The sequence below is a fragment of the Pseudomonas sp. GNP013 genome, from assembly GCF_054343995.1.
The window spans coordinates 4,688,664-4,745,608 of record NZ_JBTGUT010000001.1 but is presented as its reverse complement, the minus strand read 5'-3'; the positions used below and the strand labels follow the sequence as shown (position 1 = coordinate 4,745,608).

Sequence of the window (56,945 nt, the reverse complement as noted above, 5' to 3'; positions counted from 1 at the left end):
AGCTGTGCGAAGTGACGCCTAAGTCGATCCGCCTGCGTAAAAAGATCCTGGACGAAGGCGAGCGTACCCGCGCTGCCAAGAAATCCAAGAACTGAGTTAACTCAGGCTGAATAAAAACGCCCCCGGTCGAAAGGCCGGGGGCGTTTTTTTATGCCTGCAGTTTTGGTGGTGGCTGTACTGGCCTCATCGGGGGCAAGCCTCTTCCCACCTTTGAATGTGTTCACAGATCAAAATGTGGGAGGGGGCTTGCCCCCGATAGGGCCCTCAACAGCCCCACAAAACCCGAATCAGAACTTATCGAGGGTCTTGAACTTGGTCTCGCGCACCACTTCCTTCGGCTTGTACGCGCAGTATCCCGGCCGCGGTCCGATTTTCGGGTGGTTGCGGCAGGTATCCGGGCGCTTGTCATAAATAGTGCAGAAGCGCGTCTTACGATCCAGGTACAGGCAATCGTTGTTGCTCATGCGCTGCAGGGTAAAGATCTCGGATTTGTTGTTGTAGCGCTCCACGATGCCTTCCTTCTGCAACCGCTTGGCGATGTTCTTCGGCGGGTCACCGCGCTCGAATTCGTCGACGATGCCAATGCGGATCAGGTCCTTGATCTTCACCTCGACCGGCAGCGTGCAGCAGCTGGACACGCAGCCGCCGCACATGTGGGCGGAATATTTCTGCCAGGTTTCCAGACGGTCGAGTTCCGCGGCGGCGATCAGTTGAGGCTTCATCAGGGTTCCAGGGTGGGGCGGTAGCAGGGCGCGCGATCATACCGGGATTGGTGGTTTTTTGAACAATATTTTGCGGATTTCAGCCAAAAGGCACGCCTGAGCCAAAAGCGGGCACGGCGCCTGCATCAAATTCACCAAACCGTTAATGAGTTAAAAAACTGACGAACCGCAGCCGCTACCGTCTGTCAGACGGTCTAGGCTCTAGCAACTCCTTCTATCTCGCCCGAGGTCGCAATTGATGTCTCAGGAACCACTTGCACGAGAAGCAGAGGTAGCCGCATTTCGCGATGCCGTCTTGACCAAACTCACTTACGCGGTGGGCAAGGACCCGGATCACGCCTTCGACCACGACTGGTTCGAAGCCATTGCCCTGGCCGCCCGCGACCAGATGGTCGACCACTGGATGGACCACACGCGGCGTATCTACCGCAAAGGCCAGAAGCGGGTGTATTACCTCTCGCTGGAATTTCTTATTGGCCGCTTGCTCTACGACAGCTTGAGCAATCTGGGCGTGCTGGAGATCGCGCGCGACGCACTGGCTGAGCTGGGCGTCGACCTTGAGCGCATTCGTCTGCTGGAGCCCGATGCGGCGCTCGGCAACGGTGGCCTGGGGCGTCTGGCCGCGTGCTTCATGGAAAGCATGTCCACCCTCGGCATCGCCGGGCATGGTTACGGCATCCGCTACGAGCACGGCTTGTTCCGCCAGGCGATTGTCGATGGCTGGCAACAGGAGCAGACCGAACGCTGGCTGGATTTCGGCAACCCATGGGAATTCGAACGCGCCGAAGTGATTTACCCGATTGGTTTTGGCGGCAGCGTCGAAACCCTGCCGGATGCGTCCGGCAAGATGATCCAGGTGTGGACGCCCGGCGAAACCGTGCGCGCGGTTGCCTACGACACGCCGGTGGTCGGCTGGCGCGGTGCCAGCGTCAATACCCTGCGCCTGTGGCGTGCGCGCGCCGTTGAGGACTTGCACCTGGAGCGCTTCAACGCCGGTGACCACTTGGGCGCCGTCGCCGAAGTGGCCCGCGCCGAAAGTATTTCCCGCGTGCTTTACCCGGCCGACAGCACCGAAGCCGGGCAGGAACTGCGCCTGCGCCAGGAGTACTTCTTCGTCTCCGCTTCGTTGCAGGATCTGCTGCGCCGCCACAAGAACATGCACGGCTCGGTCCTGAGCCTGGGCGAACACGCCGCGATCCAGCTCAACGACACTCACCCGTCCATCGCCGTGGCCGAACTGATGCGTCAACTGGTGGACCTGCACGACATTCCCTGGGAAGCTGCGTGGGACGTGACCGTCGAAACGCTGTCCTACACCAACCACACCCTGCTGCCTGAAGCCCTGGAAACCTGGCCGGTCGGCTTGATGGAGCGCATGTTGCCCCGGCACATGCAGATCATCTACCTGATCAATGCCCAGCACATCGACTCGCTGCGCGCCAAAGGCATCCACGATTTCGATGTGCTGCGCGCCGTTTCGCTGATCGAAGAAGACAACGGCCGCCGCGTGCGCATGGGCAACCTGGCGTTCCTCGGTTCCCACAGCGTCAACGGCGTATCCGGCCTGCACACCCAGTTGATGCGCAGCACCGTGTTCTCCGAACTGCACAAGCTCTACCCGGAACGCATCAACAACAAAACCAACGGCATTACCTTCCGCCGCTGGCTGTACCAGGCCAACCCCAAGCTCACGCAGATGCTGGTGGAAGCGCTGGGGCCGGACATTCTCGACACCATGGAAACCCGCCTGACGGAGCTTGAAACCTTCGCCGAGAAACAGGCCTTCCGCAAAGCCTTCGCCGACCAGCGCCTGCACAGCAAGCGTGCGCTGGCCGAGATCATCCATGAGCGCCTGGGCATTTCGGTCAACCCGGCGGCGATGTTCGACGTACAGGTCAAGCGTATCCACGAGTACAAGCGCCAACTGCTGAACCTGCTGCACACCGTGGCGCTGTACCAGGCGATCCGTGCCGAGCCGGGCACCGACTGGGTGCCGCGGGTGAAGATCTTCGCGGGCAAGGCGGCGGCGAGCTATCACCAGGCCAAGCTGATCATCAAGCTGACCAACGACATCGCGCGCACCGTGAACAACGACCCGACCGTACGTGGTCTGCTCAAGGTGGTGTTCCTGCCCAACTACAACGTGAGCCTGGCAGAAAGCATCATCCCGGCGGCGGACTTGTCGGAGCAGATTTCCACCGCCGGCTTCGAGGCCTCGGGCACCAGCAACATGAAGTTCGGCCTCAACGGTGCGCTCACCATCGGCACCATGGATGGCGCGAATGTGGAGATGCACGAGCAGGTCGGCGCCGAGCACATGTTCATCTTCGGCCTCAGCGCGCAGCAGGTGGAAGCCCGCAAGCACGCCGGTGAATTCAGCGCCGGGCCGGACATTGCTGCATCCCATCGTCTCAACGACGTGCTGCAGGCCATCCGCGGCGGGGTGTTCTCGCCGGATGATCCGGGCCGCTACGTGGGCCTGATCGACGGGCTGATCGACTACGACCGCTTCCTGGTGTGCGCCGACTTCGATTCCTACTGGGACGCCCAGGCACGGGTCGAAGCGCATTGGCACGACTCCAAGGCGTGGTGGCGTTCGGCGGTGCTCAACACCGCGCGCATGGGCTGGTTCAGCTCGGACCGCACCATCCGCGAGTACGCCACCGAAATCTGGAAAGCGCTCGACTAAACGCTGCAATGCACAGTGCGGGAGGGGGCTTGCTCCCTCCCGCATTGGATCTGTTGCCAGACCATGAACTCTATTGCGCTTAAATCCTCTGATGAGAGGATTTAAGCCCCGACTCGCGCTAAACTGCGCGGGTTTTCAGCCCCCCATTGTCCGGAGCCTTACATGTCCCGCGTTACCTTGAGTCGCTATTTGATCGAGCAGACCCGCAGCAATAACACGCCTGCCGATCTGCGCTTCCTTATCGAAGTGGTGGCGCGTGCCTGCAAGGAAATCAGCCACGCCGTGTCCAAAGGCGCATTGGGGGGTGTCCTGGGCAGCATGGGCACTGAAAACGTGCAGGGCGAAGTGCAGAAGAAGCTCGACGTGATCTCCAACGAGATCCTGCTCGAAGCCAACGAGTGGGGCGGTCACCTGGCCGGCATGGCGTCCGAGGAAATGGACAATGCCTACCAGATTCCGGGCAAATACCCGAAGGGCGCCTATCTGCTGGTATTCGACCCATTGGACGGCTCGTCCAACATCGACATCAACGCACCGGTCGGCACCATCTTCTCGGTACTGCGTTGCCCCAACGAATACCTGAGCCAGAACGAAGCGCTGAACGAAAAGGCCTTTCTGCAGCCAGGCACCGAGCAGGTGGCTGCAGGCTACGCGATCTACGGCCCGCAGACCATGCTGGTGCTGACCCTGGGCGACGGCGTAAAAGGCTTCACCCTGGACCGCGAAATGGGCAGCTTCGTACTCACCCACGAAGACATCACCATTCCTGCGTCCACCCAGGAATTTGCGATCAACATGTCCAACCAGCGTCACTGGGAAGAGCCGGTGACCCGCTATGTTGGCGAGCTGATGGCTGGCGAAGAAGGCCCGCTGAAGAAAAACTTCAACATGCGCTGGGTGGCTGCAATGGTGGCCGACGTGCACCGTATCCTCACCCGTGGTGGCTTGTTCATGTACCCACGCGACAGCCGCGAGCCGTCCAAACCGGGCAAGTTGCGCCTGATGTACGAAGCCAACCCGATGTCGTTCCTGGTTGAGCAGGCTGGCGGCGCGTCCACCGACGGTCACCAGCGCATCCTCGACATCCAGCCTGAAGGCCTGCACCAGCGTGTGGCGGTGTTCCTGGGTTCGAAGGAAGAAGTTGAGCGCGTGACGTCGTATCACAAGAAGTAAGCGCGTGCGATAAACAATCCGCCGTGTTGTGAGGCGGATCACCGTTGAAGAAGCCCCGAAACGTTTCAGCGTTTTCGGGGCTTTTTTTGTTTTTGCGCGTCGGGAACCAGACCCCCCTTTTCCCTTCTAAGGTTCTGGCAGATACCCACGCTGCTTCGCCCTTCCAGGAGTTTATCCATGTCGTTACGTCGTCTCGCCTTGCTGACTTTTTGCGTGCTGCTGGCCGCTTGCAGCAAGGTCAATCAAGAGAATTACGCAAAGTTGTCGGCCGGGATGCCCAAGGCTGAGGTGGAGTCGTTGCTGGGCACGCCGACTGACTGTTCCGGCGCACTGGGCATGTCCAGCTGCACCTGGGGCGATAAAAACAGTTTTATCAGCGTTCAATATGCCGGTGACAAGGTTGTGTTGTTTTCCGGGCAAGGCCTGAAGTAAACCGGGGCGCAAGCCTGCGGGAGAAGAAGAATGATGCGTTTTGTTTTGTTCCTTTGCGCCAGCCTGTTTTTGGCAGGCTGCGCCAGCCATTCTGGCGATGATCTGCAACCCAAGACCGCGAGCAACGTCAACCTCAAACGTTACCAGGGCACCTGGTACGAGTTGGCTCGATTGCCGATGTACTTCCAGCGCAACTGCGCGCAGTCGGAAGCCCGCTACAACCTGCTGCCGGATGGCGACATGTCGGTGTTCAATCGCTGCCTGACCACCGAGTGGAAGTGGGAAGAAGCCAAGGGCACCGCCACACCGCAAGTGCCGGGCAAGACCGACAAGCTCTGGGTGGAATTCAATAACTGGTTTACTGCGCTGCTGCCGGGCGTTGCCAAGGGCGACTACTGGGTGTTGTACGTCAGCGATGACTACAAGACCGCCATCGTGGGCAGCCCGAGCCGTCGCTACATGTGGATCCTGTCGCGTACACCAACGGTGAGCGCTGAAACTCGTGAAGACCTGCTCAGCAGGGCGCGGCAACAGGGCTATGACACCACGCGCCTGATCTTCCGCACCTCGGACAAGCAGATGGCCAAGACCTCGCAATAACCTCGACAACACCCTGAACCCAATGTGGGAGGGGGCTTGCTCCCGATAGCCGTGCATCAGTCACCCTATTCATGACTGACATGCCGCAATCGGGAGCAAGCCCCCTCCCACATTTTTTATCCGAGTAGAGTCCTCAACACCTGCGTGAAGGCCCTCGCGCTTTCCTCTTCGTCGGCATGATGCCCCTCGCGCACCACCCATTTGCCGTTCACCAGCACATCACGCACCTGCCGATCTCCTCCGGCGAACAGCCAGCGATTGAGAATCCCATCTCCGCTCGCCGTGGCCAGGTACGGATCATTACCGTCAAGCACGATCCAGTCCGCCCGCTTGCCCACTTCCAATCGACCCACCGGTTGCCCCAGCGCCTGGGCCCCACCGTCCAGCGCGGCATCAAACAGCGTGCGGCCAACCATCGGCTGATCGGAGCGATACAGACGATTGCGCCGCTGATCCCGCAACCGCTGGCCATATTCCAGCCAGCGCAATTCCTCCACCACGCTCAGCGACACATGGCTGTCGGAGCCGATGCCCATGCGCCCACCCTGGGCGAGAAAATCCACCGCCGGGAAAATCCCGTCACCCAGATTCGCCTCAGTGGTCAGACACAACCCTGCAATCGCACGGCTTCTGGCCATGCGCGCGACTTCGTCCGCATCGGCATGGGTGGCGTGCACCAGGCACCAGCGCTCATCGACCTCAACGTTGTCATACAGCCATTGCAGGGGGCGCTTGCCGCTCCAGGCCAGGCAATCGTCGACTTCTTTCTGCTGCTCGGCGATGTGGATATGCACGGGGCACGCCTTGTCGCCGGCTGCCAGCACGTCGTGGATCTGCTGCGGGGTGACCGCGCGCAGCGAGTGGAAACACAGCCCCAGCTGCTGCGCCGGTTGTGCCGCCAGCATCGGACGCAAGCGGGCCTGCAGGTCCAGGTAACTGTCGGTGCTGTTGATAAACCGCCGCTGGCCCTCGTTCGGCGCCTGGCCACCAAACCCCGAGTGGGTGTAGAGCACCGGCACCAGCGTCAGGCCGATACCGCTGTGGGCGGCCGCCTGGCTGATCTGCCGCGACAGCTCGGCGCGGTCGGCGTAAGGCTGGCCGCTGACATCGTGATGCACGTAATGAAACTCGGCCACCGAGGTGTAGCCGGCCTTGAGCATTTCGATGTACAGCTGGCGCGCGATCACCTGCAACTGGTCCGGGCTGATCTTGCCGACCATGCGGTACATCAGCTCGCGCCAGGTCCAGAAACTGTCATTCGGGTTGCCCGCCACTTCCGCCAGGCCGGCCATGGCGCGCTGGAAGGCATGGGAATGCAGGTTCGGCATGCCGGCCAACAGCGGGCCTCTGAGCCGCTCGGCGCCGTCTGCGTCGGCATTGGCCTCGACCCGAGTCAGCAGTCCGTCGACGCCCAACTCAAGGCGTACATCGTTGGCCCATCCATCAGGCAGCAGCGCGCGTTCGGCAAAGAATGCGGACATGATCAGAAGACTCCGGTCGTGTGTTTATTTGTATATACATATACAGACGTTTGCCTGCTCGGTAAACTCCGGCAATCTATGCTTCTTTTTTCCCTGCAAGGATTCCCTGTGCCGACTCCGCCTGCCAAGTCTTCGCTGGCTGCCCACATGGACGAAAGTCCGGCGCCCTTGTATGCCCGCGTCAAACAGATGATCAGCCAGCAGATTCTCAACGGTAACTGGCCGCCCCATTACCGCGTGCCGTCGGAAAGCGAACTGGTCAGCCAGTTGGGCTTCAGCCGCATGACCATCAACCGCGCCCTGCGCGAACTCACCGCCGAAGGGTTGCTGGTGCGCATGCAGGGCGTGGGCACATTCGTCGCTGAACCCAAGAGCCAGTCGGCACTGTTCGAAGTGCACAACATTGCCGATGAGATTGCCTCGCGCGGCCATCGTCATACCTGCCAGGTCATCCACCTGTGCGAAGAGGCTGCCGGTTCCGAGCGCGCCGTTGCGCTGGAAATGCGTGAAGGCGGGCGGGTGTTCCACTCGCTGATCGTGCACTACGAAAACGATATACCCGTGCAGATCGAAGACCGCTTCGTCAACGCCGCAGTCGCGCCCGACTACCTGCAGCAGGACTTCACCCAGCAAACCCCCTACGCGTACCTCAACCAGGTGGCACCGCTCACCGAAGGCGAGCACGTGGTCGAAGCGATTCTCGCTGACGCCGCCGAATGCAAACTGCTGCAGATCGAGCCGAGCGAACCCTGCCTGTTGATTCGCCGGCGCACCTGGTCGGGCCGTCAGCCGGTAACCGCCGCACGCTTGATCCACCCCGGTTCCCGGCACAGCCTCGAAGGGCGTTTCAGCAAATGAGTGAAGTCAGCGTGTGGCGCGCCACCGACTATGTGCGCATGCCCTGGAAAAATGGCGGCGGCAGCACCGAAGAAATCACCCGTGATGCAGGCGAAGGCCTGGAGGGGTTTGGCTGGCGTCTGTCGATTGCCGATATTGCCGAATCGGGCGGTTTCTCCACCTTCGCCGGCTACCAGCGCGTGATCACCGTGATCAAGGGCGCAGGCATGGTGCTGACCGTGGACGGCGAGGAGCAGCGCGGCCTCTTGCCGCTGCAACCTTTCGCCTTCAGTGGCGACAGTCAGGTGTCCTGCCGCCTGATCACCGGGCCGATTCGCGATTTCAACCTGATCTATTCGCCCCAGCGTTACCACGCGCGTTTGCAATGGGTGGACGGCGTGCAGCGCTTTTTCAGCACCGCGCAGACGGTGCTGGTGTTCAGCGTGGCGGATGAAGTGAAGGTGCTGGACCAGAAGTTGGGCCATCACGATTGCCTGCAAGTGGAGGGTAATACCGGCTTGCTGGATATTTCCGTGGCAGGCCGTAGCTGCATTATCGAACTGACCGCGCGCGGTTAAAAAATGTGGGAGGGGGCTTGCTCCCTCCCACATTTCTCGGCGGTGTTTACAAAACGGTGCACCAATTTGTTACCGAATGCCCCAGCGTGATGCAACTCCAGTGTTTCGCCCTCGTTGAAAACACCCACCCAGGAAATTTCACAAAGCCCCCAAAGCCTTAATTCTCAAGGCTCCCGTGTATTCGATAAAAAATTCCCCCTGACCGACTCATCAAGTTGGCCGCTCGATTGCATATGCTTGTACATACAAGTAAAGGTGTGTGCGTAAGACTCTTCTTCCCCACGCACCTGTTCGCGCATCGATCGCCCAGGAGTCAGCGTTGTGACCAAGCCTACCCAGTTCCGTGATGTCGAAATCCGTGCCGCCCGCGGTAACAAGCTCACCGCTAAAAGCTGGCTGACCGAAGCGCCGCTGCGCATGTTGATGAACAACCTCGACCCGCAAGTGGCCGAGAACCCGAAAGAACTGGTGGTGTACGGCGGCATCGGCCGTGCGGCGCGCAATTGGGAGTGCTACGACCAGATCGTCGAGAGCCTCACCCATCTGAACGACGACGAAACCCTGCTGGTGCAGTCGGGCAAGCCGGTCGGCGTGTTCAAAACTCACAGCAACGCGCCACGCGTGCTCATCGCCAACTCCAACCTGGTGCCGCACTGGGCCAGTTGGGAACACTTCAACGAACTGGATGCCAAGGGCCTGGCCATGTACGGCCAGATGACCGCTGGCAGCTGGATCTACATCGGCAGCCAGGGCATCGTCCAGGGCACTTACGAAACCTTCGTCGAAGCCGGTCGCCAACATTACGACAGCAACCTCAAGGGCCGCTGGGTGCTCACCGCCGGCCTCGGCGGCATGGGTGGCGCGCAGCCACTCGCGGCCACGCTGGCCGGTGCGTGCTCGCTGAACATCGAATGCCAGCAGGTCAGCATCGATTTCCGTCTGGCCAGCCGCTATGTCGACGAGCAGGCCACCGACCTCGACGACGCCCTGGCCCGTATCGCCAAATACACCCAGGAAGGCAAGGCCATTTCCATCGCCCTGCTGGGTAATGCCGCCGAAATTCTGCCGGAGCTGGTCAAGCGCGGCGTGCGCCCGGACATGGTCACCGACCAGACCAGCGCCCACGACCCGCTCAACGGCTACCTGCCGGCCGGCTGGACCTGGGACGAATACCGCGCCCGCGCCAAAACCGAGCCGGCCGTCGTGATCCAGGCCGCCAAGCAGTCGATGGCCGTGCATGTAAAAGCCATGCTCGAATTCCAGAAACAGGGCATCCCGACGTTCGACTACGGCAACAACATCCGCCAGATGGCCCAGGAAGTCGGCGTGGAAAACGCCTTTGATTTTCCGGGCTTCGTGCCGGCCTATATCCGCCCGCTGTTCTGCCGTGGCATCGGCCCGTTCCGCTGGGCTGCGCTGTCGGGCGACCCGCAGGACATCTACAAGACCGACGCCAAAGTCAAAGCGCTGATCCCGGACGACGCCCACCTGCACAACTGGCTGGACATGGCGCGTGAACGCATCAGCTTCCAGGGCCTGCCGGCGCGTATCTGCTGGGTCGGCCTGGGCCAGCGCGCGAAGCTGGGCCTGGCGTTCAACGAAATGGTCCGCAGCGGCGAGCTGTCGGCGCCGGTGGTGATTGGCCGGGACCACCTCGACTCCGGCTCGGTCGCCAGCCCCAACCGCGAAACCGAATCCATGCAGGATGGCTCCGACGCCGTGTCCGACTGGCCGCTGCTCAACGCCTTGCTCAACACCGCGAGCGGCGCGACCTGGGTCTCGCTGCACCACGGCGGTGGCGTGGGCATGGGCTTCTCCCAGCATTCGGGCATGGTCATCGTCTGCGACGGCACCGATGAAGCGGCCGAACGCATCGCGCGGGTATTGCACAACGACCCGGCCACCGGGGTGATGCGGCATGCGGACGCCGGCTACCAGATCGCGATCGACTGTGCCAAAGAGCAGGGCCTGAACCTGCCGATGATCAAATAAAGACCGGCTCGGTTGTTGTGGGAGCCGGGCTTGCCCGCGATGCAGGCGACTCGGTTTGTCAGTAAGACCGAGGTGATGCCATCGCAGGCAAGCCAGCTCCCACAGAAGAGCAATGCGCATGCAGAACAATCCATCAGAGGTTGAACAACAATGGCTGTAAATGACGCTCGTGCAAGCAGCACCCCGCTGATCGAAAAACGTTCGATCGACTACATCCCGGAAGCGGAAAGACACGGTCGTCTCTTGAGCCAGTTCACCCTGTGGCTCGGCGCCAACCTGCAGATCACCGCCATCGTCACCGGGGCCCTGGCCGTGGTGCTGGGCGGTGATGTGTTCTGGTCGTTGATCGGTCTGTTGATCGGCCAACTGATCGGCGGCGGCGTCATGGCCCTGCATGCGGCGCAAGGGCCCAAGCTCGGCCTGCCGCAGATGATCTCCAGCCGTGTGCAGTTCGGGGTGTACGGCGCGGCCATCCCGATTGTGCTGGTGTGCCTGATGTACCTGGGCTTCACCGCCACCGGCACCGTGCTGTCCGGCCAGGCGCTGGGCCAGCTGTTCGGCGTCAGTGACAGCACCGGTATCCTGATGTTCGCCAGTGTCATCGTGCTGGTCACGGTGCTAGGCTATCGGGTGATCCATTTCATCGGCCGCGTCGCCAGCGTCATTGGGGTGGTGGCGTTTGTCTATCTGTTCAGCCGCCTGATGAGCCAGGCCGACGTTGGCGCGCTCCTGCAAATCCGTCACTTCAGCTGGAGCAGTTTCCTGCTGGCGGTGTCGCTCGCGGCCTCCTGGCAGATCGCGTTCGGCCCGTATGTGGCGGACTATTCACGCTACCTGCCGAGCCGTACGTCATCACTGAAAACCTTCCTCGCCGCCGGTGCCGGTTCGGTGATCGGCGCGCAGGTGGCGATGATCCTCGGTGTGTTCGCCGCCGCGTTGTCCAACGGGCAATTCGCCGGTCACGAAGTGGCCTACATCGTTGGCCTGGGCGGCACGGGGGCTACCGCTGCGTTGCTGTATTTCAGCATCGCGTTCGGCAAGGTCACGATTTCCACCCTGAACTCCTACGGCAGCTTCATGTGCATCGCGACCATCATCAGCGGCTTTCGCGGTCGCCTCGAAGTCACGCGCTGGCAGCGTCTGGGGTTCGTGCTGGTCATCGTCGGCGCGGCAACCCTGATCGCGCTGCTCGGCCAGCACTCGTTCCTCGGTGCGTTCAAGTCGTTCATCCTGTTTCTGCTGGCGTTCTTCACGCCGTGGAGCGCGATCAACCTGGTCGACTATTACTGCATCACCCGCGAGCGCTATGACGTGCCGGCCCTGGCCGATCCGAACGGACGCTACGGGCGTTGGAACCTGCTGGGCATCAGCGTCTATGCGTTTGGCGTGCTGGTGCAGTTGCCGTTCATTTCCACCCAGTTCTACACCGGCCCGCTGGTGGCCGCCCTCGGTGACGTGGATATCTCCTGGATCATCGGCCTGGTGCTGCCCGCCGGCCTGTATTACCTGTGCGCAAAAAAATGGCACAGCGCGGTACCTGACCACCTGATCCTGCCGCCAGAGCAGGGCGCTGCGCCAATAAAAACCAGGCCGGTTGCACAGGCCTGATGGGACGTGGACAGGGCAGGACGCCTACTGACTGCCGTAATCCATTTCAAGATTGGGAGCGTCACCACAATGAAAATACATAAGACCCTGCTGGCCACTCTGTTTCTGGCAAGCGCCGGCGCCCAGGCGGCCGGTTGGTGCGAATCCGGCAAGCCGGTGAAGTTCGCAGGCCTCAACTGGGAAAGCGGCATGCTGCTGACCGATATCCTGCAAACCGTGTTGGAAAAAGGCTACGACTGCAAAACCGACAGCCTGCCGGGCAACTCCATCACCATGGAAAACGCCCTGGGCAGTAACGACATTCAGGTGTTCGCCGAAGAGTGGGTGGGCCGCAGCGAAGTCTGGAACAAGGCCGAGAAGGCCGGCAAGGTCGTGGGCGTCGGCGCGCCTATCGTCGGTGCGATCGAGGGCTGGTACGTGCCGCGTTACGTGATCGAAGGCGACGCCAAGCGCAAGCTTGTCGCCAAGGCGCCGGACCTGAAGAACATCGCAGATCTGGCCAAGTACGCCCAGGTGTTCAAGGACCCGGAAGAACCGTCCAAGGGCCGCTTCTACAACTGCCCGGCCGGCTGGACCTGTGAGCTGGACAACAGCGAAATGCTGAAAAGCTACGGCCTGGAGAACACCTACACCAACTTCCGCCCGGGCACCGGCCCGGCGCTGGATGCGGCGGTGCTGTCGAGTTACAAGCGTGGCGAGCCGATCCTGTTCTACTACTGGTCGCCGACGCCGCTGATGGGCCAGGTCGACCTGGTCAAGCTGCAGGAAAAACCCGGCGTGGATAAAAGCGTGAGCATCAAGGTCGGCCTGTCCAAGGCATTCCATGAACAGGCGCCGGAACTGGTGGCCGTGCTGGAAAAGGTCAACCTGCCCATCGACCTGCTCAACCAGAACCTGGGCCGTATGGCCAAGGAGCGCATCGAATCGCCGAAACTGGCGAAAATATTCCTCAAGGAACATCCTGAGGTCTGGCACGCCTGGGTCAGCGACGAGGCCGCCAAAAAAATCGACGCGGCCTTGTAGGTCAAGCGCGTCCGGCTACCCTGAAGGGCTGGCCGGGCGCCTGGCCACACCCCATTGGATCGAGAGCACGCTATGTTTCCTGAGAGTTTTACGTTTTCCATCGCCGACTGGGTCAACGAGTGGGTGGACGCATTGGTCACCAACTACGGCGATGTGTTCCGGCACATCTCCGACACCCTGCTGTGGGCCATCGTCAACCTGGAAGGCCTGCTGCGCGCCGCGCCCTGGTGGCTGATGCTGGCGATTGTCGGCGCCATTGCCTGGCACGCCACGCGCAAGGTGGTGACCACCGCCGTGATCGTCGGTTTGCTGTTTCTGGTGGGCGCCGTGGGCCTGTGGGACAAGCTGATGCAAACCCTGGCGCTGATGATGGTCGCTACGGTGATCTCGGTGCTGATCGGCATTCCGCTGGGCATCCTGTCGGCGCGCAGCAATCGCCTGCGGTCGGTGCTGATGCCGCTGCTCGACATCATGCAGACCATGCCCAGCTTCGTGTACCTGATCCCGGTGCTGATGCTGTTCGGCCTGGGCAAGGTGCCGGCGATCTTCGCCACGGTGATCTACGCCGCGCCACCGCTGATTCGCCTCACTGACCTGGGTATTCGCCAGGTTGACGGCGAAGTCATGGAAGCCATCAACGCCTTCGGCGCCAACCGCTGGCAGCAACTGTTCGGCGTGCAATTGCCGCTGGCCCTGCCGAGCATCATGGCCGGCATCAACCAGACCACCATGATGGCGCTGTCGATGGTGGTGATCGCCTCGATGATCGGTGCCCGTGGCCTGGGTGAAGACGTACTGGTCGGCATCCAGACCCTCAACGTTGGCCGTGGCCTTGAAGCCGGCCTTGCGATTGTGATTCTCGCGGTGGTCATCGACCGCATTACCCAGGCCTATGGTCGTCCACGGCATGAGGCGAGCAAATGACGAGCGTCAGCAAAATCGAAGTGCGCAACGTATTCAAGATTTTCGGCAACCGCTCCAGGGAGGCCCTGGCGCTGATCGGCCAGGGCAAGACCAAGGACCAGGTGCTGGCCGAGACCGGCTGCGTGGTCGGGGTCAATGACCTGTCCCTGAGCATCGCCACCGGCGAGATCTTCGTGATCATGGGCCTGTCGGGTTCCGGCAAGTCGACCCTGGTGCGCCATTTCAACCGTCTGATCGACCCCACCAGCGGCGCGATCCTAGTGGACGGCGAAGACATTCTGCAGCTGGACATGGAAGCGCTGCGCCAATTGCGTCGCCACAAGATCAGCATGGTGTTCCAGAGCTTCGGCCTGCTGCCGCACAAGAGCGTGCTCGACAACGTCGCCTATGGCCTCAAGGTGCGCGGCGAAAGCAGGCAGGTGTGCGCCGAACGTGCAGCGCACTGGGTCGACACCGTAGGCCTCAAGGGCTACGAAAACAAATACCCGCACCAGCTTTCCGGCGGCATGCGCCAGCGCGTCGGCCTGGCCCGCGCGTTGGCGGCCGACACCGACATCATCCTGATGGACGAAGCCTTCAGCGCCCTCGACCCGCTGATCCGCGCCGAGATGCAGGACCAGTTGCTCGAGCTGCAAAAGACCCTGCACAAGACCATCGTGTTCATCACCCACGATCTGGATGAGGCCGTGCGCATCGGCAACCGCATTGCGATCCTCAAGGACGGCAAGCTGATCCAGGTCGGCACGCCGCGCGAGATTCTGCACTCGCCGGCCGATGAGTATGTGGACCGGTTTGTTCAGCGGCGGGCGGCGGTGGTCTGATCAGGGTTTTGTGGTGAGGCGACTGGCCTCATCGGGAGCAAGCCCCCTCTCACATTTGAAATGCGCTTCCCTGTGGGAGGGGGCTTGCTCCCGATAGGGCCGGCAACGCTGCACAAACATTGAAGAAGGTACAAAGATGCCCCAGCCAGCAACAATCCTCATCGCCGACGCTCCCCTGCGCTGGCAGGACGTGGTCGCCGTCGCCCGCCACGGCGCCGTGCTCGAACTGTCGGGCCAGGCCTGGGCGCGCATCGACAATGCCCAGGCCATCGTGCAGCGCATCGTCACCAGCGGCGAGCGCGCCTATGGCGTCAACACCGGGCTGGGGGCGCTGTGCAATGTCTCGCTTGAGGGCGAACAGCTCAGCCAGCTGTCGCGCAACACCCTGCTGAGCCACGCCTGCGGCGTCGGCCCGGCGCTGAGTGACGAGCAGACCCGCGCGATCATCTGCGCCGCCATCATCAACTACAGCCACGGCCATTCCGGCCTGCATCGGCAGGTGGTGCAAGCGCTGCTGGCGTTGCTCAACCACGGCATCACCCCGCAAGTGCCGTCCCAGGGATCGGTGGGTTACCTGACCCATATGGCCCATGTCGGCGTGGCGTTGCTGGGAATTGGCGACGTCAGCTATCGCGGCCGGATCGTCCCGGCGCAGGACGCACTGAAAGCAGAAGATTTGCAGCCCGTGATGCTCGGCGCCAAGGATGGTTTGTGCCTGGTCAACGGCACGCCGTGCATGACCGGCCTGAGCTGCCTGGCCCTGGCCGACGCGCATCACCTGCTGCAATGGGCCGACGTGATCGGCGCCATGAGCTTCGAGGCCCAGCGCGGCCAGCTCGATGCGTTTGACGAAGAGATCCTCGCCCTCAAGCGCCACCCCGGTATGCAGCGCGTCGGCAGCAACCTGCGCGCGCTGCTCGCCGGCAGTGAAGTGATCGCCGGCAGCAGGGGCATCCGCACCCAGGACGCCCTGAGCCTGCGCTCGATCCCGCAGATCCACGGCGCCTCGCGCGATCAGGTGGAGCACGCGACCCGCCAGATCGAAACCGAGCTCAACGGCGCCACCGACAACCCGCTGCTGCTTGGCACGCCGGACCATTACCGCGTGGTGTCCCAGGCCAACCCCCACGGTCAGTCCGTGGCCATGGCCGCCGACCTGCTCGCCATCGCCATGGCCGAAATCGGCGCGGTGGCCGAGCGGCGCCTGGACCGCCTGATCAACCCGCACGTCAGCGGCCTGCCGGCCTTTCTGGTGAGTAACCCCGGGGTGAACTCCGGGATGATGATCGTGCAATACGTCGCCGCGTCGCTGTGCGGCCAGAACCGCCAGCTGGCGCAACCGGCGGTGCTCGACAACTTCGTCACCTCGGGCCTGCAGGAAGACCACCTGAGCATGGGCACCAACGCCGCGCTCAAGCTGCACCAGCTGCTGGCCAACGTGACGCGGATTCTGGCCATCGAATACCTGCTGGCAGCCCAGGCGTTCGAGTTTCTCAAGGACCAGCGCTTCGGCGCAGGTACCGATCGCGCCTGGCGTCTGTTGCGCGAGGTGGTCGCCGCGTATGAGCAGGACCGCTGGCTGGCGCCGGACATTGAAGCCGCCGCCAGGGTGCTCACCGACACTGCATTACCGAATTTGCATTGAAATCAAAAAATAATTCACAAGGAGCATGAACGTGACTGCACTCAACCTGATTCCAGGCCAACTGAGCCTTGCCCAACTGCGCACCGTCTACCAGCAGTCGGTCACCCTCAGCCTGGATGACAGTGCATCGAACCAGATCGAAGCCAGCGTCGCCTGCGTGGAACAGATTCTCGCCGAGAACCGCACCGCCTACGGCATCAACACCGGGTTCGGCCTGCTGGCCTCGACCCGCATCGCCAGCGAAGACCTGGAAAACCTGCAGCGCTCGCTGGTGCTGTCCCACGCCGCCGGCGTCGGCGAACCCATCAGCGACGCGCTGGTGCGGCTGGTCATGGTGCTCAAGGTCAACAGCCTGAGCCGCGGGTTTTCCGGGATCCGTCGCCAGGTGATCGACGCGCTGATCGCGCTGATCAACGCCGAGGTCTACCCGCACATTCCGCTCAAGGGTTCGGTGGGTGCCTCCGGCGACCTCGCGCCCCTGGCGCACATGTCCCTGGTGCTGCTGGGCGAGGGCAAGGCGCGCTACAAAGGCGAATGGCTGACGGCCGTGGACGCGCTGAAAATCGCCGGCCTCACGCCGCTGACCCTCGCCGCCAAGGAAGGCCTGGCGCTGCTCAACGGCACCCAGGTGTCCACCGCCTACGCCTTGCGCGGGCTGTTCGAAGGCGAAGACCTGTTTGCCGGCGCGCTTGTCTGCGGCAGCCTCACGGTTGAAGCGGTACTGGGCTCGCGCTCACCGTTCGACGCGCGAATCCACGCCGCGCGCGGCCAGCGTGGGCAGATCGATGCGGCGGCGGCTTACCGAACGCTGCTCGGTGACAGCAGCCAGGTGTCGCAGTCGCACCAGAACTGCGACAAGGTGCAGGACCCTTATTCCCTGCGCTGCCAGCCGCAAGTGATGGGCGCCTGCCTGACCCAGTTGCGCCAGGCGGCCGAGGTGCTGGCGGTCGAAGCCAACGCGGTGTCGGACAACCCGCTGGTGTTCGCCGTCGAAGGTGATGTGATCTCCGGCGGCAACTTCCACGCCGAGCCGGTGGCGATGGCCGCCGACAACATGGCGCTGGCGCTGGCTGAGATCGGCGCGCTGAGCGAACGGCGCATCTCGCTGATGATGGACAAGCACATGTCGCAATTGCCGCCGTTTCTGGTGGGCAATGGCGGGGTCAACTCAGGCTTTATGATCGCTCAGGTCACAGCCGCCGCGCTGGCCAGCGAGAACAAAGCCCTCGCTCATCCCCACAGTGTCGACAGCCTGCCCACCTCCGCCAACCAGGAAGATCACGTATCGATGGCCCCGGCCGCCGGCAAGCGTCTGTGGGAAATGGCCGAGAACACCCGAGGCATCCTCGCCGTGGAATGGCTGGCAGCCTGCCAGGGCCTGGACCTGCGCGACGGCCTCAACACCTCGCCGGTACTTGAACAGGCCCGAGGCTTGCTGCGCGATAAAGTGGCGTTCTACGACAAGGACCGCTTCTTCGCCCCGGACATCATCGCCGCCAGCGAACTGCTTGCCGGTCGCTGCCTGAACGAGCTGGTGCCGGCGCAGTTGCTGCCGAGCCTGTAACGAGGAGGTTGGATGAAAACCCTTTGGCAACACTGTCACGTCGCAACCATGGCTGACGGCACCTACTCGATCATCGAGGATGCCGCGCTGGTCACCGCCGATTCGCTGATCGAATGGATCGGCCCGCGCAGCCAGTTGCCGGCGGCGGACTACGCTCAGGTGCATGACCTGCGAGGCGCCTGGGTCACCCCCGGGCTGATCGACTGCCATACCCACACCGTGTTCGGCGGCAACCGCAGCGGCGAATTCGAGCAGCGCCTTCAGGGCGTGAGCTATGCCGAGATCGCCGCTCAGGGCGGCGGCATTGCCAGCACCGTGCGCGCCACGCGTGCCGCCAGCGAAGACGAGCTGTTCGCCAGCGCCCACAAGCGTCTGCGCAGCCTGTTGAGAGACGGCGTGACCACGGTGGAGATCAAGTCCGGCTACGGCCTGGACCTGGCCAACGAACGCAAGATGCTGCGCGTGGCCCGTCGCCTCGGTGACGCGCTGCCGGTGAGCGTGCGCGCCACGTGCCTGGCCGCACACGCACTGCCGCCGGAGTACAAGGACCGTGCCGACGATTACATCGAGCACATCTGCAACGAGATGCTGCCGGCCCTGGCGGCAGAGGGGCTGGTGGATGCGGTCGACGCGTTCTGCGAGTACCTGGCGTTTTCCACCGAGCAGGTGGAGCGCGTGTTCAAGGTTGCCCGGCAGCTTGGCTTACCGGTGAAGCTGCACGCCGAGCAATTGTCGTCGCTGCACGGCTCCAGCCTGGCGGCACGCTACCACGCGCTGTCGGCCGATCATCTGGAGTTCATGACCGAGGAAGACGCCCTCGCCATGGCCGCCTCTGGCACTGTCGCGGTATTGCTGCCGGGCGCGTTCTACTTCCTGCGCGAAACCCAGCTGCCGCCGATGGACGCCCTGCGCAAACACGGCGTGAAAATCGCCATCGCCAGCGACCTCAACCCCGGGACCTCGCCGGCACTGTCGGTGCGCCTGATGCTGAATATGGCGTGCACCCTGTTCCGCATGACGCCCGAAGAAGCCCTGGCCGGCGCCACCCGGCATGCGGCCACCGCGCTGGGCATGGGCGACACCCATGGTTCACTGGAAGTGGGCAAGGTCGCCGATTTTGTCGCCTGGCAGATTGATCGCCCCGCCGACCTGGCCTACTGGCTGGGCGGCGACCTGGACAAACGCGTGGTGCGCCACGGCGTCGACGTCACTGTGTAAGGAGCATTGCTGTGGATAAGGTTCTGAACTTCAAACAAGGCCGCACGCCGCTGCTGATCAGCATGCCCCACGTCGGCCTGCGTCTCACGCCCGCCGTCGAGGCGGGGCTGATTCCCGAGGCACAAAGCCTGCCGGACACCGACTGGCACATCCCCACGCTGTACGACTTTGCCGAGGCGTTGGGAGCCAGCACCCTCTCGGCGGAGTACTCGCGGTTTGTCATCGATCTGAACCGGCCGTCGGACGACAAGCCGCTCTACGCCGGCGCTACCACCGGGCTGTATCCGGCAACATTGTTCGATGGCGTGCCATTGTTCCGTGAAGGCCTGGAGCCGAGCGAGGCAGAGCGCGCCAGCTACCTGCAAAAGATCTGGGGGCCGTATCACCGCGCGCTGCAAGAGGAACTGGTACGACTCAAGGCCGAGTTCGGCTACGCGCTGCTGTTCGATGCGCACTCGATCCGCTCGGTGATCCCGCACCTGTTCGACGGCAAACTCCCGGACTTCAACCTCGGCACCTTCAACGGCGCCGCCTGCGACCCCGAACTGGCCAGCCAGCTGGAAGCCATCTGCGCCAGGCATCCGCAATACAGCCACGTGCTGAACGGGCGTTTCAAGGGCGGGCATATCACCCGGTATTACGGCGACCCGGCGCAGGATATCCACGCGGTGCAACTGGAGCTGTGCCAGAGCGCTTATATGGAAGAGGTTGAACCGTTCCGCTATCGCCCTGACCTGGCGGAACCGACGCGGGTGGTGCTCAGGCAGTTGCTTGAGCAGATGCTGGCCTGGGGTCAGGCGCGCTATGCATAGACACAACACAGAACGCCTGTGGAAGGGAGAAAGCCCGCTAACGTTGACTTTCAGGTAACCACATCCCTGTGGCGAGCGGGCTTGTCCCGCGTTGGGCTGCGCAGCAGCCCTGAAACCATGCTCTGCGAAGGGTCAGGTACACCGCGTTTTCCTTGATAGGGGGCGCTTCGCACCCCAACGCGGGGCAAGCCCGCTCGCCACAGAGGCTCCAGTTTGCGCCGTGGCAGCGCTAAGTGCCCCAGATTGCAGGGTATTCACAGCGTTGCCTGCTCAAGGACATGCTCATTGCACAATTCGGGTTTATAGTGCCAGACGGCAAAATAAAAGACGTCCCCCCAGGGATGAACCCGACCCCCTACGGAGCGCGCAATGCAGACTTGGTACCCGCAGATCAAACCCTACGCCCGGCACGATCTGGCCGTCGATGACACCCATACCTTGTATGTCGATGAAAGTGGCTCCCCCGAAGGCTTGCCTGTGGTGTTCATTCACGGCGGCCCGGGCTCCGGTTGCGATGCGCAGAGCCGCTGCTATTTCGATCCGAACCTGTACCGCATCGTCACCTTCGACCAGCGCGGCTGCGGGCGCTCCACCCCCCGCGCGAGCCTGGAAAACAACACCACCTGGGACCTGGTCGCCGACCTTGAGCGCATCCGCGAGCACCTGGGCATCGACAAATGGGTGCTGTTCGGCGGTTCCTGGGGCTCGACGTTGTCGCTGGCCTACGCCCAGACCCACCCCGAGCGCGTGCATGGGCTGATCGTTCGCGGCATTTTCCTGGCGCGCCCGCAGGACATTCACTGGTTTTACCAGGAAGGCGCCAGCCGCCTGTTCCCCGACTACTGGCAGGACTACCTCGCGCCGATCCCGGCGGACGAGCGCCACGACATGATTGCGGCCTACCACAAGCGCCTTACCGGCAACGACCAGATCGCCCAGATGCACGCGGCCAAGGCCTGGTCCGGCTGGGAAGGGCGCATGCTCGGCCTGTGCCCGAGCCCACAACATGTGGAGCGGTTCTCCGAGCCGCAGCGGGCGCTGTCCATCGCGCGTATCGAATGTCACTATTTCACCAACAATTCCTTCCTGGAACCCAACCAGCTGATTCGCGACATGCACAAGATCGCCCATCTGCCTGGCGTCATCATTCACGGTCGCTACGACATGATCTGCCCGCTGGATAACGCCTGGGAGCTGCATCAGGCCTGGCCCAACAGCGAGCTGCAAGTGATCCGCGAAGCCGGGCATGCGGCCTCCGAGCCCGGCATCACCGATGCTCTGGTGCGCGCGACCGGCGAGATGGCACGGCGCCTGCTTGATCTGCCGCCAGAAGAAGCATGAAAGGGCTGCTGCAACGGGTGCGTGGCGCCCGGGTCGAAGTGGCCGGTGAAGTCGTAGGGGCCATTGACCAGGGTTTGCTGGTGCTGGTGGCGGTCGAGCCTTCAGATACGCCGCAAAGCGCCGACAAATTGCTGCACAAGCTGCTTAACTACAGGGTGTTCAGCGACGACGAGGGCAAGATGAACCTGTCGTTGAAGGACGTTGACGGCGGCTTGCTGCTGGTGTCGCAGTTCACCCTGGCGGCGGATACCAAAAGCGGGTTGCGGCCAAGCTTCACCACGGCGGCACCGCCTGCCCTGGGCGCGGCGCTTTTTGATCACTTGTTGTTACAAGCGCAACAATTGCATGGCAGGGTGGCTTCAGGGCGTTTCGGCGCCGATATGCAGGTGCATCTGGTCAATGATGGCCCTGTGACCTTCCTGTTACAGACGTGAATGTACTAAAAACGACTTCAAGGCCAAAAATCGTGGGGTTTCGCTATAAATACTTTGTTGTCCCTGATGCGTTGTCTCGCGGGCTACTAGATAATCGCGCGCTACGGGGATCAGCGTGGTTTGGTCCAATTTTGACTTAGGTAGAGACTTGTCTGACCACCAGCGGGGAATCATTTTGCCCCATGGGAGTCGGAACAATGCTCGCCAACCTGGCATTTAGATAGCTGGCCGTTGGTTTTTTGATCTGTTTTCGGCGAGGGTTGCTCGTGATTGTTAGTCCCTGTAATGCACCAAAATTGTCTGCCAAACGGTTACGAAACGCACTGGTAACGGGCTCTGCCCTGTTTTGCCTGTTCGGCGCGGGTCAACTGTGGGCATTCAGTCTGGACGATGTGTCGGCCAAGGCTAAAGAGCTGGCTGGGCAGAAATACGAAGCTCCGCGCAGCAATCTGCCGAACGAATTCCGTGAAATGAAATTTGCGGACTACCAGAAAATTCGTTTCCGCAACGAGAAAGCCGAATGGGCCGATCAGAACACCCCGTTCAAGCTGTCCTTCTATCACCAGGGTATGCACTTCGATACACCGGTGAAGATCAACGAAGTGACCGCCGACAGCGTTCAGGAAATCAAATACGACCCGACGCGCTTCGATTTCGGCGACGTCAAGTTTGATCCCAAGGCCACCGAACAACTGGGTTACGCCGGTTTCCGTGTGCTGTACCCGATCAACCAGAACGACAAGCAAGACGAAATCATGACCATGCTCGGCGCGAGCTATTTCCGCGTCGTCGGCAAGGGCCAGACCTACGGCCTGTCCGCGCGTGGCATGGCGATCGATACTGCCCTGCCGTCCGGCGAAGAGTTCCCGCGCTTCACCGAATTCTGGGTCGAACGCCCCAAGCCCGGTGAAAAACAACTGGTCATCTATGCGCTGCTCGACTCGCCACGCGCCACCGGCGCTTACCGCCTGACTCTGCGCCCTGGCAGCGACACCATTGTCGACGTCAAATCGCAGATGTTCCTGCGTGACAAGGTCAGCAAGCTCGGCGTTGCGCCGTTGACCAGCATGTTCCTGTTCGGTGCCAATCAGCCGTCCAAGGTGCTCAACTACCGCCGCGAGCTGCATGATTCCAGCGGCCTGTCGATCCATGCCGGCAACGGCGAGTGGATCTGGCGCCCGCTGAACAATCCAAAACACTTGTCGGTCAGCAACTTCGGCGTCGAGAACCCGCGTGGTTTCGGCCTGCTGCAACGTGGCCGCGACTTCAGCCACTATGAAGACCTCGACGACAACTATGACAAGCGCCCAAGCGCCTGGATCGAGCCTGAAGGCGACTGGGGCAAAGGCACCGTCGACCTGGTAGAGATCCCGACCGCTGACGAGACCAACGACAACATCGTTGCGTTCTGGAGCCCGGCCGAGCTGCCGAAAGTCGGCGAGCCGCTGGACGTTTCCTATCGCCTGCACTGGACCATGGACGAAAAAGCCCTGCACCCGACCGACAGCGCCTGGGTCAAGCAGACCTTGCGTTCGACCGGCGACGTCAAGCAGTCCAACCTGATCCGTCAGCCGGATGGCACCGTGGCCTACCTGGTGGACTTCGAGGGTCCGTCCCTGAAGAACCTGCCGCCCGATGCTCCGGTGCGCAGCCAGGTGAGCGTTGGCGACAACGCCGAACTGGTTGAAAACAGCGTGCGCTACAACGAGCACACCAAAGGCTGGCGTTTGACCCTGCGCATGAAGATCAAGGACGCAGGCAAGCCGACCGAAATGCGTGCCGCACTGGTGCAGGATGTTGCCCCGCCTGCCCCCGAGCAGGACACCAGTCACGTGCTCAAGGCTGACAAAGTGCTGGCCAAGCAACACGAAAAACAGGCTAAAAAGGACGCCAAGGAAGCGAAAGACAAGGAAGCCAAGCAGCCGGACGCCGCCCCAGTCACACCAGAGCCGATCAAGACCGAACAAGTCCTGAGCGAGACCTGGAGCTACCAGTTGCCAGCCGATGAGTAATTCTCAAGCCAAGCCAGAGACGTTGTCCGAGTACCTGGCGCACCTGCCGATGACCGCTGAGCAACGGGCCGAACTGGCCGGTTGCTCATCCTTCAGCGAGCTGCACGAACGCCTGTCGTCCGCCACCTTCGACGCACCGGTCGACGCCGCCCAGGCGTCGGTTGGCCGGCGCCTGACGCTCAACAGCGCCGAAGAGCTGCAGGACGCGGAAATGCTCGCGCTCGATGCCAGCGGTCGCGTGTGCCTCAAGGCCACGCCGCCGATCCGGCGCACCAAGGTCGTGCCGGAGCCATGGCGCACCAATATCCTGGTGCGCGGCTGGCGCCGTATCACCGGTCGCTCCAACCCGCCCGCGCCACCCAAGGACGAGCGCGTATTGCCGGCCGCGCGCTGGCGTACCGTGGGTTCGATCCGCCGCTATATCCTGCTGGTGCTGATGCTCGGCCAGACCATCGTGGCCGGCTGGTACATGAAAGGCATCATGCCGTACCAGGGCTGGTCGCTGGTCGACTTCGACGAGATCCGCAACCAGACCCTGCTGCAAACCGCCACCCAGGTCCTGCCTTACGCCTTGCAAACCAGCATCCTGATCATGTTCGGGATTCTGTTCTGCTGGGTGTCGGCGGGTTTCTGGACCGCGTTGATGGGCTTCCTCGAATTGCTGACCGGCCACGACAAATACCGGATCTCCGGTAAAAGCGCCGGCGACGAGCCCATTCCGAAAGACGCCCGCACTGCGCTGGTGATGCCGATCTGCAACGAAGACGTGCCGCGTGTATTCGCGGGTTTGCGCGCCACGTTCGAATCGGTGGCCGCCACCGGTGACCTGGATCGCTTCGACTTCTTCGTGCTCAGCGACAGTAACGAAGCCGACATCTGCATCGCCGAACAGCAAGCCTGGCTCGACGTGTGCCGCGAAGCCGGCGGTTTCGGCAAGATTTTCTATCGCCGTCGTCGTCGTCGCGTCAAGCGCAAGAGCGGCAACCTCGACGACTTCTGCCGTCGCTGGGGCGGTGAATACAAGTACATGGTGGTGCTCGACGCCGACAGCGTGATGAGCGGCGAATGCCTGACCAGCCTGGTGCGCCTGATGGAAGCCACGCCGGATGCCGGGATTATCCAGACCGCGCCGCGTGCGTCGGGCATGGACACCCTGTATGCGCGCATGCAGCAGTTCGCTACCCGTGTTTATGGCCCGCTGTTCACCGCCGGCCTGCACTTCTGGCAGTTGGGTGAATCCCACTACTGGGGTCACAACGCGATCATCCGCATGAAGCCGTTTATCGAGCATTGCGCCCTGGCGCCATTGCCGGGCAAAGGCGCGTTCGCCGGTTCCATTCTGTCTCACGACTTCGTTGAAGCCGCGCTGATGCGCCGTGCCGGTTGGGGCGTGTGGATTGCCTACGACCTGCCGGGCAGCTACGAAGAACTGCCGCCTAACCTGCTCGACGAACTCAAGCGTGACCGTCGCTGGTGCCACGGCAACCTGATGAACTTCCGCCTGTTTCTGGTCAAGGGCATGCACCCGGTGCACCGTGCGGTATTCCTCACCGGCGTGATGTCTTACCTGTCGGCGCCGCTGTGGTTCCTGTTCCTGGTGCTGTCCACCGCGTTGCTGGCGGTAAACACGCTGATGGAGCCGCAATACTTCATGGCGCCGCGCCAGTTGTATCCGCTGTGGCCGCAATGGCATCCGGACAAGGCGGTGGCGCTGTTCTCCACCACCATCGTGCTGCTGTTCCTGCCTAAACTGCTGAGCATCATCCTGATCTGGGCCAAGGGCGCGAAAGAGTTCGGTGGCAAGTTCAAGGTGACCCTGTCGATGCTGCTGGAGATGCTGTTCTCCATGCTGCTGGCGCCGGTGCGCATGATCTTCCACACCCGCTTCGTGCTCGCCGCGTTCCTCGGCTGGGCTGCGACCTGGAATTCGCCGCAGCGTGACGACGACTCCACACCCTGGAGCGAAGCGGTCAAGCGCCACGGTCCGCAAACCGTGCTCGGCTTCCTGTGGGCACTGCTGGTGGTGTGGTTGAACCCAAGCTTCCTGTGGTGGCTGGTGCCGATTGTCGGGTCGCTGATGCTGTCGATTCCGGTGTCGGTGATATCCAGCCGGGTCAACCTGGGTCTCAAATCCCGCGACGAGAGCCTGTTCCTCATCCCAGAGGAATACAACCCGCCGCAGGCGCTGCTGTCGACCGAGAAGTACACCCACGAAAACCGCTGGCACGCCCTCAATGACGGGTTCGTGCGTTCGGTGGTCGACCCGCAGCAGAACGCCCTGGCCTGTGCCCTGGCGACCTCGCGGCACCGTGAAGCGGAGCCGATCGAGTACCTGCGCGTCGAGCGTGTGCGCCATGCGTTGAAAGTCGGCCCTGCCGGCCTGACCAACGCCGAGCGTGTGGCCTTGCTCAGCGACCCGGTCGCCCTGGCTCGCCTGCATGAACAGGTATGGAGCGAAGGGCATGCCGAGTGGCTTGACGCCTGGCGTGCCTCGATCAAGGCTGATCCGCACGCGCCTTTGCTGCCACTGCAGCCACAAGTGTCGCGGGCCCAACCGGCCTGATTCAGACGCCCCCGAGGGTTCTTCTCGGGGGCGTTTCCAGCGCGGATCCTACAGCGTTTCCGGCTTCTTCCTTTAAGCATTAACCCCTTGTTATTTCGAAACAAAAGACCTTTGTTCGAGACGTATTGCGGCGCCTGTGGCTGGGGTAGCATCGCCCCCCACATTCAATGCGCCACGGGGCACTCATGATCAAAAGGTTTTGTTCGGCACTGCTGATCGGCGCTGTCGCATTGACGCACGCCGGCGTGTCGGCGGCTGGTGCGCTGGACGACGCGGTGCGCCGTGGCGTGCTCAAAGTAGGCACCACGCCCACTTACACCCCTTTCGAAATGAAGGACAGGCAGGGACGCATTGTCGGTTTCGAGATCGACCTGCTGCGCACCATGAGCCGAGCCCTGGGTGTCGAGCTGGAGCTGGTCGTGGTGCCGTATACAGAGTTGGTGCCGGGGCTGATGGCGAAGAAATTCGACCTCATCGGCAGCGGCATGACCGTCACCCAGGAGCGCAACCTCGCGCTCAACTTCAGCGACTCCTTTATCGTGGTGGGCCAGACCGTGTTGCTGCATCCGCGCCTGGCCGGCAAGGTGTCCAGCATCGAAGACCTCGACGAGGCGGGTTATCACATCGCTGTCAATCAGGGCACCACCGGCGAGGCTGCCGCGCGACGTTTTTTGCGCACGCCCCGGTTCAGCAGTTTCGTCACCCCCGAGGAAGGTGTGCGGCAGGTGGTGGAGGGCAAGGCCGATGCGTTCATTCACGATGCGCCCTACAACCTGATTGCCATGGCGCGTCCGGAAAACGCCACGTTGCTGGCCCTGGAGCAGCCCTTCACCTTTGAGCCGCTGGCGTTCGGCCTCAAAAAGGGCGATTACGACAGCGTCAACTGGATCAACCACTTTCTCAATCAGGTGGCCCAGGACGGCACCTACGATCACCTGCACGACAAGTGGTTCAAGGACACTGACTGGATGGCGGACGTCGAGTGAAGGTCATGACGCCGACAAGATTTACCCGTGAAACCTTTGTGACAGGCAGCGAGTGAGTTAGGATCGCACCCCGAAATGGTGCAGCCCTTTTTGCGCGCCGACCTTACAAGAATGGTTCAGGGGACTTGATGATGAAAAAGTATCTGTCGATGCTGATGCTCGGCGTCACTGCGCTGGTAGCCGCCACGGCGGCCCAGGCCGGCGCCATCGATGATGCGGTCAAGCGCGGCACGCTCAAGGTCGGCATGGACCCGACCTACATGCCGTTCGAAATGACCGACAAGCGCGGTGAAATCATCGGTTTCGAAGTCGATATCCTCAAGGCCATGGCCAAGTCCATGGGCGTCAAGCTGGAGCTGGTGTCCACCGGCTACGACGGCATCATCCCGGCCTTCCTCACCGGCAAGTTCGACATGATCGGCAGCGGCATGACCCTGACCCAGGAGCGCAACCTGCGCCTGAACTTCAGCGAACCCTTCATCGTGGTCGGCCAGACGCTGCTGATTCGCAAGGAGCTGGAAGGCACCATCAAGTCCTACAAAGACCTCAACGACGAGAAGTACCGCCTGACCTCCAAGCTCGGCACCACCGGTGAGATGGTCGCCAAAAAGCTGATCGCCAAAGCCAAGTACCACGGCTACGACAACGAACAGGAAGGCGTGCTGGACGTGGTCAATGGCAAGGCCGACGCGTTCGTCTACGACGCACCGTACAACGTGGTCGCCGAGAAAAAGGTCGGCAACGGCAAGCTGGTGTTCCTTGACGAACCCTTCACCTTTGAACCCCTGGCGTTCGGCCTGAAGAAGGGCGACTACGACAGTCTCAACTACATCAACAATTTTCTGCACCAGATCCGCAACGACGGCACCTACGATCGCATCCATGACAAGTGGTTCAAGAGCGCCGAGTGGCTCAAGGACATGGAATAAGCCTGGCTGAGCACCGCGTCGCGGCCTTCGCGAGCAAGCCCGCTGCCACACTTGGAACGCACTCCAACGGTGGGAGCGGGCTTGCTCGCGAAGACGGCATCACAGGCGAAAAATCTTTCGGAAAGTGAAATGAAACAGAAAAAAGCCCAATGGCCCTGGCACCTGTTGACCGTGGTCGTGCTGGTCGGCCTGGCTGGCGCGTTGTATTACGCCACCTCGCTGATGGCCTACGAGTGGCGCTGGAACCGCGTGCCGCAGTACTTCGCCTATCAGGCCGAAGAAGCCCAGCGCGCTGCCGACATCTCCACCGTTATCGACCTGGTGCGCAAGGGCGACATCGCTGAAGTGACCCTGCGCAATGACGCCGGCGCCGAGCAACGCGTGAGCGTGGCAGACAACAGCCTGCAAGTGGCGCGCGGCGATGATGTGGCCGAAGGCGATGTGATTGGGGTGAACCGCCATTGGGCACTCGGCCCGCTGATGTGGGGCTTGTGGACAACCTTGTGGCTGTCGGTGGTCTCCGGGGTCCTCGGGTTGGCGATTGGCCTGGCGACCGGCCTGTGCCGACTGTCCAGCAACCCCACCTTGCGCGACCTGTCGACGCTCTACGTCGAACTGGTGCGTGGCACGCCGCTGCTGGTGCAGATCTTCATCTTCTATTTCTTCATCGGCACCGTGCTCAACCTGTCCCGGGAGTTCGCCGGGATCGCCGCACTGTCGTTGTTCACCGGCGCCTATGTAGCGGAAATCGTGCGGGCCGGCGTGCAGTCCATCACCCGTGGCCAGGACGAGGCCGCGCGTTCCCTGGGCCTGAGTGCCAGCCAGTCGATGCGTCACGTGGTACTGCCGCAGGCCTTCAAGCGCGTACTGCCGCCTCTGGCCGGACAATTTATCAGCCTGGTGAAAGACACGTCGCTGGTCTCGGTCATCGCCATCACCGAACTGCTCAAAAGCGGCCGTGAGGTGATCACCACCTCGTTTTCGCCGTTTGAAATCCTGTTCTGCGTCGCAGGCCTGTACCTGCTGATCAACCTGCCGCTGTCGAAAATGGCCAGCCGGCTTGAGCGGAGGCTCGCGCAAAGTGATTGAAGTCCGCGATCTGGTAAAAGTCTTTGATACCCGTGGGCAGGTGGTGCGTGCGGTCGATCACGTCACCACCCAGGTGGCCAGGGGCGAGGTGCTGGTAGTGATCGGTCCGTCCGGTTCCGGCAAGTCCACCTTCCTGCGCTGCCTTAACGGCCTGGAAGTCTTCGACTCGGGCTCGGTGAGCATTGACGGCCTGCAACTGGCCGACCCCAAGACCGATGTGAACGCCTACCGCCGCGAGGTCGGTATGGTGTTCCAGCACTTCAACCTGTTCCCCCACATGACCGTGCTGGAAAACCTCTGCCTGGCGCAAAAAGTGGTGCGCAAGCGCGGTAAAAAGGAGCGCGAAGCCAAGGCCCTGGCGCTGCTGGAAAAGGTCGGCATTGCGCAGAAAGCCAATGAGTTTCCCTCACGCCTCTCCGGCGGGCAGCAACAGCGGGTGGCGATTGCCCGCGCCCTGGCCATGGAGCCCAAGGTGATGCTGTTCGACGAGCCCACCTCGGCGCTGGACCCGGAAATGGTCGGCGAAGTGCTGGACGTGATGAAGACCCTGGCCCTGGAAGGCATGACCATGGTCTGCGTCACCCACGAAATGGGTTTTGCCCGTGAAGTGGCGGACCGGGTGCTGTTCTTCGACCACGGCAAGTTGCTCGAAGACGCGGCCCCGGCCGAATTCTTCGCCGCGCCCAGGGACCCGCGTGCCCAGGCGTTTCTGCGTCAGGTCCTGTAGCGGTCAGACCTTGAACTGCTCGACGCACTGCTGCAGGCTCACGCCCAGCCGTGCCAGTTCAACACTCGCCGCTGCCGTCTGTTCGCTGGCGGTGGCGGTCTGCTCCGAAGCGTCGCGCACTTTCAACACGCTGCGATTGATCTCTTCGGCCACCGCGCTCTGCTGTTCGGCCGCTGCCGCAATCTGCGGATTCATGTCCTGGATAACCGCGACGGTGCGGGCAATCTCCGTCAGCGCATCGCCAGCGTTGCGCGCCAGGCCGACGCTGCTGTCGGTGAGGGTGCGGCTGTGGTCCATGATGTCGGCCACTTGTTGCGTGCCACTGTGCAGGCCGCTGATCAGCCCTTCGATTTCCTCGGCGGACTGCTGGGTGCGCCGGGCCAGTGTGCGGACTTCGTCGGCCACCACCGCAAACCCCTGACCGGCTTGGCCGGCGCGTGCCGCTTCAATGGCGGCGTTGAGCGCCAGCAGGTTGGTCTGCTGCGAGACGGACTTGATCACGTCCAGCACGCTGCCGATTTTCTGGCTTTCCCGTTGCAGCGCCAGCATGGCCTGGCTTGAGCGCGCCATTTCATGGGCCAGGTGTTCGATTTGCGCCACGACATCGGTCACCACCTGATCGCCGATTTCGGTCTGTTGATTGGCTGCACTGGCAGCAATTGAAGCCTGTTCGGCATGCCGCGCGACCTCCTGGGCAGTCGCCAGCATCTGGTTCATGGCGGTCGCCACCTGCTCGGTTTCCGCGCGCTGATGGTTCACCCCGGCGCGTGTTTGTTCGGTGACCGTGGACAGCTCCTCGGCCGCGCTGGCGACTTGTCGTGCGTTGTCGCTGATGTTGCCAATCAGCCCGCGTAAATTCGCCGTCATCTGGTTCATGCTGCGTTGCAACTGCCCCAGCTCATCCTTGCGTCGGGTTTGCAGGTCGTCGCTGAGGTCGCCCTGGGCAATGCGGTTGGCCATCGACAGTGCCTTGCGCAACGGCTTGACGATTTGCCCGGCAATCAGCCACGCCGCCAGCGCGCCGAACAGCAAGGCGGCAGCGGTGATGAGCAAGGTATGGGTGCGCGCCTGCTCGGCCTCGCCGTCGCGGCGCTGGGTCTGGTCCTGGCTTAGCAGATCACTTTGCGCGAGCAATTGGTCCAGCAGCTGCTCCAACTGGTTTTGCCGGGCTTCGGTGCTCAGTTGCGTGTCCTTGAGCCGTGTGAGATGGGTGCGGATGCCCAGCACGGTGGTGTTCAACAGGTTGCTGTTGACCGGCAACTTCGCCACGGCGGCCTGAGCCTGTTCCAGGTCGCGTTCGGCATCGCTGACCGATTGCGCGTAGGTCTCCAGTGAGCTGGCGGCCCAGGCCGGGCTTTGCGCACGGTCGTCGGCCTGTTCGATGGCCTGACGCAGGTCTTCCACGGCATCCAGGGCTTTTTGATCGTCCTGATCGGGCAGGTCGCTGGCCAGTTGCGTCAGCACGTCGCCGGTCTGCGTGGAATTTTCCTTGAGCTTCGCGCGGGCGGTCTCGCGCTGCTCAACCAGTGCCGGCACCTCCTTGAGGCGGGTTTTGAAGGTGCCGGAAATACGGGTAATCTCCTGCTGGTACTCGGCCGCCTTGGGCGCCTTGAGTCGGCTGGGAAGCTGCCTCAGCAGGTCATCGACTTTCTGCATGCCGGTGCCCAACTTGTTGAGGCTGTCGGCATCGTTCAGGGTTCGGTAAACAATGCGGTCCGCGCGCAATTCTTCACCGGCCACCGCCAGTTGCGACAGCAGCGTTAGCGTCTGCGAGCGGTAGAGAGACGCCTCCAGGGCTTGCCAGCCCGTCGTGGCAATCACGAGGCTCAGGGCGAGTACCAGGGAAAACCCCAGGATCAGTTTGAAGGTGACACTCAGGTCACCCAGCAGATGAGTCATTCGACGAAGCATGATCGACCTCCAACGGGAACGTAACCGGCGTGGTTAAACGCTAGCCCCATTGATGGTCAGGCGGGCCTGATAAACGCGTAGGAAATTTCAGAGGTGGCCGGCGGCGACCGAGATCCGGTCGCCGCACAGGCAAGTGCGTCAGACCCGGAAGCGGCTGACCAATGCTTGCAGATGGGTGCCCAGGCGTGCCAGTTCGGTGCTCGAAGCGGCGGTTTCTTCGCTGGCCGCAGCGGTCTGCTCCGAGATGTCGCGCACGTTCAGCACGCTGCGGTTGATCTCTTCAGCCACGGCGCTTTGCTGCTCGGCGGCGGTGGCGATCTGCGAGTTCATCGCCTGGATGGTCGACACCGTCAGCGTGATGCTCGACAGCGCAGTGCCGGCGCGACGGGTCAGCTCGACGCTGCTGTCGGTCAGACCACGGCTGTTGTCCATGATGGTTGCCACCTGCTGGGTGCCGCTCTGCAGGCCGACGATCAGCTCGGCGATCTCCTCGGTGGACTTCTGGGTACGCTGCGCCAGGCTGCGCACTTCGTCGGCGACCACGGCAAAACCGCGTCCGGCCTCGCCCGCCCGCGCGGCCTCGATGGCGGCGTTGAGCGCGAGCAGGTTGGTCTGCTGGGCCACGGATTTGATCACGTCGAGCACGCTGCCGATCTTGTCGCTTTCGCGCTGCAGATGGCCCATGGCCTCGGTGGAACTGCCCACCTCGGCGGCCAGGCGTTCGATCTGGGCGATGGCTTGCGCTACCACCTTGTCGCCTTCACGGGCCTGTTGGTCGGCGGCCACAGCGGCTTCCGAAGCCTCTTCGGCGTTGCGCGCCACTTCCTGCACGGTGGCGGCCATTTCGTTCATGGCGGTGGCCACCTGGTCGGTCTCGACCTTCTGGCTGTTGACCCCTGCACTGGTCTGTTCGGTAACCGCCGACAACTGCTCGGCCGCGCTGGCGATCTGGGTCACGCCGTCGCTGATGCCGCCGATCAACTCACGCAGCCCCAGGGTCATGCTTTGCATGGCCCGTTGCAGTTGGCCCAGTTCGTCCTTGCGGCCGGACTCGAGGTTGTGGCTCAAATCGCCCGAGGCCACGCGCTCGGCGACCTGCAGGGTCTGGTTGAGCGGGATGATGATCTGGCGCGTGATCGCCCAGGCGGCGAACAGGCCCACGATCAATGCCAGCGCAGCGGCCAGTAGCAGCAGGTATTTGGCTTGCGCGGCATCGCGGTCGCGCACGGCGGTCTGTGAAACCGTGAGTTTTTCGCTGTGCCCCATCAGGATCTCGCCCTGGGCGTTGATGGTCTTCAGCGCAGCGGCGGCGGCCGTCTGGGAGTCACGGTACTGGCTGACGGCGGCACGGTAGGCCTGCAGCGACACGCCGGCCTGTTGCAGGTTGGTCAGGTACTGCGCCGGCAGTTGGCCTTCGAGTTCGCTGGCTTTCTTGAGCGCGTTGTCGATGGCGTCCAGCGCGGGCTGTTCGGCCTCGACCTTGCCGCTGTAGGTGTAGCCGCGTACCTGAAAGCGTGCCTGCTGAATCAGTTTGCTCAGGCTCACCACGCTGTTGAACTGGCTGACGCTGTCGCCTTGCAGCAGCGCGGCTTCGATCTCGTTGATTTTGGCCACGGCGTTGTCGGCAGTATCGCCCAGCTTGCTGCGCGCGCCTTCACGCTTGAGCCCGGCCTGGACTATGGCGGCGAAGGCCTTTTTGTACTGGCTCAAGGCTTCCTGCTGCTGTTCGACCAGGGCCTTGTCGTCGGGTTGCTCGATCAACTGCGCGGCTTTTTTCAGGCCGTCGTCCAATTGTGCGATCAGGCTGTCGACCGCGCCGGTGCCTTGCTCGCCGCGGCGCATTTCGAAGTCCAGGCGCGCCAGACGCAGGTCTTTGGTCACGCCGTTGAGGCTGGAGATGTAACCCAGCTTGTCACCCCGACCAATCACATCGCCCAAGCTGGTCCAGCCGGTGAAGGTGATCATTAATGTCAGCACCAATACCAGGCCAAAACCCACGGCCAGCTTGGTTTTGACGCTGACATTACCCAGCTTTTCGGCTAACTGACGATACATGTTGCAAACTCCCCTGGAACAAGGCTTGGACTTATTCAGGGGCTATCGGCAGGGGCTCGGGATTCTGTAGCCGTGCATACCCGCTGTCGCAGGGTTTTTTCAGAAAAGGCGGGCGAGCAGGGCGGTGACGGCAGTCTCGACGCGCAGGATGCGCGCGCCCAGTTGCACCGGTTGCAGGCCAGCCCTGGTCAGCAGGTCCACCTCGTAGGGGATCCAACCGCCTTCGGGGCCGATGGCCAGCGTGACGGGCTCGTCGAGGCCGCGTGGGCAGGGCGGGTAGTCGCCGGGGTGGCCGATCAGGCCGAGGGTGCCTTCGGTCATGGCCGGCAGGCGATCCTCGACGAACGGCTTGAAGCGCTTCTCGATGATGATCTGCGGCAGTACCGTGTCGCGGGACTGTTCCAGGCCGAGAATCAGCTGCTCACGTACCGCCTCTGGCTCCAGGAAAGGCGTCTGCCAAAAGCTTTTTTCCACCCGATAGCTGTTGAGCAGCACCACCCTCGGCACACCCATGGCCGCCACGGTTTGCAGCACGCGGCGCAGCATCTTCGGGCGGGGCAGGGCCAGCAGCAGGGTCAGCGGCAGTTTGGCCGGCGGCGGCTGGTCGAAGCTGACGTGCAGCTCTGCCTCGGCGGCTTCCAGGCGCAGCAGTTGCGCGTTGCCCATCAGCCCGCCGATGCGGCCAACGCGCAGGTTGTCGCCAACGGCGGCGCGGTGGACGTCTTGCATGTGCACCAGGCGCCGGTCACGCAGCACCACGCGGTCGGCCGCGATGAAGTCGGCCTCCTCGAGCAGCAGCAGGTTCACGGCTGGGTCGCTGGCGGCTGTTCGTCGTCGGCGGGCTGGTCGTCCGGATGTTCGCCGCGCTTGCGGATCAGGCCGCTGAACAGGATGCCGATCTCGAACAGCATCCACATCGGCACGGCCAGCAGGGTCTGGGAGAAAATGTCCGGCGGCGTGAGGATCATGCCCACCACAAAGCAGCCGATGATCACATACGGGCGGATCTTCTTCAGGTACTTCACGTCGACCACACCGATCCACACCAGCAGCACCACGGCCACCGGGATCTCGAAAGCCACGCCGAAGGCGAAGAACAGCGTCATTACAAAGTCGAGGTAGCTGGTGATGTCGGTCATCATTTCCACCCCGGCCGGAGTGGCGGCGGCGAAGAACTTGAAGATCAGCGGGAACACCAGAAAGTACGCAAACGCCATGCCGGTGTAGAACAGCAGGATGCTCGACACCAGCAACGGCACCGCAATGCGCTTCTCGTGCTTGTACAGGCCCGGCGCGATAAAGCCCCAGATCTGATGCAGGATGACCGGGATCGCGAGGAACAGCGAGACCATCATGGTCAGCTTCAACGGCGTGAGGAACGGCGACGACACATCGGTGGCGATCATTGTCGCGCCCACCGGCAGGTACTGGCGCAGAGGCGTGGAGACGAAGGTGTAGATCTGCTGGGTGAAGGCGAACAGCCCGGCAAAGATGATGAAGATCGCCGCCACGCAACGCAGCAGGCGGGTACGCAGCTCGGTGAGGTGCGAGACCAGCGGCATGTGCTGGTCGGTTTCCGGTTTATCAGCGCTCATGGGGCTCGCGGCGGCAATGTAGGGTCATGGGGAGCGGGCGCTGCAACAGGCGCCGGCGCGGGTTCTGTGGGAACGGTCGGCGGCGCAGGCGGGTTTTCAACCACCGGTGCGATGCTGTTGGCCGCAGGCTCCGCCGGTTTGGCGGGCTCCTGCACCGGCGTCAGAATCTTGCGCGCCTCCTGCTCCAGCGACAGGATGTGTTCGTTGTGCAACTGGCGGCGGATTTCATCAGCGCCGATTTCCCGCTCAACTTCCTGTTTGATCGCATTGAAACTGCGTTTCAGGCGACCGATCCACAGGCCCGCCGTGCGTGCTGCACCGGGCAACCGTTCCGGCCCCAGCACCAGCAAGGCAACCAGGCCGACGAGGAGCAGTTCAGAGAAGCTGATACCAAACATTAGTCAGTACTCACAGGTCTTTGCGGGTCGGCTCTTCGACTTTCTCAGCCTGCACGTCGAAGGTGCGACGCTCGGTGATCGGCTGGGTGGCCTGCGGGTGCACGGGTTGGGCCGGCGGCACAGGATTGACCACAGGGTCGGCGGGCTTTTCATCGTCGTTCATGGCCTTGCGAAAGCCCTTGATCGACTCGCCGACATCGGTGCCGAGGTTTTTGAGTTTTTTGGTACCGAATACCAACACCACCACCACTAGAATGACGATCCAGTGTTTCCAGTCAAAAATGCCCATGCTGCAAATCCTCCAGTCTTAGTTATTCAAGCGGACGGGCGCGAGGCCTTTTCGGCGTGCCCGGACAAGCCGAAGCGGCGGTCCAGTTCATCCAGCACGGCCTGTGGATGCTGCCCCAATTGGGCGAGCATGACCAGGCTATGGAACCACAGGTCTGCGGTTTCATAGATGACATCGCTGCAATCACCGCTGATCTGCGCATCCTTGGCGGCAATGATCGTCTCGACGGACTCTTCGCCGAGCTTCTCCAGAATCTTGTTCAGGCCTTTGTGATAGAGGCTGGCAACATAGGAACTGTCGGCGTCCGCGCCTTTGCGCGCTTCCAGCACCTGGGCCACACGGTTGAGGGTATCGCTCATGTTCAGTGTCCTGCCGAGTAGATGGCGTGCGGGTCTTTGAGCACCGGCTCCACCACTTTCCACTCGCCGTTCTCGAACACGCGGTAGAAGCAGCTGTGACGCCCGGTGTGGCAGGCGATGCCGCCGATCTGCTCGACCTTGAGGATCACCACGTCGCCGTCGCAGTCCAGGCGCAGCTCGTGCAGGGTTTGCACATGCCCGGACTCTTCGCCCTTGCGCCACAGTTTGCCACGCGAGCGTGACCAGTAAATGGCGCGCTGCTCGGCGGCAGTCAGGCTCAGGGCCTCGCGGTTCATCCAGGCCATCATCAATACGCGCCCGGTCTTGTAGTCCTGGGCAATGGCCGGCACCAGGCCGTCACTGTCCCACTTGATCTCGTCCAGCCAGTCTTTCATGTTCGGCTCCGGCAATTTGCGACAGTGTATAACCGGATTGGCTATCGACGCACGATCAGATAGATACCCACGGCCACCATGACCCCGGCCGGCCAGAAGCCCAGCTCGTTCAACGGCCCGCCGATGGCGAGCATCACGCCCCCCACCAGGTGCGCGGCACCGAGCAGGCGCAGGAACCAGTCGTCCTTGCGCTTGCGCCATGGCGGCTCCGGGTCCTTGGCATGGGGCTGGGACATGCGCTCCAGCAGGTCACGGGTCATGTTGGCCAGATGGGGCAGTTGCTCCATCTGGCTGTACATGTTGCCGATCATGGTTTTCGGACTCATGCGCTCGCGCATCCAGCGTTCCAGGAACGGTTGGGCGGTGTTCCACAGGTCCAGGTCCGGGTACAGCTGGCGGCCCAGGCCTTCGATGTTGAGCAGGGTTTTTTGCAGCAAGACCAACTGCGGCTGCACTTCCATATTGAAGCGCCGCGCGGTCTGGAACAGGCGCATCAGCACCTGACCGAAGGAAATATCTTTTAACGGTTTTTCAAAGATCGGCTCGCACACCGTGCGAATCGCCGCTTCGAATTCGTTGAGCTTGGTTTCCGCCGGCACCCAGCCCGAGTCGATGTGCAACTGCGCCACGCGGCGGTAGTCGCGCTTGAAGAAGGCGAACAGGTTGCGCGCCAGGTAGTCCTGGTCTTCCGGGGTGAGGCTGCCGACGATGCCGCAGTCGATCGCAATGTACTGCGGGCTCCATGGGGTGACGGTGCTGACGAAGATATTGCCGGGGTGCATGTCGGCGTGGAAGAAACTGTCGCGAAATACCTGGGTGAAGAAGATCTCCACGCCGCGCTCGGCGAGCATTTTCATGTCGGTGCGCTGGTCGGCCAGGGCAGCGAGGTCGGTGACCTGAAGGCCGTAGATGCGCTCCATCACCAGCACCTTGGGGCGGCACCAGTCCCAATACACTTGCGGCACATACAGCAACTGCGAGCCTTCGAAATTGCGTCGCAGCTGGCTGGCGTTGGCCGCTTCGCGCAGCAGGTCGAGCTCGTCGTAGATGGTTTTTTCGTAGTCGGCAACCACGTCCACCGGGTGCAGCAGGCGCGCATCGGCAGAGAAGCGTTCGGCGGCGCGGGCGAGGACGAACAGCCATGCCAGGTCCTGGCCGATGATCGGCTTGAGGCCCGGGCGAATCACTTTCACCACCACTTCTTCGCCGGTCTTGAGCTGCGCGGCGTGCACTTGCGCGACCGAGGCCGAGGCCAGCGGCTCGACGTCGAAACGCCGGAACACTTCGCTGATCTTCTTGCCCAGCTGGGCTTCGATCAGCGCCATCGACTGCTGTGAGTCGAACGGCGGTACGCGGTCCTGCAACAGCATCAGTTCGTCGGCGATGTCTTCGGGCAGCAGGTCGCGGCGGGTAGAGAGGATCTGCCCGAACTTGATGAAGATCGGTCCCAGGTCCTGCAATGCCAGACGCAGGCGCGCGCCACGGCTCAGCTTGAGCTTTTTGCGCGGCAGCCAGCGCCACGGCAGCACATAGCGCACCGCCAGCAACAACCAAGGCAGCGGCAAGGCGAACAGCAGGTCATCGAGGCGGTAGCGCATGACCACGCGCTGGATACGAAACAAACGGCGGACGGCGAGCAGCTTCATGCGTTATCGCTTGGATCAAGGGAACGGCTCAGGCGCTCGAAGCGGGCCTCAAGGCGTTCCAGGTCGATTTTGGCCTTGTCGAGTTCACGAAAGCGCGCCTGCGCTTCTCGCTCCCCGACCAGGGTGCGCGCTTCTTCGCTCAGGTATTCGGCGAGGTTCTGGTTGAGGCTGGCAAACCCCTGTTGATACCACTGCGCGCGGCTGCGCAGGTGCCCGCTGATCAATGGGGTGGCCACTGGACCAAGCCAGCGCGACAGCTCGTATTCCCAGTCCAGCTCCAGGTCCTGCAACACGGCGGCGAGGTCCATCAGCACCGCGCTTTCGCCTTCCAGGTGCACCTGCGGGCTGTGCAGGATGGCGGTCTTGTTGCGGCTCAGCGCCAGGTGCAACAGGCTGGAGGCCGGCGCGCGCAGGGTGCAATCGGCGTCGGCCGCCCATTGTGTGGCGAGCAGCAGGCCTTCATCGCTGGGCAGGATGAACAGCTGCAGAGCCGGGCGGGTGCAATCGACGGCAATCACCTTGCCGTTCAAGTGCCCCAGCCGCGCCAGGGCGGTACTGTCCAGGCGCAGTACACGGTTGAGGCCGTGTTCGACGCCGGCAAGAAGGCCCGCGAGCAGCATCAGGGTTTGATGCCGCGGTGCAGGGCGACAATGCCAGAGGTCATGTTGTGATAGGTGACGCGGTCGAAACCGGCTTCCACCATCATCGACTTGAGGGTTTCCTGATCGGGGTGCATGCGGATCGATTCGGCCAGGTAGCGATAGCTCTCGGCATCGTTGGTGATCAGCTTGCCCATCAGCGGCATGAAGGCGAACGAGTAGGTGTCGTAGACCTTGGACATCAGCGCGTTGGTCGGCTTGGAGAACTCCAGCACCAGCAGGCGACCGCCGGGCTTGAGCACGCGCAGCATCGAGCGGATCGCGTCTTCCTTGCGGGTCACGTTGCGCAGGCCGAAGGCGATGGTCACGCAGTCGAAATGGTTGTCCGGGAACGGCAGTTTTTCCGCGTCGGCCTGGACGAACTCGATATTGTCGGCCACGCCCTTGTCCAGCAGGCGATCACGGCCGACCTTGAGCATCGAGCCGTTGATGTCCGCCAGCACCACCTGGCCGGTGGGGCCGACCAGCCTGGAAAACTTGGCCGCCAGATCGCCGGTGCCGCCGGCAATGTCCAGCACGCGGTTGCCGGTGCGTACGCCCGACAACTCGATGGTGAAGCGCTTCCACAGACGGTGCATGCCGCCCGACAGCACGTCGTTCATCAGGTCGTACTTGGCCGCCACGGAGTGGAACACCTCAGCGACCTTTTCCGCTTTCTGGCTTTGCGGGACGTTCTTGAAGCCGAAGTGAGTGGTGGGTTCGGCATCGCTGCCTTTGCGCTGATCAGTCATATCGCTGTCACCAAAAGAGAATGCGGCACATGATAATCCCCAAGGCCTGCTTTGTCTTGGCAAGGCTGCAGGTAAGATAGGTGCTTATCGAGACCTTTTGCCGCATTGAAGGTTTCTCAGCCCCTCTTGAAAGGAGTCATTGGCATGGCCCGTATAACCGTTGAGCGTGAGCATTCCCTGGGTAAGGAAGGGGCGCGGGCGAAGGCCGACACGCTGGCGCAGAAACTCCAGGACAAGTACGGCGTGGCGTCGGTCTGGTCTGGCGATACCTTGAACCTCAAACGCTCGGGGGTTAAGGGCACGGTTCGGGTGGATGAAGACTTGCTGCGTATTGACGTGGAACTGGGACTGTTGATGTCGGCCATGAGCGGCACGCTTAAAACCGAGATCGAAAAGGCACTGGACAAGGCGCTGGCCTGATCGATTGTACTTAGGGTGCCGATTCTAATTTTCCAGCCTACTTTGTGCTCAAGCCCTCAACTCCTGCGGGCCGATTCCCGCCCTGATTGATGTGAGGTGCACCATGGCCAACGTTATGCTGCGAAAAAAAATCGATGTTCAGCCGGCTGTCTTCAGTGACGTTAAACGCTACGCCCGCACGATCTGGCTGGCAGGTCTTGGTGTCTATGCCAAGGTCGGCGGCGAGGGCAGCGAGTACTTCAATGAACTCGTCAAGAGCGGTCAACATGTTGAAAGTAAAAGTAAAAAAGTTGCCGTTGAACAAGTGGCTGCGGCTAACAGTCAGATTGATCAAGTCAAGCGTCATCTCTCAAGCATCAAAGGCCTGGTTGAAGTTCAACTGGATAAAGTTGAACACGCTTTTGACTCGCGTGTTGCAAGTGCCTTGAATCGAATCGGCATTGCGTCTAAACATGATGTTGAGACACTCTCTGCTAAGCTCGAAGCGCTGACGGCATTGCTCGAACGTGTCGCGCGTAAACACTAAGGAGACACCGGAATGGCTGTTAAAAAGACTACTCAGAAAGAAAGCAGCTCGTGGGTCGGGGAAGTTGAAAAATATTCCCGCAAGATCTGGCTTGCTGGTTTAGGCGTGTATTCGAAGGTTAGCAGTGACGGCGGCAAATACTTCGAGACCCTGGTCAAGGACGGCGAAAAAGCCGAGAAGTTGACCAAGACCACGGTGGGTAAAAAAGTCGACGCGGCCAAGGCCAGCGCCGGCTCCGCCAAGTCGAGCATTTCCGACACGTGGAGCAAGTTGGAAGAGACTTTCGACAAGCGCCTTAACAGTGCCATTTCGCGTCTGGGCGTGCCGAGCAAGGCAGAACTCAAGACCCTGCACAGCAAGGTCGATACCTTGACCCGGCAGATTGAAAAACTCACTGGCGCCAAGGCGGCTCCCGTGAAGACAGCGGCGGCCAAGCCTGCTGCCAAGCCGGCGACTGCTAAAACGGCCGCCGCCAAACCTGCTGCGAAAAGCGCGGCCAAGCCTGTCGCCAAGGCCCCGGCCAAGGTGGCTGCCAAGCCTGCTGCAAAAACCGCAGCAGCCAAGCCAGTAACCAAGCCAGCGGCCAAACCGGTGGTGGCCAAAGCAGCGGCCAAGCCGGCAGCGAAGACCGCTGCGAAGTCCGCGACGAAGGCCGCTGCAAAACCTGCTGCCGCCAAACCTGCTGCGAAACCTGCCGCCAGGAAACCAGCCGCTGCGAAGAAACCCGCCGCTGCCAAGCCGGCAACCTCGGCATCAACCGCCTCCGCAGCCAACTCGGTCTCTGCACCGGCGGCAACCTCGACGGCGACGCCGGTCACCCCGACGCCAACCAGTCAGTCCTGATTTTTTTGGGGCACGCAAAAACGCCCGGCCTGCGAAGGTCGGGCGTTTTTTTGTGTTCGAAACACAGCGCTTGAATAAGTGCCCGTTAAACCGGGTCTTGCAGGTAACGCATTGCCAGCCGTTCGGTGGCCTGGCGTGCCGGCGGCAATAGGTGCGGCGCCACCAGCATCATGATCTGGTAGACCACCACCTGCACCTCACCGACTCGGCCGAGAACGCGCTGATAGTCCAGTGAAAACAGCAGGGTCAGGGTGATCTGCTCCACCAGTTGCCCCAGCGCCTGGGTATCGCTTACCAGTTGCCCGTCGGCCTTGAGCCGCGCCAGCAGCGAAGCGAGGGTGCGCTTGAGAGCAGTGAGCAGGTGGCGGATGCCCTTGGCCAGCTTGGGCAGGCGTCCGGCCAGGTTGGACAGGTCCTGGAACAGAAACCGGTAATGCGCCATGCGCTCGACAATCAGGTGCAGGAACAGCCAGTAATCCTGGGGCTCCAGGTGCGCGTCGGCGGGCGGATCGAGCAGCGGCGCCAGTTCGGCCTGAAAACGCTCGAACAGCCCGAGCACCAGCGGCTCCTTGCCATGGAAGTGGTAGTAGAGGTTGCCGGGGCTGATCCCCATTTCGTTGGCCACCTCCATGGTCGACACGTTGGGTTCGCCCTTGTGGTTGAACAACTGCAGGGCACATTCAAGGATACGGTCGCGGGTCTTCATCCGGTCTTCTTGGGTTGATCGTTGAGTAGAGCGCAGGCGCACGCAGGTGGCCGGCAGTGCGTGCTTACACAGCAGGTCGCGGGTGAATCACGGCGCGCAGGCGCTCCTCCTGCAGAAATTTCATGATGATCGGCGCCACGGCTTCGGCCCGGGTGATCAGGAACAGATGGCCGTCATCGATGATGTGCAACTGCGCATTGGGAATGCGCCAGGCCAGCAGGCGCATGTTGATCAGCGGGATCAGCGGGTCGTCGTCGCCGGCCAGCACCAGGGTCGGCTGGCGGATCTTGTGCAGCCAGTGGATGCTGGTCCAGCCCAGCCCCGCGAACAGCTGCCAGTAATACCCCAGCTTGCCCGCCGAGCGCACTTTGCTCGCGTGCTCGGCAGCCAGTCTGGCATCGCGGCGGAACGAGCCGCCGTAGATCATCGGCGCAATACGCACTACGTGGGACGGCTGGATATAGCGGCGCGGGCTTGCCATCAGCCACAGCACCTTGGGTTTGCCCGGTACCATCACCGCACCCGCCGCCGTGGCCGCCAGGATCAGTTTCTTGCAGCGTTCCGGGTAGTCATGGGCGAACTGCTGCGCCAGCGCGCCGCCCCAGGACACGCCTACTGCGTTGACCTGGCCGTAGTCCAGATAATCGAGCATGCGCGCGGTGAGCCTGGCCAGGCCCGGGAAGCGGTAGGGCCGGTTGGGCGTCGAAGAGCCGCCGACGCCGGGCACATCGAAGGCAATCACTTCCAGGTCCGGGTCCAGGGCCTGCACGAACGGAAACACCAGCTCCAGGTTGGCGCCGATGCCATTGAAGATCAGCAGCGGCGTCATGTGCGGCTTGCCCGGGCGCACCGCCGTGCGCAGGGTCTGGCCGCCCAGGTCGATGGTGCGGAAGATGAACGGTTGCGACATGCTCAAGCCCTGTGAAGTCTTACAGCTGGAAGGGGGTCGAACTGTGGGAGGGGGCTTGCTCCCGATGACGGCGTATCAGTGATACAGGTGTTGACTGACACATCGCTATCGGGAGCAAGCCCCCTTCCACAATTGATCTCATCCCATCATAAGAGTGTGTTCTAGCGTTCATGCACATAGGTTCCAGGCGCCGCTTCGGCTGCGGCGTAGGCTTTATTGCCCAGTTTCGCGGGGGCTTTCTTCAGTTTTCCGGCGCGCTCTGCCTGCCACGCCTGCCAGTGCAGCCACCACGAATCGGTGTGCTTGGTCGCATTCTCCTGCCACTCCAGCGGCTTGCCCGCCAGGCCGTCGCTGGTCTGATAGCGCGCCTTGGGGTTGCCCGGCGGGTTGAGGATGCTCTGGATATGCCCGCTGCTCGACAGCACGAACTCCACCTTGCCGCCAAACAACTGCGCTGACTTGTAGCAGGACTGCCACGGCGTGATGTGGTCGTTGGTGCCGGCCAGGGAGTAGATATCGGCGGTGATCTGCTTGAGATCGATGGGCGTGCCGCACACTTCCAGGGCATTGGCGCGCACCAGAGGGTTGTTCTTGAACAGCTCGATCAGGTCGCCGTGGAATGCAGCCGGCAGGCGCGTGGTGTCGTTGTTCCAGAACAGGATATCGAACACCGGCGGCTCATTGCCCAGCAGGTAGTTGTTGACCCAGTAGTTCCAGATCAGGTCGTTGGGGCGCATCCACGCAAACACCTTGGCCATGTCGCGGCCTTCGAGCACGCCGGCCTGGTAGGAATGGCGCTTGGCCGCTTCCAGGGTCTGTTCGTCGACGAACAGCGCCACCTGGGTATCCAGGGTGGTGTCCAGCACGCTCACCAGCAGGGTCAGCGCGTTGACCTTGTTCTCGCCCAGCGCCGCGTAGTGGCCCAGCAGCGCAGTGCAGGTGATGCCGCCGGAGCAGGCGCCGAGCATGTTGATGTCCTTGCTGCCGGTGATCGCGCTGACCACGTCCACCGCTTCCTTGAGCGCTTCGATGTAGGTGGACAGGCCCCACTCGCGCTGGGCCTTGGTCGGGTTGCGCCAACTGACGATAAAGGTCTGCTGGTTATTGCGCAGGCAGAAGCGCGCGAGGCTTTTTTCCGGGCTCAGGTCGAATACGTAGAATTTATTGATCTGCGGCGGTACCACCAGCAGCGGGCGCTCGTGCACCTGTTCGGTGATCGGCTTGTACTGGATCAGCTCCAGCACGTCATTGCGAAACACCACCGCGCCTTCGGTGGTGCCCAGGGTCTTGCCCACTTCGAAGGCGCCCATGTTGACCTGGCTGGGCATGCCGCCGTTGTGCACCATGTCCTTGGCCAGGTGGGACAGGCCGTCGAGCAGGCTTTTGCCGCCGGTCTCGAAGAAACGTTTGACCGCCGCCGGGTTGGCCACGCTGTTGGTGGGGGCCATGGCTTCGGTCATCAGGTTGATCACGAAGTGACCGCGGCTGATGTCCTGGGGCGACAGGCTGCTGTCGTCGATCCAGTCGTGCAGTTCCTTGCGCCACGCCAGATAGGTTTGAAGATAGCGTTTATAGAGCGGGTTCTGGCTCCAGGCCGGGTCGCTGAAGCGACGGTCGTCGTGCTCCGGCACCAACGCGGATTGGCCGAACATCACGCTCTTCAACTCGAGCCCAAGGTGGGCGGCATGTTTGACGCTGTGCAGCGGTTGCCTGATGGCCTGGGTCAGCACCATCTTCGCCGAGGCGAGTAAGTCCTTTTTGCGTAACGCGATGATCGGGTTCAGCCCCAGGGTGTTTTCCGAGGCCTGGCGTTTCAAGTCATCGTTGTTCTTGTCACTCATCTACGACGCTCCATTGTCCGAAAGACGAGTACCAGTCATGCCCGAGCGTCCAGTTTCGATACACGGCACAAACCAGGTACTGCAACTTGGGTGACCGTTGATACCGCATCGTCAAATGCAGGGAACTTGCCAGTTCCATTGGTTACCCGAGTTTAATTTTTTCCGCAAGCGGGCCAATCATTGACCACGCAACAGAGCATTCAAGCAGATGAAATTAGAAAATGCCCTCTAAAGCGCAGGAAGCCTGAGCTAGAGCATCAGCCGCACGACCGACTCGCTTGGGTCGCGGGTTTTGCCGGCGGCCTTGAGTTCGGCCAGGTAGTCGGCCCACAGGTTTTCCTGACGCACGGCCAGTTGGTAGAGGTAATCCCAGGTGAACAGTCCGCTGTCATGGCCGTCGTCAAAGGTCAATTTCAGTGCGTACTGGCCGGCCGGTTCTACCTTGATCAACTTAACGTGGAGCTTGCCGAATTGCAGGATCGGTTTGCCGTGGCCCTGGACCTCGGCGGAAGGCGAGTGCACCCGCAGGAGTTCGGCGGGCAGCTGGTAGGTTTCATCCGGCCCGTAGGTGAGGCCGAGAGTGTTGGAGGTTTTGTGCAGGTTTACAGCGGTAGGGAATTTAGACATTGGCGATATTCCAAAATGTGGGAGGGGGCTTGCTCCCGATAGCGGTGTGTCCGTCAGCTTATCGGATACTGACACACTGCTATCGGGAGCAAGCCCCCTCCCACACTTAGAGCAGGGCGGTCACAGGATGTAGCGCGACAAATCTTCGTTCTGCGCCAGTTCGCCCAAGTGACTGTTGACGTAATCCGGGTCGATCTTGATCACTTCGCCATTTTGCGCACCGGCCAGGTCGCCTGCACTGAACGACACTTCCTCCAGCAAACGCTCAAGCAATGTGTGCAGGCGACGGGCTCCGATGTTCTCGGTCTTCTCGTTGACCTGCCAGGCAATTTCGGCCAGGCGCTTGATACCGTCCGGCTGAAACTCGATGCCCAGGCCCTCGGTTTTCAGCAGTTCACGGTACTGCTCGGTGAGCGAAGCGTGCGGTTCGCTGAGGATGCGCTCGAAGTCACTCGGCGTCAGCGCCTTGAGCTCCACGCGAATCGGCAGGCGGCCTTGCAGCTCCGGCACCAGGTCGCTCGGTTTGCTCAGGTGGAACGCGCCGGAGGCGATAAACAGGATATGGTCGGTCTTGACCATGCCCAGCTTGGTGTTCACGGTGCAGCCTTCGATCAGCGGCAGCAGGTCGCGCTGCACGCCTTCGCGGGACACATCGACGCCACCGGAGTTGCCGCGCTTGGCCACCTTGTCGATCTCGTCGATGAACACAATGCCGTTCTGCTCGACCGCTTCCAGGGCCTTGGCCTTGAGTTCTTCCTCATTGACCAGGCGCCCGGCTTCTTCGTCGCGCACCAGTTTGAGCGCGTCCTTGACCTTGAGCTTGCGGCTTTTCTTCTTGCCCTTGCCCATGTTGGCGAACAGGTTCTGCAACTGGCTGGTCATTTCTTCCATGCCAGGCGGTGCGGAGATGTCGACGCCAGAAACTTCGGCGACTTCGATCTCGATTTCCTTGTCGTCCAGTTGCCCTTCACGCAGACGCTTGCGGAACAGCTGACGCGTATTGGAATCGGTCGACTGCGCCGAGTCTTCGTTGAAACCCATGCGTGCCGGAGGCAGCAGGGCGTCAAGGATGCGTTCTTCGGCGGCGTCTGCGGCGCGATGGCTGACCTTGGTCACTTCCTGTTCGCGCAGCATCTTCAGGGCAGCGTCGGCGAGGTCACGGATGATCGACTCCACATCGCGGCCCACATAGCCCACCTCGGTGAACTTGGTCGCTTCGACCTTGATGAACGGTGCGTTGGCCAGCTTGGCCAGGCGCCGGGCGATTTCGGTTTTACCCACGCCGGTAGGCCCGATCATCAGAATGTTTTTGGGCGTTACTTCAGCGCGCAGTTCTTCGGGCAGTTGCATCCGGCGCCAGCGGTTACGCAGGGCGATGGCGACGGCGCGCTTGGCGTCGTCCTGGCCGATGATATGGCGGTTGAGTTCATGGACGATTTCGCGGGGAGTCATGGACATAGTATTTGGCGGCCTCAAGCGCAAATAAGCCTACGGCTTACTCGGCGAGGTCCTGCTCCTCAATGGTGAAGTTGTGGTTGGTGAACACGCAGATATCGCCGGCGATACCCAGCGCGGTCTCGACGACTTCGCGGGCCGACAGGTCGGTCTTCTTCAGCAGTGCACTGGCCGCCGCCTGGGCGTAGCCACCGCCGGAACCCATGGCGATCAGGCCGTGTTCAGGCTCAACCACATCGCCGTTGCCGGTGATGATCAGGGACGCGTCCTTGTTGGCGACCGCCAGCATGGCTTCGAGGCGGCTGAGGGAGCGGTCGGTGCGCCATTCTTTGGCAAGCTCGACCGCAGCGCGCACGAGGTGGCCCTGGTGTTTTTCCAGCTGGCCTTCGAAACGCTCGAAGAGGGTGAAGGCGTCGGCGGTGGCGCCGGCGAAACCGGCAAGCACCTGGCCGTGGTACAGGCGACGCACTTTCTTGGCGTTGCCTTTCATCACGGTATTACCCAGGGAAACCTGGCCATCGCCGCCCATGACGACTTTGCCGTGGCGACGTACTGAAACGATGGTGGTCAAGGGGAGAGTCTCCACGCAGCGGGGCGAAAATGCCCTGATGGAAACTGATATGGGGGTGGTGGTGGGGATTTCAACTATAAGGGCTTTGTGCGGACAAGCGGCAGTGTCGGACTCATTCTGACGATCAATGAAAATCCAATGTGGGAGGGGGCTTGCTCCCGATGGCGGTGCATCAGTCACTGAATGCTTGACTGAAACACTGCCATCGGGAGCAAACCTCCCACATTTTGATTAGCGTTACGTCTGGATCAGCGGCTCTGGCGTTGTTGTAACAGCAGGTTGCTAAAGCCCGCACCAGCCAGTTGCTTCTGCGCCACGGTCAGTTGCTCACGGTTGCTGAACGGCCCCACCAGCACGCGATACCAGGTTGCTTCCTTCACCGTGCCGGACTCCACCGAAACGGTCTGGCCCAACAGGATGATCTGCGCGCGAACGCGCTCTGCATCCGCCTGTTTCGGGAACGAGCCCGCCTGCAGGAAGAACTTGGTCACCGGTGCTGCCTTGGTTTCGGCAACTGGCGGTGCCGGCGGCGGAGTGATCCCGGCCAGCGCCGCCTGGGCGCGGGCGGTGTCGATTTTTGCAGCTTCCGCCGGGGTCACCGGGGTGGTCGGCACCTGCGGCGTCGGCAGGGTTTTTTCCGGCACGGCATCAGGCGGCACGATCACTTCCGACTCGGGCAGCAGCGTGTAGAAGTCGTATTTCGGCTTCACCGGTGCGGTCGGACTGGGCGCGGTCTTGTTGGCTTCGGCCATCTTGCTGGCCTTCTGCTGTTCCTGCTTGACGCGTTTGACGTCGTCGCCCTGGCCCGGGTCCAGCTTCATCAGGAACACTACAAACGCGCCGACCGTAAGGCCGATCGCCATCCACAGCCAGCCCGGAATCGGCTTCTTTGCCGGGGCCTGATAGCGGCTCGCGCCGCGCTTGGGTGCTGGTTTCTTCTTGGCAGCCAACTTACATACGCTCCAGAGTTTCCAGGCCTAACAGTTCCAAGCCTTGCTTGAGGGTCCGTCCAGCCAGTGCGGCGAGGCGCAGGCGACTGTGCTTCTGGGCGTCGTCGGCGGCGGTGAGGATCGGGCAGTTCTCGTAGAAGCTGGAGAACAACCCGGCCACTTCGTACAGATAGGTGCACAGAATGTGCGGCGTGCCTTTTTCGCCGACGCTGTTCAGCACTTCGCCGAACTGCGCCAGTTTGGCCGCCAGTTCGTGTTCCTGGGGGGCCTGAAGATTGATCTGGCCCTGAACTTCGCTGAAATCCTTGCCCAGCTTGCGGAACACGCCGGCCACGCGGGTGTAGGCGTAGAGAAGGTAAGGCGCGGTGTTGCCTTCGAAGTTGAGCATCAGCTCGAAGTTGAAGCTGTAATCGCTGGTGCGGTGCTTGGACAGGTCGGCGTACTTCACCGCGCCAATGCCGACCACGCGGGCGATGTTGCGCAGGTCGGCCTCGGCCAGCTCCGGGTTCTTTTCCTTCACCAGGGTGTAGGCACGTTCCTGGGCTTCGGTCAGCAGGTCGATCAGCTTCACGGTGCCGCCGTCGCGGGTCTTGAACGGGCGGCCATCGGCGCCGTTCATGGTGCCAAAGCCCATGTGCTCCATGTGCATCGGGTGGGTGACGAAACCTGCACGGCGGGCCACTTCGAACACCTGCTGGAAGTGCAGGGCCTGGCGCTGGTCGACGAAGTACAAGGCGCGATCGGCCTTGAGCACGCCGCTGCGATAGCGCACGGCGGCGAGGTCGGTGGTGGCGTAGAGGTAGCCGCCGTCGGCCTTGACGATGATCACCGGCAGCGGCTCGCCGTCGGCGGTCTTGAATTCTTCGAGGAACACGCACTGCGCGCCGTTGCTCTCCACCAGGAGGCCGGCGGCCTTGAGGTCGTTGACCACGTTGATCAGGTCGTCGTTGTAGGCGCTTTCGCCCATTACGTCGGCCATGGTCAGTTTGACATTGAGCAGCTCGTAGATGTCCTGGCAGTGGGACAGGGAAATTTCACGGAAACGGTTCCACAGTGCCAGGCATTCAGCGTCGCCGGCTTGCAGCTTGACCACCAGGCCACGGGCGCGGTCGGCAAACGCCTCGGACTCGTCGAAGCGTTTTTTGGCCGCGCGGTAGAAGTTCTCGAGGTCGGCCAGCTCGTTGCTGGTGATCGGGTTCTCTTGCAGGTAGGCCATCAGCATGCCGAACTGGGTGCCCCAGTCGCCTACGTGGTTCTGCCGGATCACGGTGTCGCCGAGAAACTCAAGCACCCGCGCCACGCCGTCGCCGATGATGGTCGAGCGCAGGTGCCCGACGTGCATCTCCTTGGCGAGGTTGGGCGCCGACAGGTCGACGACCACGCGCTGGCTGTCGCCCGCTTTGCGTGCACCAATGCGGGCGTCGGCCAGGGCTGCATCCAGGCGCGAGGCCAGGGCCTGGGTGTTCTGGAAGAAGTTGATAAAGCCCGGGCCGGCGATTTCGGCCTTGGTGACGCTGGCGTCGGCGGGCAGCGCGGCGATGATTTTTTCTGCCAGGTCGCGCGGCTTCATGCCGGCCGGCTTGGACAACATCATCGCGATGTTGCTGGCGAAGTCGCCGTGAGTCTTGTCGCGGGTGTTTTCTACTTGGATCGCCGGCGACAGGCCTTCAGGCAACACACCTTCGTTGACGAGTTGGGTGAGGGCTTGCTGGATCAGCTGGCGAATGGTGTCTTTCATGGTGTTCTCTTTCAACCGCAAGCGGCGGCGCGCGATGCGCAGGTGGAAAAACTGGGCATTATCCGTGGCGAGGGCGAGCTTGCCAACCGTTCAGACCGTATGGCGGACCTGCGGGCCTCATCGCGGGCAAGCCCGTTCCTGTATTTAAAGGTATTCACATTTCAACTGTGGGCGCTGGCTTGGCTGCGATAGCGATCTGGCTATCAATACAAATCCACCGGATCCACATCCAGCGACCAGCGCACCTGCCGGCCGCCGGGCATTTGCTCCAGGGCCAGCAACCAGCTGCTCAACAGCCGGTGCAACGGTGCGCGGGAGGTCGCCTGCAACAGCAATTGGGCGCGATAACGCCCGGCGCGGCGCTCCATGGGGGCGGGCACCGGGCCGAGCAGCTCGATGCCGCTCAGACCCAGCTCTGCCAGCAAACGTTCAGCGGCGCTGCAGGCCTCATCGAGAAAGCTTTCGGCCTGCCCCGGTTTATGGGCTTCGGCGCGCAGCAGGGCGAGGTGGGCAAACGGCGGCAGGCCGGCGGAGCGGCGTTCGCTCAGGGCCTGTTCGGCGAAGGCGAAGTAGCCCTGTTCGGTCAGTTGGATCAGCAGCGGGTGGTCGGCCAGGTGTGTCTGGATAATCACCCGGCCCGGCTCTTCGGCGCGCCCGGCGCGGCCGGCGACCTGCACGATCAACTGCGCCATGCGCTCGCTGGCGCGAAAATCCCCGGAGAACAGGCCACCGTCCGCATCGAGGATCGACACCAGGGTGACCCGTGGAAAGTGATGCCCTTTGGCGAGCATCTGCGTGCCCACCAGGATGCACGGTTGGCCTTTCTGGATGGTGGCAAACAGCTGATTCATGGCGTCTTTGCGCGAGGTGCTGTCGCGGTCGACCCGCAGCACCGGGTAATCCGGAAACAGGATGCCCAAGCGCTCTTCGGCGCGCTCGGTGCCCGCGCCGACGGGGCGCAGGTCGACCTTGCCACACTGCGGGCAGTGGCGCGGTACCCGCTCCACATGGCCGCAATGATGGCAGCGCAGCTCGCCGTGGCGCTGGTGCACGGTCATGCGCGCATCGCAACGCTCACATTCGGACATCCAGCCACAGTCGTGGCACAACAGCGTTGGTGCGAAGCCGCGTCGATTGAGAAACACCAGCACCTGCTGGCCGGCGGCGAGGGTCTGGCCGATGGCCTGTTGCATCGGCCCGGAAATGCCGCTGTCCAGCGGACGGCTTTTTACGTCCAGACGCAGGAAGCGTGGCTGTTTGGCGCCGCCGGCGCGCTCGTTCAGGCGCAGCAGGCCATAGCGGCCGGTGTAGGCGTTGTGCAGGCTCTCCAGGGACGGCGTGGCCGAACCCAGCACAATCGGAATGTCCTCTTGGCGCGCGCGCACCAGCGCGAGGTCGCGGGCGTGATAACGCAGGCCTTCCTGCTGTTTATAGGAGCCGTCGTGCTCCTCGTCGATGATGATCAGCCCGGGGTTTTTCATCGGCGTAAACAGCGCCGAACGGGTGCCGATAATAATGTCGGCCTCGCCGTCCCGCGCCGCCAGCCACGACTCCAGGCGCTCACGGTCGTTGACCGCCGAGTGCACCAGAGCGATGCGCGCATTGAAGCGCTGCTCGAAGCGCGCCAGGGTCTGCGGGCCCAGGTTGATCTCGGGGATCAGCACCAGCGCCTGTTTGCCGGCCTGCAGGGTCTCGCGGATCAACTGCAAGTAGACTTCGGTCTTGCCGCTGCCGGTGACGCCGGCCAGCAGGAACGCGTGAAAGCTGTCGAAGCCTGCGCGGATCGCTTCATAGGCGGCGCGTTGCTCGGGGTTCAGCGGCAGCTCCGGCTGGGCCAGCCAGTGTTCATGGCGTGAGTCGGGCGCATGTTTGCGGATTTCGACCTGCACCAGCCCTTTGGCGAGCAGCAGGTCGAGGCTGTCCTTGCTCAGCATCAGCTTGCTTAACAGCTGATGCGCCACGCCATGGGGGTGCTGCGCCAGGGTGGCAAGAGCCTCACGCTGGCGTGGGGCGCGGGCGATGCGCGGGTCGTCGAGGCGCGCGCCGGGCACCGTGGACCAAAAGCGTTCCTGGCGCGCTTCGGCCAGTTCGCCCTGGCGCAGCAGCACCGGCAGCGCCCAGCTCAACGTGTCGCCAAGGCTGTGCTGGTAATACTGGGCGGTCCACAGGCACAGCTTGAACAGCGCCGGTGGCAGTGGCGCGGTGGCGTCGATGATCGCCACTGCGGGCTTGAGCTTTTCGGCCGGGACTTCGCTGTGGTCGGCAATTTCTACCAGGATACCGATCATTTCCCGGCGACCGAACGGCACGCGCACGCGCATGCCCGGCTGCAACTGCGCCCGCAGCACACCGGCCGGCGCGCGGTAATCGAACAGGCGGCGCAGGGGTGAGGGCAGGGCTAGGCGCAAAATGGCGTCGGGCACGCGAGAGGTCTCATCTAAAGGCAGGCGGTGATGCAGGGGCGCGAGCCTAGCAGACAGGGGGAGGCTTGGGGTAGCCGACAGTTTTCTGATGAAAGGGCAGTTCTGGGTTGTCAGCGCCGCTTGCGCGATTTGAAAGGTCTGTTAGAATCCGCGGCCTAATTACGTGCGGTATTCGACAATAGTGTCGAGTGGCGGCACGCTAGCCCGAGGAAGTGCCATGAAAGCCGATATCCATCCAGCGTACGAAACTATCGAAGTCACCTGCAGCTGCGGCAACAAGTTCGAAACCCGTTCGAACCTGTGCAAGCCACTGGGTACTGACGTATGCAACGAGTGCCACCCGTTCTACACCGGTAAGCAGAAAACTCTGGACACCGGCGGCCGTGTACAGCGCTTCGCAGATCGCTTTGGTGCTTTCGGCAAGAAACCTGCTGCTGCCACTCCGGCAGAGTAAGGTTCAAAAGCCTTATGGGCTTTTGCCAGCTGTTGAAAAAGGCGTCCCTTGTGGGCGCCTTTTTTGTGCCCGGAATTTGGCTGTCCGCCGCCCAGGCCGAGGTGTTCTGTCCGGCGCCGGCCTCCGTGGCCCAGGTGCAGGTCAAGCGCGTGGTAGATGGCGACACGGTGCGCCTTACGGATGGCCGCAGCGTGCGCATGATAGGTCTCAATGCACCGGAAACCGCCAGGAAAGGTCGCCCTGACGAGCCCTATGCCGTCGCTGCCCGTCAGCGTTTGCAAGCCTTGGTGCGCGCCAGTGGCGGTCGCGTGGGGCTGGTGCCGGGGCGCGAGCGCAAGGACCACTACGGCCGGACCCTGGCCCATCTGTACGGCGCCGATGGCAACAATCTGGAAGCGCAGTTGCTCGCCGAGGGCCTGGGGTTTCAGGTGGGCGTCGCCCCCAATGTCGATCTCATCGCGTGCCAGCAGGCGGCTGAAAACGTCGCGCGCCAGCGTCGCCTGGGGCTGTGGCGCACATCGCCCGTGCGCAGCGTGGCGCAGGTCAGGCGCGCAGGGTTTGCCCTGATCAGCGGCCGGGTGAAAAAGGTCGAACGCAATCGCGGTGGCATCTGGATTCAACTGCCGGGTTCGCTGGTAGTGCGCATTGCGCCGAATGTGGCCGGGAAGTTCGACGCAGCCACGCTCAGTGGTCTGCAAGGCCAGACTGTCGAAGCGCGTGGCTGGGTGCAGGATCGCGCTCGACGTGGCCGTCTTGAAAACGGCCAGGCGCGCTGGCTGCTGCCGTTGAGCGATCCGGCCATGCTCAAGTCGTCTCGCTGGTAAAAATTGTAGACATTTAAAAGGTGTGATTGTGAACAGTTTCGCCCTTGTATCCCGTGGGCTGCGCCTAAAGTGCTTGATTGCGGGGACTGGAGACCCGTGACTGCCCAGTCTTGTAGGGAAATTGCTTCGCGCGTATCCTCGGCGGTCCGTCGACCAACAGTAAAAGCGGAATGCCGATATGTCTGATTTGAAAACTGCCGCTCTCGAATATCATGCCCATCCTCGTCCAGGAAAGCTGAGTGTAGAGCTCACCAAAGCCACTGCCACTGCTCGCGACCTGTCGCTGGCCTACAGCCCTGGTGTTGCCGAGCCCGTACGTGAAATCGCCCGCGATCCTGAACTGGCGTACAAGTACACCGGCAAAGGCAACCTGGTTGCAGTGATTTCCGATGGCACCGCGATTCTTGGCCTGGGTAACCTCGGCCCGCTGGCGTCCAAGCCCGTCATGGAAGGCAAGGGCGTGCTGTTCAAGCGCTTTGCCGGCATCGACGTGTTCGACATCGAAGTCGACTCCGAGAGCCCGCAGGCGTTCATCGACACGGTCAAGCGCATTTCCATCACCTTCGGTGGCATCAACCTGGAAGACATCAAGGCACCTGAGTGCTTCGAGATCGAAAAGGCGTTGATCGAACAGTGCGACATTCCGGTATTCCACGATGACCAGCACGGCACTGCGATTGTTACCGCAGCCGGCATGATCAACGCTCTGGAAATCGCCGGCAAAACCCTGGCTGAGGCGAAAATCGTCTGCCTGGGCGCCGGCGCCGCCGCCATTTCCTGCATGAAGCTGATCATCAGCATGGGCGCCAGGCTCGAAAACATCTACATGGTCGACAGCAAGGGCGTGATCCAGTCCGAGCGTACCGACCTGAACCAGTACAAGGCGATGTTTGCCCACCCGTCCTCCAAGCGCACCCTGGCTGACGCGCTCAACGGTGCCGACGTGTTCGTTGGCCTGTCTGGCCCGAACCTGCTGAGCGCTGAAGGCCTCAAGTCCATGGCGCCGAACCCGATCGTGTTCGCCTGCTCCAACCCGGACCCCGAGATCGCGCCTGAGCTGGCCCACGCCACCCGCAGCGACGTGATCATGGCCACCGGTCGTTCGGACTACCCGAACCAGGTCAACAACGTACTGGGCTTCCCGTTCATCTTCCGTGGCGCCCTGGACGTTCGTGCCAAGCGCATCAACGAAGAAATGAAAGTCGCCGCCGCCAATGCCCTGCGCGAACTGGCCAAGCTGCCGGTGCCACAGGACGTCTGCGACGCCTACGGTGGTGCTCCGCTGGCGTTCGGTCGTGAGTACATCATTCCGAAACCGATGGACAAGCGTCTGATCACCCTGATCTCCGACGCCGTGGCCAAGGCCGCCATCGAGACCGGTGTGGCAACCCTGCCGTATCCGAAGCACTACCCGCTGCAAAGCGTGGATGATGTGTTCAACGGCTAAGCCGTTGTAGCGTGTCTAGTCCTGAAATAGGTTTACACCTGTTTCAGTCTCAAAACGCCTGATGCACCGCATCGGGCGTTTTGTATTTCAGGGATAAGTGCGGCCGCTCCCCGTTGTAGATCAGCACCGACTCATCCACCATTTTTACGGCATCCGCCAAATCTTTGGGCCGGTGCAGCAAAAACTCAGTTTTCAAAATCCCGTTTACCCGCTCTGCCATCGCGTTCTGATAGCAATCGTAGCCATCCGTCATTGAGCACTTGATCCCATGCTTGGCGTGCATTTGCTGGTACAGGTCGGAGCAGTATTGGGCCCCGCGATCCGAGTGATGGATCAGCGATTGCTTGGATTTTCGCTGGCTAACAGCTTTCTGCAATGCTTTGACCACCGACTCCGTATGCAGGCTGTCATGTACATGATGACCCACGATCTTGCGTGAGTACGCGTCTGTTATCAGGCTGACGTAAACGACACTTTCCCGCGTGGGCAGATAGGTAATATCTGCAACCCAAACCTGCTCGGGCCTGCCAGCGACAACTTGTTCCGGGCCTGCTTTGAGCAGGTTGGGATGGCGGCGGAACCGATGATGGCTATGCGTAGTTTTATGATAAGCACGCTTTCGAGGAACCAGCTCTCGCGCTTCGCGCAAGATGGAAAAAAGACGGTCTCGACCAACAATTACCTGCACTTCAGCCTCAGTGCTCATCAGATAATGCAGCTTGCGCGTGCCTAACCTCGGCTGGCGACGCCGCTTTTCCAGAACAAAGTCCACTACTTGCTGGTCTTGGTGAGCTCTCGCATCAACGGCTCGGTTACGTTTGTAATACGCTTGGCGCGAAATTCCCATGAACAGGCAAGCCCTGGTAATGCTCAGGTCTTGGATTTGCCCTTGCGAGAGGACTTGCCGGGTCGCTTTTTTACGATGGACACACCGTAATCATTTTTCAAGACGTTCACGACAGCTTCAAAGAA

Annotated in this window: 53 protein-coding genes and 1 pseudogene (2 of these 54 cut by a window edge); 30 read left to right on the top strand and 24 right to left on the bottom strand. The window is 62.1% G+C overall.

The genetic code is table 11. From position 1 onward, the window contains the following. Positions 1–95, top strand: the 3' end of a protein-coding gene (gene typA, locus ACXX81_RS20910) for a translational GTPase TypA (protein ID WP_057008554.1). The gene continues 1,726 nt to the left of window position 1, outside the view; only the last 95 of its 1,821 coding nucleotides appear in the window; its start codon lies off the left edge, out of view; its stop codon occupies positions 93–95. 192 nt (positions 96–287) lie between these two features. Here the strand turns inward: typA and ACXX81_RS20905 are convergent, their stop codons facing one another. Then, positions 288–722, bottom strand: a complete 435-nt coding sequence (locus ACXX81_RS20905) for a YkgJ family cysteine cluster protein (RefSeq protein WP_024072902.1) — start codon at positions 720–722, stop codon at positions 288–290. A 238-nt stretch (positions 723–960) separates the two neighbouring features. Between ACXX81_RS20905 and ACXX81_RS20900 the strand changes: the two genes are divergently transcribed. From ACXX81_RS20900 to ACXX81_RS20885, 4 genes are all read left to right on the top strand, one after another. Beyond that, a complete protein-coding gene (locus ACXX81_RS20900) occupies positions 961–3,411 on the top strand; it encodes a glycogen/starch/alpha-glucan phosphorylase (RefSeq protein ID WP_209987464.1) in 2,451 nt (816 codons plus the stop codon). 162 nt (positions 3,412–3,573) lie between these two features. Further along, the gene (locus ACXX81_RS20895; RefSeq protein ID WP_209987467.1) at positions 3,574–4,584 is read left to right on the top strand and encodes a class 1 fructose-bisphosphatase; all 1,011 of its coding nucleotides are present in this window, start codon (positions 3,574–3,576) and stop codon (positions 4,582–4,584) included. A gap of 177 nt (positions 4,585–4,761) precedes the next feature. Beyond that, complete coding sequence (locus ACXX81_RS20890) at positions 4,762–5,016, top strand: hypothetical protein (RefSeq protein ID WP_209987470.1); 255 nt, start codon at positions 4,762–4,764, stop codon at positions 5,014–5,016. Between the two features lie 30 nt (positions 5,017–5,046). Next, complete coding sequence (locus ACXX81_RS20885; RefSeq protein ID WP_209987474.1) at positions 5,047–5,616, top strand: lipocalin family protein; 570 nt, start codon at positions 5,047–5,049, stop codon at positions 5,614–5,616. Positions 5,617–5,732: 116 nt separating this feature from the next. Here ACXX81_RS20885 and ACXX81_RS20880 read toward each other — a convergent pair whose 3' ends face one another. Continuing rightward, entirely contained in the window at positions 5,733–7,097 is a 1,365-nt protein-coding gene (locus tag ACXX81_RS20880; RefSeq protein ID WP_458572318.1) for a formimidoylglutamate deiminase, read from the bottom strand. Positions 7,098–7,244: 147 nt separating this feature from the next. Between ACXX81_RS20880 and hutC the strand changes: the two genes are divergently transcribed. The 19 genes from hutC to ACXX81_RS20785 all read left to right on the top strand — a co-directional run bounded on the left by hutC (position 7,245) and on the right by ACXX81_RS20785 (position 30,200). Continuing rightward, positions 7,245–7,955, top strand: a complete 711-nt coding sequence (hutC, locus tag ACXX81_RS20875) for a histidine utilization transcriptional repressor HutC (RefSeq protein WP_323571403.1) — start codon at positions 7,245–7,247, stop codon at positions 7,953–7,955. Beyond that, on the top strand, positions 7,952–8,512 hold the full coding sequence (locus ACXX81_RS20870; RefSeq protein WP_209987488.1) for a HutD/Ves family protein: 561 nt from the start codon (positions 7,952–7,954) through the stop codon (positions 8,510–8,512). The genes hutC and ACXX81_RS20870 overlap by 4 nt, the downstream gene beginning before the upstream one ends. 321 nt (positions 8,513–8,833) lie before the next feature. Then, entirely contained in the window at positions 8,834–10,504 is a 1,671-nt protein-coding gene (hutU, locus tag ACXX81_RS20865) for a urocanate hydratase (RefSeq protein ID WP_231422704.1), read from the top strand. A gap of 150 nt (positions 10,505–10,654) precedes the next feature. Next, positions 10,655–12,112 carry a purine-cytosine permease family protein gene (locus ACXX81_RS20860; RefSeq protein ID WP_458572317.1) on the top strand — a complete coding sequence of 486 codons (1,458 nt, stop codon included), beginning with the start codon at positions 10,655–10,657 and terminating at the stop codon, positions 12,110–12,112. 69 nt (positions 12,113–12,181) lie between these two features. Next, the gene (locus ACXX81_RS20855; RefSeq protein WP_458572316.1) at positions 12,182–13,135 is read left to right on the top strand and encodes an ABC transporter substrate-binding protein; all 954 of its coding nucleotides are present in this window, start codon (positions 12,182–12,184) and stop codon (positions 13,133–13,135) included. A gap of 72 nt (positions 13,136–13,207) precedes the next feature. Then, entirely contained in the window at positions 13,208–14,059 is an 852-nt protein-coding gene (locus ACXX81_RS20850; RefSeq protein WP_209987501.1) for an ABC transporter permease, read from the top strand. Next, on the top strand, positions 14,056–14,880 hold the full coding sequence (locus tag ACXX81_RS20845; RefSeq protein WP_209987504.1) for a quaternary amine ABC transporter ATP-binding protein: 825 nt from the start codon (positions 14,056–14,058) through the stop codon (positions 14,878–14,880). Before ACXX81_RS20850 ends, ACXX81_RS20845 begins: the two co-directional genes overlap by 4 nt. 136 nt (positions 14,881–15,016) lie before the next feature. After that, positions 15,017–16,525 carry an HAL/PAL/TAL family ammonia-lyase gene (locus ACXX81_RS20840; RefSeq protein WP_458572315.1) on the top strand — a complete coding sequence of 503 codons (1,509 nt, stop codon included), beginning with the start codon at positions 15,017–15,019 and terminating at the stop codon, positions 16,523–16,525. Between the two features lie 25 nt (positions 16,526–16,550). Beyond that, positions 16,551–18,089 (top strand): histidine ammonia-lyase, encoded by a 1,539-nt coding sequence (gene hutH, locus ACXX81_RS20835; RefSeq protein ID WP_458572314.1) that lies wholly within the window; start codon positions 16,551–16,553, stop codon positions 18,087–18,089. A 12-nt stretch (positions 18,090–18,101) separates the two neighbouring features. Further along, on the top strand, positions 18,102–19,307 hold the full coding sequence (hutI, locus tag ACXX81_RS20830; protein WP_231422709.1) for an imidazolonepropionase: 1,206 nt from the start codon (positions 18,102–18,104) through the stop codon (positions 19,305–19,307). Positions 19,308–19,318: 11 nt separating this feature from the next. Beyond that, a complete protein-coding gene (gene hutG / locus ACXX81_RS20825; protein ID WP_458572313.1) occupies positions 19,319–20,119 on the top strand; it encodes an N-formylglutamate deformylase in 801 nt (266 codons plus the stop codon). 369 nt (positions 20,120–20,488) lie between these two features. Further along, positions 20,489–21,460 carry a prolyl aminopeptidase gene (gene pip / locus ACXX81_RS20820; protein WP_003237417.1) on the top strand — a complete coding sequence of 324 codons (972 nt, stop codon included), beginning with the start codon at positions 20,489–20,491 and terminating at the stop codon, positions 21,458–21,460. Next, positions 21,457–21,894: a D-aminoacyl-tRNA deacylase gene (gene dtd, locus ACXX81_RS20815; RefSeq protein ID WP_209987520.1), complete on the top strand. Its 438-nt coding sequence runs from the start codon at positions 21,457–21,459 to the stop codon at positions 21,892–21,894. Before pip ends, dtd begins: the two co-directional genes overlap by 4 nt. Positions 21,895–22,160: 266 nt before the next feature. After that, positions 22,161–23,906, top strand: coding sequence for a glucan biosynthesis protein G (locus tag ACXX81_RS20810; RefSeq protein WP_209987523.1), 1,746 nt, complete (start codon positions 22,161–22,163; stop codon positions 23,904–23,906). Further along, complete coding sequence (mdoH, locus tag ACXX81_RS20805; RefSeq protein WP_209987525.1) at positions 23,899–26,469, top strand: glucans biosynthesis glucosyltransferase MdoH; 2,571 nt, start codon at positions 23,899–23,901, stop codon at positions 26,467–26,469. Before ACXX81_RS20810 ends, mdoH begins: the two co-directional genes overlap by 8 nt. Before the next feature lie 185 nt (positions 26,470–26,654). Further along, entirely contained in the window at positions 26,655–27,455 is an 801-nt protein-coding gene (locus ACXX81_RS20800) for a transporter substrate-binding domain-containing protein (protein WP_322212422.1), read from the top strand. Positions 27,456–27,586: 131 nt separating this feature from the next. Then, complete coding sequence (locus tag ACXX81_RS20795; RefSeq protein ID WP_209990623.1) at positions 27,587–28,384, top strand: transporter substrate-binding domain-containing protein; 798 nt, start codon at positions 27,587–27,589, stop codon at positions 28,382–28,384. A 129-nt stretch (positions 28,385–28,513) separates the two neighbouring features. Beyond that, a complete protein-coding gene (locus tag ACXX81_RS20790; RefSeq protein WP_209987531.1) occupies positions 28,514–29,473 on the top strand; it encodes an amino acid ABC transporter permease in 960 nt (319 codons plus the stop codon). After that, the gene (locus ACXX81_RS20785) at positions 29,466–30,200 is read left to right on the top strand and encodes an amino acid ABC transporter ATP-binding protein (protein ID WP_458572312.1); all 735 of its coding nucleotides are present in this window, start codon (positions 29,466–29,468) and stop codon (positions 30,198–30,200) included. Before ACXX81_RS20790 ends, ACXX81_RS20785 begins: the two co-directional genes overlap by 8 nt. Before the next feature lie 3 nt (positions 30,201–30,203). Here the strand turns inward: ACXX81_RS20785 and ACXX81_RS20780 are convergent, their stop codons facing one another. The 12 genes and pseudogenes from ACXX81_RS20780 to ubiE form a co-directional block, all read right to left on the bottom strand. Beyond that, on the bottom strand, positions 30,204–32,111 hold the full coding sequence (locus ACXX81_RS20780; protein ID WP_458572311.1) for a methyl-accepting chemotaxis protein: 1,908 nt from the start codon (positions 32,109–32,111) through the stop codon (positions 30,204–30,206). A gap of 138 nt (positions 32,112–32,249) precedes the next feature. Further along, entirely contained in the window at positions 32,250–32,954 is a 705-nt protein-coding gene (locus tag ACXX81_RS20775) for a methyl-accepting chemotaxis protein (RefSeq protein WP_414860464.1), read from the bottom strand. Between the two features lie 201 nt (positions 32,955–33,155). Beyond that, positions 33,156–34,076, bottom strand: a pseudogene (locus ACXX81_RS20770) (methyl-accepting chemotaxis protein); the annotation flags it as partial. Positions 34,077–34,265: 189 nt separating this feature from the next. Then, the gene (locus ACXX81_RS20765; RefSeq protein ID WP_458572310.1) at positions 34,266–34,973 is read right to left on the bottom strand and encodes a 16S rRNA (uracil(1498)-N(3))-methyltransferase; all 708 of its coding nucleotides are present in this window, start codon (positions 34,971–34,973) and stop codon (positions 34,266–34,268) included. After that, positions 34,970–35,761 (bottom strand): twin-arginine translocase subunit TatC, encoded by a 792-nt coding sequence (tatC, locus tag ACXX81_RS20760; RefSeq protein WP_458572309.1) that lies wholly within the window; start codon positions 35,759–35,761, stop codon positions 34,970–34,972. The genes ACXX81_RS20765 and tatC overlap by 4 nt, the downstream gene beginning before the upstream one ends. Next, the gene (gene tatB, locus ACXX81_RS20755; RefSeq protein WP_458572308.1) at positions 35,758–36,159 is read right to left on the bottom strand and encodes a Sec-independent protein translocase protein TatB; all 402 of its coding nucleotides are present in this window, start codon (positions 36,157–36,159) and stop codon (positions 35,758–35,760) included. The genes tatC and tatB overlap by 4 nt, the downstream gene beginning before the upstream one ends. A gap of 10 nt (positions 36,160–36,169) precedes the next feature. Continuing rightward, positions 36,170–36,448, bottom strand: a complete 279-nt coding sequence (locus ACXX81_RS20750; protein ID WP_003237389.1) for a twin-arginine translocase TatA/TatE family subunit — start codon at positions 36,446–36,448, stop codon at positions 36,170–36,172. A gap of 26 nt (positions 36,449–36,474) precedes the next feature. After that, on the bottom strand, positions 36,475–36,807 hold the full coding sequence (locus tag ACXX81_RS20745; protein WP_209987548.1) for a phosphoribosyl-ATP diphosphatase: 333 nt from the start codon (positions 36,805–36,807) through the stop codon (positions 36,475–36,477). A 2-nt stretch (positions 36,808–36,809) separates the two neighbouring features. Beyond that, positions 36,810–37,202: a phosphoribosyl-AMP cyclohydrolase gene (gene hisI / locus ACXX81_RS20740; protein ID WP_057008528.1), complete on the bottom strand. Its 393-nt coding sequence runs from the start codon at positions 37,200–37,202 to the stop codon at positions 36,810–36,812. A 41-nt stretch (positions 37,203–37,243) separates the two neighbouring features. Further along, positions 37,244–38,848: a ubiquinone biosynthesis regulatory protein kinase UbiB gene (gene ubiB, locus ACXX81_RS20735; protein ID WP_458572307.1), complete on the bottom strand. Its 1,605-nt coding sequence runs from the start codon at positions 38,846–38,848 to the stop codon at positions 37,244–37,246. Further along, entirely contained in the window at positions 38,845–39,468 is a 624-nt protein-coding gene (locus ACXX81_RS20730) for a ubiquinone biosynthesis accessory factor UbiJ (RefSeq protein WP_458572306.1), read from the bottom strand. Before ACXX81_RS20730 ends, ubiB begins: the two co-directional genes overlap by 4 nt. Next, positions 39,468–40,238 (bottom strand): bifunctional demethylmenaquinone methyltransferase/2-methoxy-6-polyprenyl-1,4-benzoquinol methylase UbiE, encoded by a 771-nt coding sequence (ubiE, locus tag ACXX81_RS20725; protein WP_003237369.1) that lies wholly within the window; start codon positions 40,236–40,238, stop codon positions 39,468–39,470. The genes ACXX81_RS20730 and ubiE overlap by 1 nt, the downstream gene beginning before the upstream one ends. 144 nt (positions 40,239–40,382) lie before the next feature. Between ubiE and ACXX81_RS20720 the strand changes: the two genes are divergently transcribed. From ACXX81_RS20720 to ACXX81_RS20710, 3 genes are all read left to right on the top strand, one after another. Then, positions 40,383–40,658, top strand: a complete 276-nt coding sequence (locus ACXX81_RS20720) for a polyhydroxyalkanoic acid system family protein (RefSeq protein WP_209987560.1) — start codon at positions 40,383–40,385, stop codon at positions 40,656–40,658. 103 nt (positions 40,659–40,761) lie between these two features. Beyond that, positions 40,762–41,184 carry a phasin family protein gene (locus tag ACXX81_RS20715; RefSeq protein WP_231422719.1) on the top strand — a complete coding sequence of 141 codons (423 nt, stop codon included), beginning with the start codon at positions 40,762–40,764 and terminating at the stop codon, positions 41,182–41,184. 12 nt (positions 41,185–41,196) lie between these two features. Then, the gene (locus ACXX81_RS20710; protein ID WP_458572305.1) at positions 41,197–42,027 is read left to right on the top strand and encodes a phasin family protein; all 831 of its coding nucleotides are present in this window, start codon (positions 41,197–41,199) and stop codon (positions 42,025–42,027) included. A gap of 85 nt (positions 42,028–42,112) precedes the next feature. On the opposite strand, the gene ACXX81_RS20705 is transcribed toward ACXX81_RS20710, so the two are convergent. The 9 genes from ACXX81_RS20705 to ACXX81_RS20665 all read right to left on the bottom strand — a co-directional run bounded on the left by ACXX81_RS20705 (position 42,113) and on the right by ACXX81_RS20665 (position 53,248). After that, the gene (locus tag ACXX81_RS20705; RefSeq protein ID WP_209987568.1) at positions 42,113–42,733 is read right to left on the bottom strand and encodes a TetR/AcrR family transcriptional regulator; all 621 of its coding nucleotides are present in this window, start codon (positions 42,731–42,733) and stop codon (positions 42,113–42,115) included. Between the two features lie 64 nt (positions 42,734–42,797). Then, positions 42,798–43,643: a poly(3-hydroxyalkanoate) depolymerase gene (phaZ, locus tag ACXX81_RS20700; protein ID WP_458572304.1), complete on the bottom strand. Its 846-nt coding sequence runs from the start codon at positions 43,641–43,643 to the stop codon at positions 42,798–42,800. A 161-nt stretch (positions 43,644–43,804) separates the two neighbouring features. Continuing rightward, the gene (gene phaC / locus ACXX81_RS20695; RefSeq protein WP_458572303.1) at positions 43,805–45,484 is read right to left on the bottom strand and encodes a class II poly(R)-hydroxyalkanoic acid synthase; all 1,680 of its coding nucleotides are present in this window, start codon (positions 45,482–45,484) and stop codon (positions 43,805–43,807) included. 249 nt (positions 45,485–45,733) lie between these two features. Continuing rightward, positions 45,734–46,111, bottom strand: coding sequence for a gamma-butyrobetaine hydroxylase family protein (locus tag ACXX81_RS20690; RefSeq protein ID WP_057008513.1), 378 nt, complete (start codon positions 46,109–46,111; stop codon positions 45,734–45,736). Between the two features lie 120 nt (positions 46,112–46,231). Further along, positions 46,232–47,569 carry an ATP-dependent protease ATPase subunit HslU gene (gene hslU / locus ACXX81_RS20685; protein ID WP_209987579.1) on the bottom strand — a complete coding sequence of 446 codons (1,338 nt, stop codon included), beginning with the start codon at positions 47,567–47,569 and terminating at the stop codon, positions 46,232–46,234. A gap of 37 nt (positions 47,570–47,606) precedes the next feature. Continuing rightward, entirely contained in the window at positions 47,607–48,137 is a 531-nt protein-coding gene (gene hslV, locus ACXX81_RS20680; RefSeq protein ID WP_003237338.1) for an ATP-dependent protease subunit HslV, read from the bottom strand. A 248-nt stretch (positions 48,138–48,385) separates the two neighbouring features. After that, positions 48,386–49,087: an SPOR domain-containing protein gene (locus ACXX81_RS20675; RefSeq protein ID WP_209987582.1), complete on the bottom strand. Its 702-nt coding sequence runs from the start codon at positions 49,085–49,087 to the stop codon at positions 48,386–48,388. 1 nt (position 49,088) lies between these two features. Next, complete coding sequence (gene argS, locus ACXX81_RS20670; protein WP_209987585.1) at positions 49,089–50,825, bottom strand: arginine--tRNA ligase; 1,737 nt, start codon at positions 50,823–50,825, stop codon at positions 49,089–49,091. A gap of 203 nt (positions 50,826–51,028) precedes the next feature. After that, entirely contained in the window at positions 51,029–53,248 is a 2,220-nt protein-coding gene (locus ACXX81_RS20665; RefSeq protein ID WP_458572302.1) for a primosomal protein N', read from the bottom strand. 217 nt (positions 53,249–53,465) lie between these two features. Between ACXX81_RS20665 and rpmE the strand changes: the two genes are divergently transcribed. The 3 genes from rpmE to ACXX81_RS20650 all read left to right on the top strand — a co-directional run bounded on the left by rpmE (position 53,466) and on the right by ACXX81_RS20650 (position 55,973). Then, positions 53,466–53,702, top strand: a complete 237-nt coding sequence (rpmE, locus tag ACXX81_RS20660) for a 50S ribosomal protein L31 (RefSeq protein WP_003237330.1) — start codon at positions 53,466–53,468, stop codon at positions 53,700–53,702. Positions 53,703–53,716: 14 nt separating this feature from the next. Next, on the top strand, positions 53,717–54,526 hold the full coding sequence (locus tag ACXX81_RS20655) for a thermonuclease family protein (RefSeq protein ID WP_458572301.1): 810 nt from the start codon (positions 53,717–53,719) through the stop codon (positions 54,524–54,526). A gap of 178 nt (positions 54,527–54,704) precedes the next feature. Continuing rightward, positions 54,705–55,973, top strand: a complete 1,269-nt coding sequence (locus tag ACXX81_RS20650; RefSeq protein ID WP_322212432.1) for a malic enzyme-like NAD(P)-binding protein — start codon at positions 54,705–54,707, stop codon at positions 55,971–55,973. Between the two features lie 49 nt (positions 55,974–56,022). Here the strand turns inward: ACXX81_RS20650 and ACXX81_RS20645 are convergent. Then, a protein-coding gene (locus ACXX81_RS20645) for an IS3 family transposase (RefSeq protein WP_322212102.1) occupies positions 56,023–56,945 on the bottom strand; the annotation gives its coding sequence in 2 pieces (ribosomal slippage) (positions 56,023–56,894 and positions 56,894–56,945; 1,224 coding nt in all) (it continues 300 nt past the right edge of the window).

Excerpts from the sequence above, each read along its gene's own strand:
- ACXX81_RS20905 (WP_024072902.1), bottom strand. The coding sequence starts at position 722 with ATGAAGCCTCAACTGATCGCCGCCGCGGAACTCGACCGTCTGGAAACC.
- ACXX81_RS20900 (WP_209987464.1), top strand. The coding sequence starts at position 961 with ATGTCTCAGGAACCACTTGCACGAGAAGCAGAGGTAGCCGCATTTCGC.
- ACXX81_RS20895 (WP_209987467.1), top strand. The coding sequence starts at position 3,574 with ATGTCCCGCGTTACCTTGAGTCGCTATTTGATCGAGCAGACCCGCAGC.
- ACXX81_RS20890 (WP_209987470.1), top strand. The coding sequence starts at position 4,762 with ATGTCGTTACGTCGTCTCGCCTTGCTGACTTTTTGCGTGCTGCTGGCC.
- ACXX81_RS20885 (WP_209987474.1), top strand. The coding sequence starts at position 5,047 with ATGATGCGTTTTGTTTTGTTCCTTTGCGCCAGCCTGTTTTTGGCAGGC.
- ACXX81_RS20880 (WP_458572318.1), bottom strand. The coding sequence starts at position 7,097 with ATGTCCGCATTCTTTGCCGAACGCGCGCTGCTGCCTGATGGATGGGCC.
- hutC (WP_323571403.1), top strand. The coding sequence starts at position 7,245 with ATGGACGAAAGTCCGGCGCCCTTGTATGCCCGCGTCAAACAGATGATC.
- ACXX81_RS20870 (WP_209987488.1), top strand. The coding sequence starts at position 7,952 with ATGAGTGAAGTCAGCGTGTGGCGCGCCACCGACTATGTGCGCATGCCC.
- ACXX81_RS20860 (WP_458572317.1), top strand. The coding sequence starts at position 10,655 with ATGGCTGTAAATGACGCTCGTGCAAGCAGCACCCCGCTGATCGAAAAA.
- ACXX81_RS20855 (WP_458572316.1), top strand. The coding sequence starts at position 12,182 with ATGAAAATACATAAGACCCTGCTGGCCACTCTGTTTCTGGCAAGCGCC.
- ACXX81_RS20850 (WP_209987501.1), top strand. The coding sequence starts at position 13,208 with ATGTTTCCTGAGAGTTTTACGTTTTCCATCGCCGACTGGGTCAACGAG.
- ACXX81_RS20845 (WP_209987504.1), top strand. The coding sequence starts at position 14,056 with ATGACGAGCGTCAGCAAAATCGAAGTGCGCAACGTATTCAAGATTTTC.
- ACXX81_RS20840 (WP_458572315.1), top strand. The coding sequence starts at position 15,017 with ATGCCCCAGCCAGCAACAATCCTCATCGCCGACGCTCCCCTGCGCTGG.
- hutH (WP_458572314.1), top strand. The coding sequence starts at position 16,551 with ATGAACGTGACTGCACTCAACCTGATTCCAGGCCAACTGAGCCTTGCC.
- hutI (WP_231422709.1), top strand. The coding sequence starts at position 18,102 with ATGAAAACCCTTTGGCAACACTGTCACGTCGCAACCATGGCTGACGGC.
- pip (WP_003237417.1), top strand. The coding sequence starts at position 20,489 with ATGCAGACTTGGTACCCGCAGATCAAACCCTACGCCCGGCACGATCTG.
- dtd (WP_209987520.1), top strand. The coding sequence starts at position 21,457 with ATGAAAGGGCTGCTGCAACGGGTGCGTGGCGCCCGGGTCGAAGTGGCC.
- mdoH (WP_209987525.1), top strand. The coding sequence starts at position 23,899 with ATGAGTAATTCTCAAGCCAAGCCAGAGACGTTGTCCGAGTACCTGGCG.
- ACXX81_RS20800 (WP_322212422.1), top strand. The coding sequence starts at position 26,655 with ATGATCAAAAGGTTTTGTTCGGCACTGCTGATCGGCGCTGTCGCATTG.
- ACXX81_RS20795 (WP_209990623.1), top strand. The coding sequence starts at position 27,587 with ATGAAAAAGTATCTGTCGATGCTGATGCTCGGCGTCACTGCGCTGGTA.
- ACXX81_RS20790 (WP_209987531.1), top strand. The coding sequence starts at position 28,514 with ATGAAACAGAAAAAAGCCCAATGGCCCTGGCACCTGTTGACCGTGGTC.
- ACXX81_RS20780 (WP_458572311.1), bottom strand. The coding sequence starts at position 32,111 with ATGCTTCGTCGAATGACTCATCTGCTGGGTGACCTGAGTGTCACCTTC.
- ACXX81_RS20775 (WP_414860464.1), bottom strand. The coding sequence starts at position 32,954 with ATGGCCGCCACCGTGCAGGAAGTGGCGCGCAACGCCGAAGAGGCTTCG.
- tatC (WP_458572309.1), bottom strand. The coding sequence starts at position 35,761 with ATGAGCGCTGATAAACCGGAAACCGACCAGCACATGCCGCTGGTCTCG.
- tatB (WP_458572308.1), bottom strand. The coding sequence starts at position 36,159 with ATGTTTGGTATCAGCTTCTCTGAACTGCTCCTCGTCGGCCTGGTTGCC.
- ACXX81_RS20750 (WP_003237389.1), bottom strand. The coding sequence starts at position 36,448 with ATGGGCATTTTTGACTGGAAACACTGGATCGTCATTCTAGTGGTGGTG.
- ACXX81_RS20745 (WP_209987548.1), bottom strand. The coding sequence starts at position 36,807 with ATGAGCGATACCCTCAACCGTGTGGCCCAGGTGCTGGAAGCGCGCAAA.
- hisI (WP_057008528.1), bottom strand. The coding sequence starts at position 37,202 with ATGAAAGACTGGCTGGACGAGATCAAGTGGGACAGTGACGGCCTGGTG.
- ubiB (WP_458572307.1), bottom strand. The coding sequence starts at position 38,848 with ATGAAGCTGCTCGCCGTCCGCCGTTTGTTTCGTATCCAGCGCGTGGTC.
- ACXX81_RS20730 (WP_458572306.1), bottom strand. The coding sequence starts at position 39,468 with ATGCTGCTCGCGGGCCTTCTTGCCGGCGTCGAACACGGCCTCAACCGT.
- ubiE (WP_003237369.1), bottom strand. The coding sequence starts at position 40,238 with ATGACTGATCAGCGCAAAGGCAGCGATGCCGAACCCACCACTCACTTC.
- ACXX81_RS20720 (WP_209987560.1), top strand. The coding sequence starts at position 40,383 with ATGGCCCGTATAACCGTTGAGCGTGAGCATTCCCTGGGTAAGGAAGGG.
- ACXX81_RS20715 (WP_231422719.1), top strand. The coding sequence starts at position 40,762 with ATGGCCAACGTTATGCTGCGAAAAAAAATCGATGTTCAGCCGGCTGTC.
- ACXX81_RS20710 (WP_458572305.1), top strand. The coding sequence starts at position 41,197 with ATGGCTGTTAAAAAGACTACTCAGAAAGAAAGCAGCTCGTGGGTCGGG.
- ACXX81_RS20705 (WP_209987568.1), bottom strand. The coding sequence starts at position 42,733 with ATGAAGACCCGCGACCGTATCCTTGAATGTGCCCTGCAGTTGTTCAAC.
- phaZ (WP_458572304.1), bottom strand. The coding sequence starts at position 43,643 with ATGTCGCAACCGTTCATCTTCCGCACCATCGACCTGGGCGGCCAGACC.
- phaC (WP_458572303.1), bottom strand. The coding sequence starts at position 45,484 with ATGAGTGACAAGAACAACGATGACTTGAAACGCCAGGCCTCGGAAAAC.
- ACXX81_RS20690 (WP_057008513.1), bottom strand. The coding sequence starts at position 46,111 with ATGTCTAAATTCCCTACCGCTGTAAACCTGCACAAAACCTCCAACACT.
- hslU (WP_209987579.1), bottom strand. The coding sequence starts at position 47,569 with ATGTCCATGACTCCCCGCGAAATCGTCCATGAACTCAACCGCCATATC.
- argS (WP_209987585.1), bottom strand. The coding sequence starts at position 50,825 with ATGAAAGACACCATTCGCCAGCTGATCCAGCAAGCCCTCACCCAACTC.
- rpmE (WP_003237330.1), top strand. The coding sequence starts at position 53,466 with ATGAAAGCCGATATCCATCCAGCGTACGAAACTATCGAAGTCACCTGC.
- ACXX81_RS20655 (WP_458572301.1), top strand. The coding sequence starts at position 53,717 with ATGGGCTTTTGCCAGCTGTTGAAAAAGGCGTCCCTTGTGGGCGCCTTT.
- ACXX81_RS20650 (WP_322212432.1), top strand. The coding sequence starts at position 54,705 with ATGTCTGATTTGAAAACTGCCGCTCTCGAATATCATGCCCATCCTCGT.